General features: G+C 30.1%; 53 protein-coding genes and 1 tRNA gene (2 of these 54 cut by a window edge). 34 read left to right on the top strand and 20 right to left on the bottom strand.

Going from position 1 to position 57,671, the window contains the following annotated elements; genetic code table 11:
* Nucleotides 1-557, top strand: the 3' end of a protein-coding gene (locus tag WG950_RS12030; RefSeq protein WP_340932665.1) for a tetratricopeptide repeat-containing sensor histidine kinase. Its footprint begins 1,213 nt before the window's first position; 557 of the gene's 1,770 nt are visible here — the last part of the coding sequence; its start codon lies beyond the left edge, outside the window; its stop codon occupies nt 555-557.
* Between the two features lies 1 nt (nt 558).
* Here WG950_RS12030 and WG950_RS12035 read toward each other — a convergent pair whose 3' ends face one another.
* Nucleotides 559-1,056 carry a metallophosphoesterase family protein gene (locus tag WG950_RS12035; protein WP_079737232.1) on the bottom strand — a complete coding sequence of 166 codons (498 nt, stop codon included), beginning with the start codon at nt 1,054-1,056 and terminating at the stop codon, nt 559-561.
* A 97-nt stretch (nt 1,057-1,153) separates the two neighbouring features.
* Between WG950_RS12035 and truA the strand changes: the two genes are divergently transcribed.
* From truA to WG950_RS12050, 3 genes are all read left to right on the top strand, one after another.
* Entirely contained in the window at nt 1,154-1,879 is a 726-nt protein-coding gene (gene truA / locus WG950_RS12040; RefSeq protein WP_340932666.1) for a tRNA pseudouridine(38-40) synthase TruA, read from the top strand.
* A 3-nt stretch (nt 1,880-1,882) separates the two neighbouring features.
* Nucleotides 1,883-3,649 (top strand): ABC transporter ATP-binding protein, encoded by a 1,767-nt coding sequence (locus tag WG950_RS12045; protein ID WP_340932667.1) that lies wholly within the window; start codon nt 1,883-1,885, stop codon nt 3,647-3,649.
* A 71-nt stretch (nt 3,650-3,720) separates the two neighbouring features.
* On the top strand, nt 3,721-4,143 hold the full coding sequence (locus WG950_RS12050; RefSeq protein WP_340932669.1) for a hypothetical protein: 423 nt from the start codon (nt 3,721-3,723) through the stop codon (nt 4,141-4,143).
* A gap of 66 nt (nt 4,144-4,209) precedes the next feature.
* Here WG950_RS12050 and cdaA read toward each other — a convergent pair whose 3' ends face one another.
* Complete coding sequence (cdaA, locus tag WG950_RS12055; RefSeq protein ID WP_077810037.1) at nt 4,210-4,986, bottom strand: diadenylate cyclase CdaA; 777 nt, start codon at nt 4,984-4,986, stop codon at nt 4,210-4,212.
* Nucleotides 4,987-5,176: 190 nt separating this feature from the next.
* Nucleotides 5,177-6,001 carry a dihydropteroate synthase gene (gene folP, locus WG950_RS12060; RefSeq protein ID WP_079737227.1) on the bottom strand — a complete coding sequence of 275 codons (825 nt, stop codon included), beginning with the start codon at nt 5,999-6,001 and terminating at the stop codon, nt 5,177-5,179.
* 107 nt (nt 6,002-6,108) lie between these two features.
* Here folP and WG950_RS12065 point away from each other — a divergent pair, with 107 nt between their 5' ends.
* Both WG950_RS12065 and WG950_RS12070 read left to right on the top strand, forming a co-directional pair.
* Nucleotides 6,109-6,645 (top strand): DUF1599 domain-containing protein, encoded by a 537-nt coding sequence (locus tag WG950_RS12065; protein WP_079737226.1) that lies wholly within the window; start codon nt 6,109-6,111, stop codon nt 6,643-6,645.
* Between the two features lie 35 nt (nt 6,646-6,680).
* Entirely contained in the window at nt 6,681-7,643 is a 963-nt protein-coding gene (locus WG950_RS12070) for a BT_3928 family protein (RefSeq protein ID WP_340932674.1), read from the top strand.
* Nucleotides 7,644-7,669: 26 nt separating this feature from the next.
* Here WG950_RS12070 and WG950_RS12075 read toward each other — a convergent pair whose 3' ends face one another.
* Nucleotides 7,670-8,971, bottom strand: coding sequence for a voltage-gated chloride channel family protein (locus WG950_RS12075; RefSeq protein ID WP_340932675.1), 1,302 nt, complete (start codon nt 8,969-8,971; stop codon nt 7,670-7,672).
* Nucleotides 8,972-9,173: 202 nt separating this feature from the next.
* Between WG950_RS12075 and WG950_RS12080 the strand changes: the two genes are divergently transcribed.
* The gene (locus WG950_RS12080) at nt 9,174-9,875 is read left to right on the top strand and encodes a crotonase/enoyl-CoA hydratase family protein (protein WP_340932676.1); all 702 of its coding nucleotides are present in this window, start codon (nt 9,174-9,176) and stop codon (nt 9,873-9,875) included.
* 118 nt (nt 9,876-9,993) lie between these two features.
* On the opposite strand, the gene WG950_RS12085 is transcribed toward WG950_RS12080, so the two are convergent.
* The 3 genes from WG950_RS12085 to WG950_RS12095 form a co-directional block, all read right to left on the bottom strand.
* The gene (locus tag WG950_RS12085) at nt 9,994-10,605 is read right to left on the bottom strand and encodes a DUF1684 domain-containing protein (protein WP_077810031.1); all 612 of its coding nucleotides are present in this window, start codon (nt 10,603-10,605) and stop codon (nt 9,994-9,996) included.
* 3 nt (nt 10,606-10,608) lie between these two features.
* Nucleotides 10,609-11,154 (bottom strand): DUF4252 domain-containing protein, encoded by a 546-nt coding sequence (locus WG950_RS12090; RefSeq protein WP_340932680.1) that lies wholly within the window; start codon nt 11,152-11,154, stop codon nt 10,609-10,611.
* A 148-nt stretch (nt 11,155-11,302) separates the two neighbouring features.
* Entirely contained in the window at nt 11,303-12,358 is a 1,056-nt protein-coding gene (locus tag WG950_RS12095; RefSeq protein WP_340932681.1) for a branched-chain amino acid aminotransferase, read from the bottom strand.
* Between the two features lie 120 nt (nt 12,359-12,478).
* Between WG950_RS12095 and WG950_RS12100 the strand changes: the two genes are divergently transcribed.
* From WG950_RS12100 to WG950_RS12120, 5 genes are all read left to right on the top strand, one after another.
* Nucleotides 12,479-13,003 carry a DUF4920 domain-containing protein gene (locus tag WG950_RS12100; RefSeq protein WP_340932683.1) on the top strand — a complete coding sequence of 175 codons (525 nt, stop codon included), beginning with the start codon at nt 12,479-12,481 and terminating at the stop codon, nt 13,001-13,003.
* A 12-nt stretch (nt 13,004-13,015) separates the two neighbouring features.
* On the top strand, nt 13,016-13,669 hold the full coding sequence (gene mnmD / locus WG950_RS12105) for a tRNA (5-methylaminomethyl-2-thiouridine)(34)-methyltransferase MnmD (RefSeq protein WP_340932685.1): 654 nt from the start codon (nt 13,016-13,018) through the stop codon (nt 13,667-13,669).
* Nucleotides 13,670-13,852: 183 nt separating this feature from the next.
* Nucleotides 13,853-15,394, top strand: a complete 1,542-nt coding sequence (locus WG950_RS12110) for a hypothetical protein (RefSeq protein WP_340932686.1) — start codon at nt 13,853-13,855, stop codon at nt 15,392-15,394.
* A gap of 72 nt (nt 15,395-15,466) precedes the next feature.
* The gene (locus WG950_RS12115) at nt 15,467-17,287 is read left to right on the top strand and encodes a cytochrome-c peroxidase (RefSeq protein ID WP_340932687.1); all 1,821 of its coding nucleotides are present in this window, start codon (nt 15,467-15,469) and stop codon (nt 17,285-17,287) included.
* Between the two features lie 58 nt (nt 17,288-17,345).
* Nucleotides 17,346-17,477, top strand: a complete 132-nt coding sequence (locus WG950_RS12120; protein ID WP_299065674.1) for a hypothetical protein — start codon at nt 17,346-17,348, stop codon at nt 17,475-17,477.
* Between the two features lie 148 nt (nt 17,478-17,625).
* On the opposite strand, the gene WG950_RS12125 is transcribed toward WG950_RS12120, so the two are convergent.
* Nucleotides 17,626-18,738, bottom strand: coding sequence for a glycosyltransferase (locus WG950_RS12125; RefSeq protein ID WP_340932692.1), 1,113 nt, complete (start codon nt 18,736-18,738; stop codon nt 17,626-17,628).
* Nucleotides 18,735-19,685, bottom strand: a complete 951-nt coding sequence (locus WG950_RS12130; RefSeq protein ID WP_340932694.1) for a lysylphosphatidylglycerol synthase domain-containing protein — start codon at nt 19,683-19,685, stop codon at nt 18,735-18,737. Before WG950_RS12130 ends, WG950_RS12125 begins: the two co-directional genes overlap by 4 nt.
* Nucleotides 19,686-19,751: 66 nt before the next feature.
* Here WG950_RS12130 and ruvC point away from each other — a divergent pair, with 66 nt between their 5' ends.
* From ruvC to WG950_RS12145, 3 genes are read left to right on the top strand one after another with little or no spacing between them, the layout of a single operon-like run.
* Complete coding sequence (gene ruvC, locus WG950_RS12135) at nt 19,752-20,306, top strand: crossover junction endodeoxyribonuclease RuvC (RefSeq protein WP_077810022.1); 555 nt, start codon at nt 19,752-19,754, stop codon at nt 20,304-20,306.
* The gene (hemW, locus tag WG950_RS12140) at nt 20,306-21,433 is read left to right on the top strand and encodes a radical SAM family heme chaperone HemW (RefSeq protein WP_340932696.1); all 1,128 of its coding nucleotides are present in this window, start codon (nt 20,306-20,308) and stop codon (nt 21,431-21,433) included. The genes ruvC and hemW overlap by 1 nt, the downstream gene beginning before the upstream one ends.
* A gap of 24 nt (nt 21,434-21,457) precedes the next feature.
* Nucleotides 21,458-22,207: a cyclase family protein gene (locus WG950_RS12145; RefSeq protein WP_340932697.1), complete on the top strand. Its 750-nt coding sequence runs from the start codon at nt 21,458-21,460 to the stop codon at nt 22,205-22,207.
* 62 nt (nt 22,208-22,269) lie between these two features.
* Here WG950_RS12145 and WG950_RS12150 read toward each other — a convergent pair whose 3' ends face one another.
* Nucleotides 22,270-23,250: a CorA family divalent cation transporter gene (locus WG950_RS12150; RefSeq protein WP_340932699.1), complete on the bottom strand. Its 981-nt coding sequence runs from the start codon at nt 23,248-23,250 to the stop codon at nt 22,270-22,272.
* Between the two features lie 76 nt (nt 23,251-23,326).
* On the opposite strand from WG950_RS12150, the gene WG950_RS12155 reads away from it, so the two are divergent.
* From WG950_RS12155 to ade, 3 genes are read left to right on the top strand one after another with little or no spacing between them, the layout of a single operon-like run.
* Nucleotides 23,327-23,695: an MmcQ/YjbR family DNA-binding protein gene (locus tag WG950_RS12155; RefSeq protein WP_340932700.1), complete on the top strand. Its 369-nt coding sequence runs from the start codon at nt 23,327-23,329 to the stop codon at nt 23,693-23,695.
* A gap of 22 nt (nt 23,696-23,717) precedes the next feature.
* Complete coding sequence (locus WG950_RS12160; protein WP_340932702.1) at nt 23,718-24,266, top strand: 5-formyltetrahydrofolate cyclo-ligase; 549 nt, start codon at nt 23,718-23,720, stop codon at nt 24,264-24,266.
* A 51-nt stretch (nt 24,267-24,317) separates the two neighbouring features.
* A complete protein-coding gene (ade, locus tag WG950_RS12165) occupies nt 24,318-25,940 on the top strand; it encodes an adenine deaminase (RefSeq protein ID WP_340932703.1) in 1,623 nt (540 codons plus the stop codon).
* A gap of 5 nt (nt 25,941-25,945) precedes the next feature.
* Here the strand turns inward: ade and WG950_RS12170 are convergent, their stop codons facing one another.
* Genes WG950_RS12170 through WG950_RS12180 form a run of 3 tightly spaced genes read right to left on the bottom strand, consistent with a single transcriptional unit; the run spans nt 25,946 to nt 28,035 of the window.
* Entirely contained in the window at nt 25,946-26,635 is a 690-nt protein-coding gene (locus WG950_RS12170; protein WP_079737207.1) for an RluA family pseudouridine synthase, read from the bottom strand.
* 20 nt (nt 26,636-26,655) lie between these two features.
* Entirely contained in the window at nt 26,656-27,267 is a 612-nt protein-coding gene (gene yihA, locus WG950_RS12175; protein ID WP_340932704.1) for a ribosome biogenesis GTP-binding protein YihA/YsxC, read from the bottom strand.
* Between the two features lie 3 nt (nt 27,268-27,270).
* Entirely contained in the window at nt 27,271-28,035 is a 765-nt protein-coding gene (locus WG950_RS12180) for an alpha/beta fold hydrolase (protein WP_079737206.1), read from the bottom strand.
* Between the two features lie 207 nt (nt 28,036-28,242).
* On the opposite strand from WG950_RS12180, the gene WG950_RS12185 reads away from it, so the two are divergent.
* The 14 genes from WG950_RS12185 to WG950_RS12250 all read left to right on the top strand — a co-directional run bounded on the left by WG950_RS12185 (nt 28,243) and on the right by WG950_RS12250 (nt 46,434).
* Nucleotides 28,243-28,710 carry a division/cell wall cluster transcriptional repressor MraZ gene (locus tag WG950_RS12185; RefSeq protein WP_340932705.1) on the top strand — a complete coding sequence of 156 codons (468 nt, stop codon included), beginning with the start codon at nt 28,243-28,245 and terminating at the stop codon, nt 28,708-28,710.
* Nucleotides 28,697-29,596, top strand: a complete 900-nt coding sequence (gene rsmH / locus WG950_RS12190; protein WP_340932706.1) for a 16S rRNA (cytosine(1402)-N(4))-methyltransferase RsmH — start codon at nt 28,697-28,699, stop codon at nt 29,594-29,596. The genes WG950_RS12185 and rsmH overlap by 14 nt, the downstream gene beginning before the upstream one ends.
* 1 nt (nt 29,597) lies before the next feature.
* The gene (locus WG950_RS12195) at nt 29,598-29,927 is read left to right on the top strand and encodes an FtsL-like putative cell division protein (protein ID WP_077810011.1); all 330 of its coding nucleotides are present in this window, start codon (nt 29,598-29,600) and stop codon (nt 29,925-29,927) included.
* A gap of 56 nt (nt 29,928-29,983) precedes the next feature.
* On the top strand, nt 29,984-31,945 hold the full coding sequence (locus WG950_RS12200; RefSeq protein ID WP_340935257.1) for a penicillin-binding protein: 1,962 nt from the start codon (nt 29,984-29,986) through the stop codon (nt 31,943-31,945).
* 1 nt (nt 31,946) lies between these two features.
* The gene (locus WG950_RS12205) at nt 31,947-33,413 is read left to right on the top strand and encodes a UDP-N-acetylmuramoyl-L-alanyl-D-glutamate--2,6-diaminopimelate ligase (protein WP_340935259.1); all 1,467 of its coding nucleotides are present in this window, start codon (nt 31,947-31,949) and stop codon (nt 33,411-33,413) included.
* Nucleotides 33,414-33,415: 2 nt separating this feature from the next.
* A complete protein-coding gene (gene mraY / locus WG950_RS12210; protein ID WP_340932707.1) occupies nt 33,416-34,642 on the top strand; it encodes a phospho-N-acetylmuramoyl-pentapeptide-transferase in 1,227 nt (408 codons plus the stop codon).
* 2 nt (nt 34,643-34,644) lie between these two features.
* Complete coding sequence (murD, locus tag WG950_RS12215) at nt 34,645-35,979, top strand: UDP-N-acetylmuramoyl-L-alanine--D-glutamate ligase (protein ID WP_340932709.1); 1,335 nt, start codon at nt 34,645-34,647, stop codon at nt 35,977-35,979.
* Nucleotides 35,980-35,994: 15 nt separating this feature from the next.
* Nucleotides 35,995-37,185, top strand: a complete 1,191-nt coding sequence (locus WG950_RS12220; protein WP_077810006.1) for an FtsW/RodA/SpoVE family cell cycle protein — start codon at nt 35,995-35,997, stop codon at nt 37,183-37,185.
* Nucleotides 37,169-38,260: an undecaprenyldiphospho-muramoylpentapeptide beta-N-acetylglucosaminyltransferase gene (gene murG / locus WG950_RS12225; protein ID WP_340932713.1), complete on the top strand. Its 1,092-nt coding sequence runs from the start codon at nt 37,169-37,171 to the stop codon at nt 38,258-38,260. The genes WG950_RS12220 and murG overlap by 17 nt, the downstream gene beginning before the upstream one ends.
* On the top strand, nt 38,260-39,612 hold the full coding sequence (gene murC / locus WG950_RS12230) for a UDP-N-acetylmuramate--L-alanine ligase (protein WP_340932714.1): 1,353 nt from the start codon (nt 38,260-38,262) through the stop codon (nt 39,610-39,612). The genes murG and murC overlap by 1 nt, the downstream gene beginning before the upstream one ends.
* A complete protein-coding gene (locus tag WG950_RS12235) occupies nt 39,602-40,327 on the top strand; it encodes a cell division protein FtsQ (RefSeq protein WP_340932715.1) in 726 nt (241 codons plus the stop codon). Before murC ends, WG950_RS12235 begins: the two co-directional genes overlap by 11 nt.
* A 6-nt stretch (nt 40,328-40,333) precedes the next feature.
* A complete protein-coding gene (gene ftsA, locus WG950_RS12240) occupies nt 40,334-41,668 on the top strand; it encodes a cell division protein FtsA (protein ID WP_340932717.1) in 1,335 nt (444 codons plus the stop codon).
* A 70-nt stretch (nt 41,669-41,738) separates the two neighbouring features.
* Nucleotides 41,739-43,655, top strand: a complete 1,917-nt coding sequence (ftsZ, locus tag WG950_RS12245; RefSeq protein WP_340932718.1) for a cell division protein FtsZ — start codon at nt 41,739-41,741, stop codon at nt 43,653-43,655.
* Nucleotides 43,656-43,827: 172 nt separating this feature from the next.
* Nucleotides 43,828-46,434 (top strand): DUF6923 family protein, encoded by a 2,607-nt coding sequence (locus WG950_RS12250; RefSeq protein ID WP_340932720.1) that lies wholly within the window; start codon nt 43,828-43,830, stop codon nt 46,432-46,434.
* Between the two features lie 68 nt (nt 46,435-46,502).
* Here WG950_RS12250 and WG950_RS12255 read toward each other — a convergent pair whose 3' ends face one another.
* Together WG950_RS12255 and WG950_RS12260 are read right to left on the bottom strand one after the other, a co-directional pair.
* On the bottom strand, nt 46,503-48,638 hold the full coding sequence (locus WG950_RS12255) for a M56 family metallopeptidase (protein WP_340932722.1): 2,136 nt from the start codon (nt 48,636-48,638) through the stop codon (nt 46,503-46,505).
* Nucleotides 48,635-49,006, bottom strand: a complete 372-nt coding sequence (locus WG950_RS12260; RefSeq protein WP_340932724.1) for a BlaI/MecI/CopY family transcriptional regulator — start codon at nt 49,004-49,006, stop codon at nt 48,635-48,637. Before WG950_RS12260 ends, WG950_RS12255 begins: the two co-directional genes overlap by 4 nt.
* A gap of 126 nt (nt 49,007-49,132) precedes the next feature.
* On the opposite strand from WG950_RS12260, the gene WG950_RS12265 reads away from it, so the two are divergent.
* Nucleotides 49,133-49,762, top strand: coding sequence for a peptidylprolyl isomerase (locus tag WG950_RS12265; protein WP_340932725.1), 630 nt, complete (start codon nt 49,133-49,135; stop codon nt 49,760-49,762).
* A 32-nt stretch (nt 49,763-49,794) separates the two neighbouring features.
* Here the strand turns inward: WG950_RS12265 and WG950_RS12270 are convergent, their stop codons facing one another.
* From WG950_RS12270 to WG950_RS12280, 3 genes are read right to left on the bottom strand one after another with little or no spacing between them, the layout of a single operon-like run.
* On the bottom strand, nt 49,795-51,432 hold the full coding sequence (locus WG950_RS12270; RefSeq protein WP_340932726.1) for a M1 family metallopeptidase: 1,638 nt from the start codon (nt 51,430-51,432) through the stop codon (nt 49,795-49,797).
* 3 nt (nt 51,433-51,435) lie between these two features.
* A complete protein-coding gene (locus tag WG950_RS12275; protein ID WP_340932728.1) occupies nt 51,436-53,763 on the bottom strand; it encodes a S9 family peptidase in 2,328 nt (775 codons plus the stop codon).
* 16 nt (nt 53,764-53,779) lie between these two features.
* Nucleotides 53,780-55,168 (bottom strand): dipeptidase, encoded by a 1,389-nt coding sequence (locus WG950_RS12280; protein WP_340932729.1) that lies wholly within the window; start codon nt 55,166-55,168, stop codon nt 53,780-53,782.
* A 105-nt stretch (nt 55,169-55,273) separates the two neighbouring features.
* Here WG950_RS12280 and WG950_RS12285 point away from each other — a divergent pair.
* Nucleotides 55,274-55,355, top strand: a tRNA-Leu gene (locus tag WG950_RS12285).
* 51 nt (nt 55,356-55,406) lie between these two features.
* On the opposite strand, the gene WG950_RS12290 is transcribed toward WG950_RS12285, so the two are convergent.
* Nucleotides 55,407-55,850 (bottom strand): acyl-CoA thioesterase, encoded by a 444-nt coding sequence (locus WG950_RS12290; protein WP_340932730.1) that lies wholly within the window; start codon nt 55,848-55,850, stop codon nt 55,407-55,409.
* 66 nt (nt 55,851-55,916) lie between these two features.
* Nucleotides 55,917-57,671, bottom strand: the 3' portion of a protein-coding gene (locus tag WG950_RS12295; protein ID WP_340932731.1) for a carboxy terminal-processing peptidase. The gene runs 372 nt beyond the window's last position; the window shows 1,755 of its 2,127 coding nt (coding positions 373-2,127); its start codon lies off the right edge, out of view — the gene reads right to left on this strand; the stop codon is at nt 55,917-55,919.

Here is a 57,671-nt window from a genome sequence, read left to right on the forward strand (position 1 = left end):
TAAGTGCTTTACTTTCATCTGCTAACTTGCATTTAATGGCGACCAAACCATTGTTTAAAGGAGATATTCCTTTAGAAATAGACAAAACACAAAATATTATTGCAGAAGCATCTCAAAAAATTAGAGATTTATCGCATACATTGGTTTCATCGGTTTTATTAAAGTTTGGATTAAACTTTGCTATTAAAGATATCGCTACAAAATACTCTAATTCTGTTTTGCAAATTGATACAGATATTTCGGGTTTACGAAGATATCATCAAGATTTTGAAATTAAAATTTATAATATTATTCAAGAATTTGTAAATAATATTTTAAAGCACAGTAAAGCGAGTTATACTTTAATTACCCTTTACGAGAAAGACAAAAATCTATGTTTTCAAATTACAGACGATGGAGTTGGCTTCGATAAAAATAAGGTAACAAATAAAGATGGTTTAGGTTTAAATCAAATAGAAGCTAGAATTCGAATGATGAACGGAAAATTTTTAATCGAATCTACAATAGGCGAAGGAACTACAATTTCTGTTGAATTACCGGTTATAGAAAAAAGTTAAATTATCCTCTAGAACCTAATTCTATTATTTCTAGGTTTTTAATTTCTCCACTGTCTAGGCTAAATCTTAGCATTGTTCTAATTTTATGAAAACCATGTTTGCCAGCAGCACCAGGATTTAAATGAAGCAAATTTAATTTTTTATCAAACTGTACTTTTAAAATATGAGAATGTCCAGAAATAAAAATTTTTGGAGGATTTAGTTGAATTTCGTCTTTTATTCTTTTGTAATATTTATTAGGATAACCACCAATATGTGTCATCCAAACTGTTACATTTTCTAATTCAAATTTATTATCTAAAGGAAATTCTGCTCTTGCATCTTTATCATCAATATTGCCATAAACAGCCCTTAAAGGTTTTAGTTTTTTTATAGTATCGGTAACATTTAAGTCGCCAATATCACCAACATGCCAAACTTCATCTACCTGTTTTACAAACTTTAAAATTTGAGCATCTATAAAGCTATGTGTATCCGATAAAAGTAGAATTTTCTTCATATAAATTAGTAAGAAAAGTTTAACTTCTCTTCGGTTATCAAAAATACTAATAACAAAATAAATTCCGTAATTTTACAGTCTACAAAAAACTATTTTCTTGAGATATTTTATAGAACTTGCTTACAACGGAAAGAATTATCATGGTTGGCAAATACAGCCAGATGTTGTGTCTGTACAAGAAAAAATAAATCATGCCATTAGCACTGTTTTACAATTGCAAATAGAAGTTGTAGGTGCAGGAAGAACAGATACTGGTGTACATGCTTCACAAATGTTTGCACATTTCGATTTAGAAAAAGAAATTAAAGGCGATATTGTACATAAGTTAAATTCTATTTTACCAAACGATATTACAATTTATCGTGTGTTTTTAGTAGAAGAAGAGCATCATGCAAGATTTAATGCAGAAAGTAGAAGTTACGAGTATAAGATTTGGTTGGGTAGAAATCCTTTTTTATTAGATTTTTCGTGGCAAATACATTCGCAACAGTTAAATGTTTCTAAAATGAATAAGGCCGCGAGTTTGTTATTAGAATATGAAGATTTTCAGACTTTTTCTAAGGTAAAAACAGATGTGTATACTTTTAATTGTAATGTTACAGAAGCCGTTTGGAAACAAGAAGGGGATTTATTAGTGTTTCATATTTCTGCCAATAGGTTTCTTAGAAATATGGTTAGAGCAATAGTTGGTACATTAGTAGATGTAGGTTTAGAAAAAATTACAGTAGATAATTTTAGAGAAATTATAGAGAGTAAAAATAGAGGAAACGCAGGGTTATCTGTGCCTGCAAAAGGATTATTTTTAACTAAAATAAAATATTAAATTTTGGCAAATAAAACAGGAAATGCTTTTGATATGGATATCTTTTTAAGGCTAATGAGCTTTGCAAAAAGATACAAACGTAATTTTATTATAGCGTCTACCTCTACAATTCTTTTAGCAGGTGTTGCCTTACTAACGCCTATTATTTTAAAGAAAACTGTAGATGTTTATATTACAAATAAAGATACCGAAGGTTTAATAAACAGTATTTTATTAATGTTGGGTGTTTTAATGATAGAAGTTGTTTTACGATTTACGTTTATCTATTACGCAAATTGGGTTGGTCAGCATATAATTAGAGATATTCGAGCAAAGATTTTTAGACATATTTTACAATTTAGAATGTCTTATTTTGATAAGAATTCTGTTGGTAAGCTTGTAACAAGAGTGGTGTCTGATATAGAAACCATTGCGGCATTTTTTAGTAGCGGAGTTTTTACTATTGTAAGTGATGTTTTACAAATGTTTGCTGTAATTGTTGTAATGTTTATAATAAACTGGAAACTAGCATTTATAGCAATTGCGGTTTTACCGATTTTGGTGTATGCTACAAAAGTTTTTCAGAAAGCTATTAAGGCAACTTTTCAAGAAGTTAGAAATCAGGTTTCAAATTTAAACGGATTTGTGCAAGAGAGAGTAACAGGTATGAAAATTGTACAGTTATTTAATAGAGAAAATATAGAATACAACAACTTTAAAGAGATAAACAACAAACACAAAGATGCTTATATAAAGACAATTTGGTATTTTTCTATCTTTTTTCCGATAGCAGAAATTTTATCATCAATAGGTATTGGTTTAATTGTTTGGTTTGGAAGTAAGCAAGTAATAGATGGTGTAGTTCCTGGTCCTGGTACAGTGATGGCTTTTGTACAGATGGCACAAATGTTATTTAGACCATTAAGACAAATTGCAGATAAATTTAATCAATTGCAAATGGGAATTGTATCTGGTGAGAGGGTTTTTAAAATTATAGATACAGAAAGTACAATTTCTAAAAACGGAACAATTGAAGCGAAAAACTTAAAAGGTACTATTAATTTTGAAAATGTGAAATTTAGTTATGTTACTGGTGAGGAAGTCTTAAAAGGTATCGATTTAAAAGTTAAAAACGGACAAACAATTGCAATTGTTGGTGCAACTGGTGCAGGAAAATCGACCATTATTAATTTGTTAAATCGTTTTTATGAGATTGATAGCGGTGTAATTAAAATTGATGATATTTCTATTGATGAATATAAATTGCAAAGTTTAAGAGATCAGGTCGCAGTAGTTTTACAAGATGTTTTTTTATTTTCAGATTCTATTTTAAATAATATTACCTTAAAAGATGACACTATTTCTAAAGAAGAAGTAGAAAAAGCAGCAAAACAAATTGGTATTCATGATTTTATTATGACATTACCTGGTGGTTATAATTACAATGTAAAAGAAAGAGGAGCAATGCTTTCTTCTGGTCAAAGACAATTAATAGCTTTTTTAAGAGCTTACGTAAGCAAACCTAGTATTTTAATTTTAGATGAAGCTACATCTTCTGTAGATGCACATGCAGAACAAATGATTCAGTTTGCAACAGAAACAATTACAAAAGATAGAACTTCTATAGTAATTGCTCATAGATTAGCAACAATTAAACAAGCTGATAAAATAATTGTTATGGATAAAGGTTTAATTGTAGAAGAAGGAACCCATAACGAATTGTTAGAAAAAGAAGAGGGTTACTATAAAAATTTATACGATAAGCAATTTAGTTTAGATGTTGCTTCTTAAATACTTAAGATAAATTGATATTTTTCTTTTTTAATTGTTAAATTTGGTATTCAATCTTAAACAATATAAAAATGAAAAAAGTATTATCAATTGTATTTATTGGTGCTTTAATGTTTACTTCTTGTAAATCTAACACTAAAGATGTTAAAGAAATTAAAGAAACTGAAGTAATAGAAAACACAACTGAAGTTGTTAAAAAAGAAGTAGAAACAGACATTGTTGTAGAAAAACCTACGGAATCTGGTTTAGTTGGTATTACAATTCCTTCATTTTCTAATGATAAAATTGTAGAAAACTTAAAGGCATATACTGTTTATGCAAGAGATTATATAGCAGCAAATGGTAATGTTGCAAAGATTACTGCAATTGCTGCAAAAGGTAAAAAATTATTAGATGAAGGAAGAGAAATGGCTTCGAAATTACCAAAAGAAGAGCAGGAAATGTATGCTAAGGTAATGGCTCAAATTCAGTCTAAAATGGCACCAGCTAAATAATTATAGTTACAGTTATAAAATAAAAGGCTCTCTTATTTAGAGAGCCTTTTTTATTTGGATGAAGTATTACATTAGGTCTTTTCTAACCTTTTCGTTTAAGTCTGTATAATTAGCGTATAATTCAAAACCACCGTCTTTTATATAAGAGATTTCTCCTGTTTCTTCTGAAACTAAAAGACAAACAGCATCTGTTTTCTCAGATACACCAATTGCTGCTCTATGTCTTAAGCCAAACCTTGCAGGAATCTTAGTGCTATCAGAAATTGGTAAAACAACTCTTGTAGCTACAATATAATTATCTCTAATAATTAAGGCACCATCATGTAAAGGACTATTCTTATAAAAAATACTCTGTAATAAAGCGTCGTTTAAAAGCGCATTCATTGTATCGCCAGTATTAATTAAAAAATCTAAACTATTTGTTCTTTCAATAACAATTAAAGCACCCGTTTTAGATTTAGACATTTTTTGGCATGCTTCTATAATTGTTTCGGTATCAATATCCGAACCAATTTCTGTTTGTAAAAATTTTAATTGTTTTAAAAAGTTTCTTTTGTTGGTAAAATTAGTTGTACCAATCATTAATAAGAATTTTCTTATTTCTTGCTGAAAAACAATAATTAAGGCAATTACACCACCAGAAAGTAAATAGCCTAAAATTCCGCTAAGCATTTCCATTTTTAAGGCTTGTGTAATTTTCCAGATTAAGAAAATTAAGGCAATACCAATTACAATATTTATGGCGACAGTTCCTTTTAAAAGTTTATAGATGTAATAAAGTAATATTGCTACTAGCAAAATATCTAAAACATCTAACAAAGAAAATTCTATAAAATCGAGCATAAAAATTAGTGATTTTAGGCTAATGTACTAATAAATAATTTGGAGAACAATATCAAAATCTATAATAGATAATAATTATATTAATTTAATATAAAATAAAGTAAATTAACAAGCTTAGCCCTGATTGAACGGTTTGTTTGAGCTCTTTTGAGGAACGAAAAAAGCGAGTAGTGAAAGCAGGAAATAGCTTCTAAAAAGAAATTTTATTTACAATTTTAACTGCTTCGATTGCTTCTTTTACATCGTGTACTCTTAAAATATTTGCACCATTTAAAAGCGCAATTGTATTTGCAGAAGTTGTTGCGTTTAAAGCTTCTTGTGCAGTAATGTCTAGTGTTTTGTATAACATAGATTTTCTTGAAATTCCGGCTAAAATGGGCGCGTCTAAAGATTTAAAGAGACTTAAATCTTTAAGAATTTCAAAATTATGATCGATAGTTTTACCAAACCCAAAACCAACATCAATAATTACATCATTAAGTTTTAGCTGATGTAATTTGTGTATTTGGGCAGCAAAAAAACTAATAATTTCTTGAATAACATTGTTATAAACAGGGTTTTTCTGCATGTTTTGTGGTGTACCTAACATGTGCATTAAAATATAAGGTACTTGAAGATTGGCAACGGTTTCGAACATGTTGGTGTCCATATTTCCGCCAGAAATATCGTTTACAATAGCTGCACCGGCATTTATGGTTTCTTTGGCAACTTTACTTCTAAAAGTATCTACAGAAATGATAATTTCAGGAAAATTTTTAAGCAATAAATTAATTACAGGAACAATTCTTTGTAACTCTTCTTTTTCTGAAATATGCTTTGCACCTGGTCTAGAAGAGTAAGCGCCAACATCGATAAAGGTTGCGCCATCTTTTAACATTTTTTCTGTTTGAGAAAGTATATCAGACTCGTTTTTGTATTTACCGCCGTCAAAAAAAGAATCGGGTGTAATGTTTAAAATTCCCATAACTTTAGGCGATGAAAGATCGATTAAGGTTCCTTTACAATTTATGGTCATTTTACTTATTTTTAAATTATGAATGCAGTTTTAAAAAACTTCTGTAAAAATAAAAGAAAAGCTTATAGTATTTAGTATTTTTGAACAAATACTTTTAATAAAATAGAATGCAAGATACATCTAAACAATATGATGCTGTAATTAAAGAGTGTAGAAGTTTATTTATAAAAAAAATGAGCGATTATGGTTCTGCATGGAGAATTTTACGATTACCATCTTTAACAGATCAAATATTTATAAAAGCAACTAGAATTCGTCAATTACAAGAAAATGAAGTAAGAAAAGTAGACGAAGGTGAGAAATCTGAATTTATTGGAATTATAAATTACTCTATTATGGCTTTAATTCAGTTAGAAAAAGGTGTTGTAGAAAATCCGGATTTAAATACTGATGAAGCAACTGTTTTATATGATGCACATGCGAAAATTACCAAAGAATTAATGATGAATAAAAATCATGATTATGGTGAGGCTTGGAGAGATATGCGCGTTTCTAGTTTAACTGATTTAATTTTACAAAAATTATTACGTGTAAAACAAATTGAGGATAATAAAGGTAAAACGATTGTATCGGAAGGTATAGACGCTAATTACCAAGACATGATTAATTATGCAGTTTTTGCCATGATTCACTTAGGGAATTAGAGGTTCTTATTAAAAATGTGATTAAAACCAACAAAATGAAAATAATAATACAATTATTTAGAATTATAGTAGGAGCCTTGTTTATTTTTTCTGGCTTTGTAAAATTGGTAGATCCTATTGGTTCTCAATATAAATTTCAAGAATATTTCTCTGAAAGTGTTCTAAATATGGAGTTTTTAATTCCGTATGCATTGCCTTTTGCAATAATTTTAATTGTAGCAGAAATACTTTTAGGAGTGATGATTTTAATTGGTTACAAACCCAAAACTACAGTTTGGAGTTTGTTAATTATAACTGTAATTTTCTTGTTTTTAACTTGGTATTCTGCTTATTACAATAAGGTTACAGATTGTGGTTGTTTTGGTGATGCAATAAAATTAACGCCTTGGGAAACTTTCTATAAAAACGTAATTCTAATTGCACTAATTGTAGTTTTATTAATTAAAGTTGAATTGATAAACCCAATTTTTAAAGGTAAAATTCCGAAAATAATTACCTTTTTATCTTTAGGTATTTTCTTATTTATTGTACAACATGTTTTAACACATTTGCCAATAATAGATTTTAGAGCTTATGCAGTTGGTAAGAATTTACAAGAAGGAATGCAATATCCTGCGGATGGTTCTATACCACCAGTTCACGATTTTATGTTAGAAGATACACGGCAAGATTTAGCGCCAGTTTTATTAGAAAAAGAAAAAGTAATGCTGGTAATTGTCTATAATTTAGACAAGTCTGATGTTAAAGGTTTTCCGGCAATTAAAGATATTGCTAACAAAGCAATACAAAAAGGGTACACGGTTTATGGAGTATCTGCTTCTTTTTCTGATGATTTAAATCTTGCTAAAGAAAAATATAATTTGCCTTTTGAATTTTTATTTTGTGATGAAACAACTTTAAAAACAATGATTAGAGCAAATCCAGGAGTTATAATATTAAACAAAGGAACTGTAACTCAGAAAAAAAATTGGGTAGATGTTTATGATTTAGAATTGTAAATAATCAAAAATATATAAAAAAAGGATTAATTCTTCTTGCGCAGATTGTCTGCATCAGTAAGTGTTAATCCTTCTTCTTTTTTATGAAACAGATGTTTAGAACTACCTATAATTTGAGCAGAATAAATACCAGAATGTCCAGAAAATAAGTATGCACTAGTACATGCTAAAGCGATAAAAACGCCAGATTCAATTCCGAATAATTCAATTCCCATAATTGTACATGCAATAGGGGTGTTGGTTGCGCCAGCAAATACAGCAACAAAACCCATACCAGCTAATAAAGGCATTGGTAACGGTATAAACCATATTAAAACATTACCTAAAGTTGCACCGATAAAAAATAACGGAGTAACTTCTCCGCCTTTAAATCCAGCACCAAGTGTAAATGAAGTGAATAAAAGCTTTAGGATAAAATCGTAAGAATTTAGGTTGATGTCAAATGCATCAACAATAGTAGGTACACCAAGTCCCATATATTTTGTAGTGCCAATAAAATACCAAGTAATTGCTAAAATTACACCACCAATTACTGGTCTTAGTGGCGGATATTTAATTAATTTTTTAAATGTTTTTCCCCAGAAATGTGTAGATTTTGAAAACAACATACTAGTTAATCCAAAAATAATTCCTGCTAATAATGCCCACAATACAGTAACTGGCGTTAACTCTGCTACGGTAGAAATTGTGTAATGTGTATGATGAGAAATTTGCCAAAAATCGCAAAAATAGTTGGCAAAAACCGCTGCTAAAAAACTAGGAAGAATTGCATCAAATTTTACTCTACCAATAACCATTACTTCTAAAGCAAATATTGCACCAGCTAAAGGTGTGCCAAACACAGAAGAAAAACCTGCACTTATACCTGCTATTAATAATATTTTTCTGTCTAAATTAGAAAGTTTAAATAGTTTGGTAAATTGATCTGCAATTGCACCACCAATTTGAACTGCTGTACCTTCTCGACCCGCAGAACCACCAAATAAATGCGTTAAAATTGTTCCTAAAAAAACCAAAGGTGCCATTTTTAAAGGAATTACTTTTTTAGGGGAATGATATTCTTCTAATAACATATTGTTTCCTTTTACAACACTTTTACCAAAATAATGATATGACAAACCAATAATTAAACCGGCAATTGGTAGTAACCAAACAATCCAGATATTTGTTTCTCTATAAGTTGTTGCCCATTCTAACGTCCATAGAAAAATGGCAGATGCACTTCCTGTTAATGCGCCAACAAGTAAACAGATAAAAATCCATTTAAATAGAAAAAGCAAAGAGAAACTTTGTTGAAAAGAGAAAAAGAATTGTTTAATTTTTGTCATGAAATTTTGCAAAATCTTAAGTTTAAGTATTATTAGAGTTCATTTAATAATTAACTATTTCTTAAGTTTTTAAATGTGAAAGGGCAAAAATAAACAAATTTATATTAAGAAGATTTAAACTTTTACCAATCAAATACTAATAGAAATTCTTTTCTTTTTAAGATTTTATTGTACCTTGTTTTAACTAATTAAAAATAATAGAATGAACGAATTTGTTACCTATAAATCTAAAGAAAATTATGCATTAATAACAATTAATAATGGTAAAGCCAATGCTATTTCTCCTGCTGTTATTGAAGGTTTAAATTTAAGTTTAGATAAAGCAGCACAAGAAAATAAAGTGGTGGTTTTAACAGGACAAAAAGGAATCTTTTCTGGAGGTTTTGATTTAAAAGTTATGACAAAATCACCTGAATCTGCTAAAGAATTAGTTACTAGTGGTTCTAAATTGTCTTTAAGAATGTTATCTTATGCTAAACCTATAATTATAGCTTGTTCTGGCCATGCAATTGCTAAAGGTGCTTTTTTATTATTATCTGCCGATTACAGAATTGGTGTAAAAGGAGATTTTAAAATTGGTTTAAATGAAGTTTTAATTGGTATGACAATGCACAATGCAGGTATTGCAATTGCAAAAGCGCGTTTGTCTAAAGTATACTTAAATAGAAGTGTAAATAATGCCGAAATTTATAATACTAAACAAGCTGTAGATGCTGGGTTTTTGGATGTTATTGTAGAAGAAGATCATTTATTACCAACTGCTATTAAAGTTGCAGAAATGTCTTCTAAATTAAATGCAAAAGCACATGCAGAAACCAAACTAAAGGTTAGAAAACAAGATTTAATTGATTTAGAGAAAGCTATTGCAGCAGATTTAGAAGCAGATATTTCTATTAATAAGTAATATGTTATTTAAATTTCTAATTGCTAGCAAATAGGTTTAGCCCTGATTGAACGGTTTGTTTGAGCTCTTTTGAGGAACGAAAAAAGCGAGTAGTGAAAGCAGGAAATAGCTTCTAAAATTATTTTTTAAAGTCTTTAATTCCTGCTGTGACTTCTAAGTCGATGTGATTTTTTCTTGGCGTTAACGGGCAAGAATACTTGTCGTTATAGGCACAATAAGGGTTGTATGTGTTGTTAAAATTTAACTCTATTGTATCATCTTTTTTTATGTCTGTAAGCATTACATCCATATAACGTCCGCCACCATAAGATTGGTCTGCAGAGGTATTGTCTGTAAATGGAAGAAATAAATAATCTTTATATTTTTCGTCTCTTAAATCGTCTTGACTTTGGTAAATAGTTAGTTGAATATCTTTGCCTTTTAATTTGAAATTTAATTTGCCAAATTCTTTATACAATGGTTTTCTGTCTGTAGTTGTTGCCATTTCAAAAGTTGGCGCATTTGCTGTTCTAATTAATTTTGCAGTTACAATAAAAGTAGAATCTACGGGAAAAAAATCTAAACCTTTAAATTTTTTTAAGTCTCTTTTTTTTAAAGGAGATATAGAAGCGTCTTTATAATTTGCATTTAATTTTTGTTGATATTCTGTAACGCCAACCAATGGTCTTTTACCTTGAGAGTTACAAGATATCATTAGTAATAAAGTAAAAACAACTATTATTTTTTTCATTTTTTAATTTGGATTAAAACCAGGAGTGCTTTTTGTGCTTGGTGATATTTTATAATTCTGAATTAATTTATTTGAAAGGTTTTCAAATTGATTTTCATCTGATAATTTTTTAATTTGATTAGGATCAAAACGACCTTTTAAGTAAAATACAGATGTTTTTGCTAATGTAGAATTAAAAATGATTGCTTGAGTAACAACATCGCCATCTTCTTTTACAGAAACTATTTTTGTTTTTTCTGGCTGATTGCTTCGAAGCATATCGGTAAAGTTGTTGTCTGTTACTAAGTTCATTTCATTAATTAACAAGTTTTGCTTTTGCTTCGAGATATTGTTAAAAGTGATAAATTTAAAGTCTTTTACGTTGCCAAATAAGTTGTTAATTTCAGGAGAAATATTAGTTAACAATGCACGCATAAAATTAGGAACCTGAAATGCAGTTACGCCAATATCTTTTTTGTGATTATTAAAAAAACTTTGGAAAGTTTTACCGCTACCACAAGAAATAAGTAATAAAAAAGCAGCTAAAAAAGTAATAAATTTAGTTTTCATGTTTTTTTTATAAAAGTACAAAATTAATCAAATTAAACTTTCTTGATTATGTATTAGATCCTATAGATATATACTTTAAAAATATTGTAAAAAAAAGCACTAAGTTTTTACTTAGTGCTTTTATGTTTTATGCAAATTTAAAATTTATTTATAGTTGAACTCTCCAACCATAAGGATCTTCTGCTTTATTTGTTTGTATATCTGTAATTGTTTTCTTTAAAAGAGCAGCATACGGCTTTTCTAATTCTGGTAAATCATAGTCGTTTTCTTGAAAACCAAAACCTGCAATAGGAGAAATTACGGCAGCAGTACCTGCACCAAACATTTCTTTTAATTCGCCAGATTTTGCAGCAGCAATTACTTCTGTAACAGAAATTTTTCTTACTTCTACATTAATACCTAAATCTTTAGCTATTTGAATAATACTTTTACGTGTAATTCCGTCTAAGATTCTATCATTTGTTGGGCTAGTAATTAACGTGTCGTTAATTCTAATGAAAATATTCATTGCACCAGCCTCTTCAATATACTCGTGTGTATTGTCATCTGTCCAGATTACTTGGTTGTATCCTTTTTCTATGGCTAATTGAGTTGGGTAAAATTGAGCAGCATAATTACCACCAGCTTTTGCAAACCCAACACCACCATTTGCAGCACGCGCGTATTTTTCTTCAATTAAAACTTTTACTTTACCAGCAAAGTAAGCACCAGAAGGCGCAGTACAAATCATAAATTTATATTCGTCTGCTGGAGATGCATGAAAACCGTTACCCGAAGCAAACATAAATGGTCTAATATATAAAGAACTACCTTCTTTTGTAGGTATCCAAGCGTCATCTACCTTTAGTAAAGCTTTTAAACCGTTCATAAAAGTTTCTTCTGGTATTTGCGGAATTACCAAACGTTCTGCAGATTTATTTAAACGTTTACAATTATCTAAAGGTCTAAATAATAATGTATTTCCGTCGGCATCTTTGTAGGCTTTCATACCTTCAAAAATAGATTGTCCGTAATGAAAAATCTTAGCAGAAGGATCTAAAGAGATTGGTGCAAAAGGTTCTACAACAGCATCTTGCCATTTTCCGTCTTTAAAAGTACAAGTTAGCATATGATCAGAATAAACACTACCAAAAGGTAAGTTATTAAAATCTACTGTGTCTATCTTCGACTTTTCTATATGTTTGATTTCTATGTTAGAATTCATAATTTGTTTGATTAAATTTCTCTACAAATGTACATAATTTATTCATCTGTAGTAACATAAAAAAGGTCGTTTTACTGTTAAATTGATTACATTTGTAAACAAGTTATTAAAATAAATCATATGAAATTAGTTGTAAAATTATGTGCTCTAGCACTTTTAGTATTAACTGGATGTAAAGAGGTTAAAAAAGGAAGTAACCAAGAAGCAACAACACCAGCACCACAAACATTTGCTTTTCAATCTTACGGAGATGAAATTTCTAAAGACAATGCTTTAACTTCTAAAGAAATGTTGGCAAAGTTTGAAACAATGAATGTTGGCGATACTATAGATGTAAAATTTGCTTCTAATATTAAAGAAGTTTGTGTTAAAAAAGGATGTTGGATGAAGTTACCTTTAGAAAACGAAACAGAAACAATGGTGCGTTTTAAAGATTATGGCTTTTTTATGCCTTTAGATTCTCAAGGTAAAGAAGTAATTGTTGCAGGTAAAGCTTTTGTAAAAATTACGCCAGTAGATGAGTTAAAGCACTACGCAGAAGATGCAGGTAAAAGTGCAGAAGAAATAGCAAAAATAACAGCTCCGAAAAAAGAATATGCTTTTGAAGCAAACGGAGTGTTATTAAAATCTGAAATTACTTTATAATAAAGTTCCATTTTGAAAAGAGAAATACTAATTACTTCGGATGGTTCTTCTACCATACATTTACCAGATTGGGATGAGCAATATCATTCTAAAAATGGTTCTATCAATGAAACCTACCATGTTTTTATAAAATGTGGTTTAAAAGAAGTTGTTACAGACAAAGTATCTATACTAGAAATTGGTTTTGGTACAGGTCTTAACTGTTTTATAACTTATTTAGAAGGTAAAAAAGAAATTGATTATGTTGGTGTAGAAGCTTACCCTGTTACTGCAGATGAAATTGATAAAATGAATTTTGTTGCTGTTTTAGAAGCAAAAGAACAAGAAGAAGTTTTTAAAAAAATGCATGATGTTTCTTGGGAAGAAAAGCATCAGATTTCTGACAATTTTTCTTTAACAAAAAGAAAACAATTTTTTGAAGATATAAATGATGAAAATGCTTTTAATTTAATTTATTATGATGCATTTGGGGCGCGTGTTCAACCACAACTCTGGACCGAAGAAATTTTCTTAAAAATGTACAAAGCATTAAAGCCAAACGGAATCTTAGTAACTTATTCTGCAAAAGGTAGTGTTAGAAGAGCTATGCAAGCAGTAGGTTTTTTTGTAGAACGTTTACCTGGGCCTGCAGGTAAAAGAGAGATGTTAAGAGCTACAAAAAAGTAGTGTTCTTTAAAATATACTATCGAGCGGTAAGGGTTGTTTTTACAATTTTTACCGCTCGTAATATTTAGATAAAGTTCTTAACTTTTATCTAACCCTAGTTTAACAATATGGTTTTTCTTAGTTAACAATCCCTTTTTTTTATAATTATAGTTTTGGCATCATAACTAACTTTTAATTATAATCATGAAAAAACCAATTACAAAATTATTTTTAGCGCTTGCATTTATGAGTGCTAGTTTTACTTTAATAACAAGTTGTGCAGAAGACGGCTTAAACGGAATTGACGGTGTAAACGGTCAAGACGGACAAAATGGGCAAGACGGAAAAGATGGTGAAGATGGTAAAGACTTTACACCAACTCCAGATTTATTTTCAAACAAATCTACATTATCTCCTTTAGTAAAAATTAACGCAAATTACACAGATTTAAAAGCGTATTCTTTAATAAGTTCTACAGATGTATTATCTAACGGTTTTCGTTTATTAGGTTCTCAAGATGGAGCAGGATTTTTAAAGGACGGAGACGAGTATATTTTAGTAGTAAACGCAGAAGATGATTATGCTGTTTCTAGAATTCGTTTTGATGAGTTTATGAATCCTTTAGAAGGAGATTGGTTATTAAACGCAGGTGTTGCAGATTTTGCAAGACAATGTTCTGCTACAATGTGGGAAAAAGATATTCATGGTGGCGATAAAGATATCTTCTTATCCGCATCAGAAAGTATTTCTTACGATGTAAAAGCTATCGACCCTTGGGTAGAATCACCAACACCAACTGCAGATTTCGGTTTAGATGCTTTAGGTGAGTTTTCTTGGGAAAACGCAGTGCCATTGCCAAAAAACACATATGCTGGTAAAACAGTAATTATTGGTGGAGATGATGACTCTAGCGGATCTGAAGGGCAAGTAACAATGTATGTTTCTGAAAACGGAGATGCAGATTTAGAAAATGGTAAAATTTATGTATTAAGATTTAAGCAGGTTTCTGATGGTGCAAAAGGAGTTAAAAGCGTTGATGCGTCTACTGTTTATAATGAAGGTAGTTTAGATTTTGGTGCTACATATGATGTAGAGTTTGTAGAAATAGAAAATGGAGCAAGCATGACAAAGAATGAAATGGAAACTGCTTGTACAAATGTTTTTGCATCTCAGTTTATGAGAGTAGAAGATGTAGATTACCAAAAAGGTTCTGATGCAAGTGCAAGAAATGTATTCATCGCAGTAACAGGTAGAGGTCCAGGAAGAGGAACTTATAATGACTGGGGTACTGTTTATAAATTAGAGTTAGATGATACAAATCCTTTAGAAGGAAAATTAACTCAAATTATTAGTGGAAATACAGATACAAACAACAAAGACGGTAACCTAGCAGAATTGCAAAGTCCAGATAATATTTGTGTTACAGAAAACTATGTGTATGTACAAGAAGATCCTAATTCTTTTAGCAGAAATCATGCAGCGCAAATTTACCAAACAGATTTAAGTGGTAACAATGCAAATGTTGTTTTAGAGTTAAAAATAGAAAGTAACTTGTCTCCAACAGGAAGTAGTAATTTTTCTGGAGAATTTGGAGCATTAATAGATGTTTCTGATAAAATAGGACAAGCAGATACTTTTATTCTTGCATTACAACCACATTATTGGCAAAGTGAAGATTTTAGATCTACAAATTTACCTCATAATCAAGGTGGTCAAATAGTCTTATTACAAGGTTTACCTAGATAATTAATACCAAATTAATTTTATAAAATGAGTCTCCATGTAATATGGAGATTCATTTGTTTTTATACTTTTTTTATGAAAATTAAAACGACTTTATTTATTTCAATCTTAACATTATTACTAGCTATTTCTTGTAAAGACAAGCAAGAAAAAGAGTACATTACTAAGGTAGATTGGTCTACTGCTCAAAATTATTATGTAGAAAATATTTCTAAAGCAATTAGTTATTTAGATAGCTTAAAACAAGAAGGGTTTAAAGGTGATAAAACCAAGTTTTACTTTAAAAAAGTAAGAGAAAATTTTAAAAGAGCAGAACCTTATGTTTCTTATTTAAATCCAGAAGTTGGGCATCGTGCCAATGGGCCAGCATTACCTATTTATAAAGAAGATAATGGCAAAATATTAGAGCCAGTTGGTTTGCAAAAAATAGAAGAAAGTATCTACGATTTAGAAATATCAGAACTAGATTTTAAAAAAGAAATCTATGTTACAAAGGGGTTATTATCGGTTTTAAAAAAAGGTGCTTTAAAAAGAAAATTAAATACGCAGCGATTTTTTATTGCTACACATCAGCAATTATTTAGAATTGCTAGTTTATCAATTTCTGGTTTCGATACGCCAGTAAGTCATTTAGGAATCTCAGAAACCATAACTTCATTAGAAAGTTTATTATTCGTGTATTCTAAAACACTACAACCAATAATTAAGAATACTAATAAAAATTTAGATTTTGAGTTTCAAGAAAACATAAAAAAAGCAATAGCTTTTATAGAGAAAAATACAGATTTTAATACTTTTGATAGATACACTTTTACAAGAGATTATTTTAATGCTATTACAAGAAATTGGGTAGCAATTAGAAAAGAATCAAAATTATGGCAACCCGTAAAATCTGAACCTTTTAATTTTGATGCACCTACTTTTTTCGAAAATAATTCTTTCAATTTAAATTACTTTACTCCGCCATCAAATAGAAATCCTACAGAAAAACAAATAAGTTTAGGAGAAAAATTATTCTCAGATCCTAAGTTGTCTAAAGACAAAAAAATGGCATGTATTAGTTGTCATTTGCCAGCAAAAGGTTATGCAGATGGTGTTGCTTTAAATAAAGATAATAAAGGTAATTTGTTATTAAGAAATACACCAACGTTAATCAATTCTGCGTTTCAAAAAAGCTTCTTTTGGGATGGTCGATCTCGTAATTTATTAGATCAAATTTCGATGGTGTTTAACAATTCTAAAGAGTTTAATACAGAGGTTCATACGTTTTCAGAAGATATTTTAAAAGATACAACTTATGTAAAATTGTTTACAGAAGCTTATAATACAGTGCCAAAAAGTAATAGAGAAGTAATTAAAGCAATTTCTTCTTATGTATCTACATTAAATAGTTTCAATTCTAAATTCGATAGAAATATTCGAGGACAAGAAAATACATTTAAAACAAACGAAAAGAAAGGTTACAATTTATTTATGGGAAAAGCACTTTGCGCAACGTGTCATTTTATGCCATTAACAAACGGAACCGTTCCGCCATTTTTTACAGAAACCGAAAAAGAAGTTATTGGTGTGCCAGAAACAAATCAGAATAAAAAATTAGATGACGATTTAGGTTTTTATTGGCGTTACAAAGAAGAATTACACAAAGGTATGTTTAAAACACCAAGCATTAGAAATGCAGCAATTACTGCACCTTACATGCACAACGGAGTTTACAATACGTTAGAAGAAGTGCTTAATTTTTACAATCTTGGTGGCGGTGGTGGTCTTGGTTTTAACTTAGAACATCAAACTTTACCTTTCGATAATTTAGAATTAACAACCCAAGAACAGCAAGATATTATTGCGTTTATAGAAACGTTAACAGACAATCCTGCAGAATCCGAGAACTATTAAAGTTAAAAACTTTTGGTGTCGGTACATTTTTTTATCTTCGTTATTAAAATATTTTTGAATGGAGTTTAAAAGAAAATTTGGAAGAAAGAAAGAAGCAAAACCTAAAAGAGGACTTTTTCTAGTCTTATTGTTAGCAGTTGCACTAATACTTTGGTTTAAAGCTGAAGCATTAATGAACGCTTTATTTTAATTTTTTAGAAGCTATTTCCAGCTTTCCGTTATATCTTTTTTCAGCTGTTCTTGTAAATTTGTTCATTCTTCGCAAATTTAAAAGAACAGTTCTAAAAAGGATGCCACTTCAATCTGGGCTAAACTTGTTTGCAAACTTTATTGCATTGTTATTTTTTAAATGTTCTTCCTTTCCAATTATATTTATAAAAAAGTGATTTAAAAACGATAAACACACTAAAAAAAGGATATAAAATACTGCTAAAAAGGTACCATTTGTAAAAAGAATTTTTATGATTGTAAAATCTTATAGTTGGGAGAAATAAGAATATATCGATACTTATTTTCACAAAAATTGGCGTTAAAATAATTAGTAAGCTATTCGATAAGAAGATGCTAAGTACAACGCTAAGATTTACAAGAAAAATTAGTAAACCAATTAATTTTACAGAAGTAGATTTTAGCTTACTTGTTTTAGAAGCCCAACGCACTCGCTGGTTTATTAAACCTGAATTTGTTGTAACCGGAAAAGTAGCCACCATAGCGTTTTTAGATTTTAAAAACTGAACATCTTTTTTGTAGACTTCTTTAAATTTTTCGAATAAGAAAATATCATCACCGCTTGCAATAGAGGTATTGCCTTTAAAACCATTTAATTCTAAAAAAATATCTTTTCTGTACGCTAGGTTTGCACCATTGCATAAAAAAGGAAAACCGATTCCGAAACCACCAATTGTAGTTGCTTGCAAACTCATAAAATCTAGTAACTGAAACTGTTCTAAAGAGTTGTTTTTAACAATGTAGTTTACAGGAGCAACTACCATCTTAGGTTGTTTTTGTTCTATGAAACTGCTAAAAGTTTTTAACCATTTGTTGGGTAAAACACAATCTGCATCCGTAGTAATAATCCAGTTATTTTTAGCAATTCCTATTGCCGAGGTAATAGCATCTTTTTTTGGTGAATTAGAAACGCGCTTGTTTTTAAGAATCGTATAATCAATTTCTATTTCTTTTAAAGTGTTAGAAATGATGTTGGTAGAATTATCAGAAGAATCATCATCAATAAATAAAAACTCTACAAAGTCTAAATTGTAATTTAGTTCTAATATCGAATTTAATAATAAAGGCAATTTTTCAGCTTCATTTCGAAACGGAATAACAACTGTAAATTTGGTGAAAATCGTACTTTTATTAGTAAACTCTTTAACGCTAACAAATCCTATTGTTAAAACGATAATTAATATCGCATAAAGTAAATACAGAAAAAACAGTATATAAATCATGCTTGTTGTTTAGGGCTAAATGTAATTATAAAATAACTACCAACAATAGAAGGTATAACAAAATTAAGAAGCCACATTAATGTTGTAATACTTAAGATTGTTATTGAGTTTACACCTAAAATTCCAAAAATAAATAAGGCGACCGAACCTTTTAAAACCGCATCAAAAATTGATAACATTGGTATAAAAGAACTTAATAAATACATAGAACTAATGGCGGTAATAGCTTCAATATAGGTAATGTTCGTTTTAAAAATCATCAATAAAAAATAAAATTGATGAGAAAAAATAAGATATCTAAAAAATGAATATAAAGCTATTTTTAGATGTGTTTTTGTTTTGATTTTTACAATACCATTTCTAAAAATTTCTAATTTAGAAAGTAACAGTTTCCATAGAACTATTATTAAAATACAAGAAGCACAGGTTAAAATTAAAACGTTATAAAAATTAGAAAGATCGAAGTTTATTGGATAGTTTTTGTAAAAATATATGAAACCTAAAAAACCAAAAAACACTGTTGCTACTAATTGATGTAAATTACCAATTAGGTTTAAATGCATTATTTGTATGCTGTTTTTCTTTTTAAAATACAATGCTTTTGCACCATATTCTCCAATTCTATTAGGTGTTATTAAAGAAGCTGTAAGAGATGCTAAAGATTGTTTTGCGGCAGTAAATATGCTAATTTTTTTCAATTCTTTAACAAGTGTTTTCCATTTTAAAATTTCTAAAAACCAGTTGCCAAAAGTAAATATTAGTAAAAAGCTGCAATTTTTTAACGAAAATACTTTAGATTGACTCAAAACGTTTTTAAATTCATTAAAAGATAATAACGTGTTGTTGTTTAATTTTTGCCAAATAAAATAAGCACAAACAAATACAATCGTTAGTTTTATGAGCAACCAAAAGATTTGTTTAGATTTGTGTGTTTGCGAATATTTCATTGTTTTGCAAAGTAATAAATAATCATCATTAAGTTTAATGATAAATTCAAAAAACAATTTTTGCCTTTGGCTACAGAAAAAATAATTTTAGGAATCGATCCCGGAACAACAATTATGGGTTTTGGCGTTATAAAAGTGGTTGGTAAAAAAATGGAATTTGTTCAAATGAACGAGTTACTTTTAAAAAAATACGATGATCATTATTTAAAATTAAAGCTAATATTTGAGAGAACAATAGAACTTATTGATACATATAATCCTGATGAGATTGCTATTGAAGCTCCTTTTTTTGGTAAAAATGTACAATCGATGTTAAAGTTAGGTAGAGCGCAAGGCGTTGCAATGGCTGCGGGTTTATCTAGAGAAATTCCGATTACAGAATACTTACCAAAGAAAATAAAAATGGCTGTTACAGGTAGCGGAAGTGCAAGTAAAGAGCAAGTAGCTCTAATGCTAAAATCGCTTTTAAATTTAAAAACCTTGCCAAAAAACTTAGATGCAACAGATGGTTTGGCTGCAGCAGTTTGTCATTTTTATAATTCTGGCAGAGTAGTAGGCGGGAAAAATTATACTGGTTGGGCAAGTTTTGTAAAGCAAAACGAAAAGAGAGTTAAAAAGTAATGGCAGGAATATACATTCACATACCATTTTGTAAACAAGCATGTTTTTATTGCGATTTTCATTTTTCTACTTCTTTAAAGAAAAAGGAAGAAATGTTGCATTGTTTAAAAAAAGAAATTGCATTAAGAAAAGAAGAATTAAAAGGCGAAAAAGTTGAAACTATTTATTTCGGTGGCGGTACTCCGTCTGTTTTAAATACATCAGAAATAAATAATTTGATAGCTACTGTATATCATCATTTTGATGTTATAGAAAATCCCGAAGTTACTTTAGAGGCAAATCCTGATGATTTATCCGAAGAAAAAATAATAGAACTTTCTAAAACAGTAATCAATAGATTAAGTATTGGTGTACAATCTTTTTTTGAGAAAGATTTAAAATTGATGAATCGCGCACACAATGCATCCGAAGCAAAAAAATGTTTAAAAATTGCTACACAGTATTTTAATAATATTTCGGTTGATTTAATCTACGGAATTCCTGATTGTTCAAATAAAGAATGGGAAGAAAATATAAAAACAGCTTTAGATTTTGGTATTTCGCACATATCTAGTTACGCGCTTACAGTAGAGCCTAAAACGGCTTTAGAATCATTAATTGCAAAGGGGGAAATTAAAAATGTTGATGATGTTAAGGCAGAAGAGCAGTTTCAAATATTAACCAAAACATTAAAAAAAGAAGGGTTTATACATTATGAATTGTCTAATTTTGGAAAAGAAAACTATTTTAGTAAAAATAATTCTTCTTATTGGTTAGGTAAATCTTATTTGGGTATTGGGCCATCTGCACATTCTTTTAATGGTATACAAAGAAGTTGGAATGTTAGAAATAATACGCATTACATAAAAGCAATTTTAGAGGATAAATTGCCAATCGAAAGGGAAACACTTTCTAAAACAGATAGATACAATGAGTATGTGATGACGGGTTTACGAACCGTTTGGGGGGTGTCTTTAGAAAAAATTAAAAATGATTTTGGAGATGATTTTTTAAATTATTTAGAAAAATTATCTAATAGATTTATAATAGAAGATTTATTGTATATTGAAAATAAAACCTTAAAAACTACGCAAAAAGGAAAGTTTTTAGCCGATGGAATTGCATCTGATTTGTTCAAATTAAATTGAGGATTAAAAATAGTAAAGTAAAAAATGAAAGCAACTATAGAATATAATTCAAGAAAAATAGAAGTAAATATATCTAATCCTATAGATATTTCAATTCCTATAGATCCATCAAAAAAAAATGTAAATGCTTGGTATTTAGAGGAGCCTAAAATTACTGCAGAAAAAATAGGCGAAGAAACAATAAAGGTATCAGAAGGTGCTGTTGTAAATTTTAATAGTATTCATTTCAATCCGCACTCTCATATTACACACACAGAATGTGTAGGTCATATTACAGAAGAAGTACACTCTGTAAACAAAAACTTAAAGTATTTTATATTTTTAGCAGAGGTTGTTACAATTGCACCGTTGTTTCATAATGGAGATTTTATGATAGGAGTAAAGCAATTAAAAACAGCTTTAAAAAATAAGAAACGAGACGCTATTGTAATTAGAACTTTGCCTAATTTAGATGATAAAAAGAGTATGCAGTATTCAAATACAAATCCTACATATTTGTCTGAAAAAGCCGCAATTTATTTAAGAGAAAAAGGGATAAAACATTTATTGATAGATTTACCATCTGTTGATAAAGAAAATGATAATGGTAAATTGTTATCTCATAATGCTTTTTGGAATACTGCTGGCGAAATTAGAATGGATGCTACAATTACAGAATTTATTTATGTACCAAACGATGTAGAAGATGGCGAGTATTTATTAAACCTAATGATTGCTCCGTTTGAAAACGATGCAACACCAAGTAAACCTGTTTTGTATAAAATTATTAAATAGAAATTTTAAAAAAACCTTTTTAATTCGAACTTAAAAAGGTTTTTTTATTGATTATAAAAACGTTAAAACCACTTTTTTCGTTTAAAATACCAAACAGAAGCAATGGTAACCAGCACCATTATTCCTAATAAAATAAAATAACCATATTTAAATTTTAATTCTGGTATGTATTCGAAATTCATACCGTAAATTCCGGCTAAAAAAGTAAGCGGAATAAATATTACAGATAAAATTGTAAGCGTTTTCATTACTTCATTTAATCTGTGTCCTTGAATACTAAATATTAAGTTGATCTTACTTTCTAACTCTTGCAATTCGAAATCGATATTCGAAATTAAGTTATTTGTTTGTTCTTTTAATTCACTAAAATATTTTACTTCAAAACCATCAATTTCAATTTTTTCTAACTTTACAATTGTGTCTTTTAAACTCATTGTAGCTTTCTTAAAATTAAAAAGTTCTTGTTTTCTTTTTTCTACTAAAGAAGTAAATTCTGGTGTAGGTTTTATGTTGGTAGAATTTAGTTTATCTGCGCTAAGAACAGCATTTTCCTCATAAGTATCTTGGTAATTGTCTATAATCGATTCTAAAAGTAAGAATAACAAATAATCGGCTCTTTTCTTTCTAACAATTCCTTTGTTACCTTCTAATCGCTCACGAATCCAATTAAAATAATCGCCATGTTTTTCTTGAATAGACCATAAAAAATCTGCAGAAACAATAAAAATCATTTGCTCAGACTCTAATTTTCTGCTTTCTGTAATTAAAACACGTGTTGTTATAAATAGTAAATTATCTAATAAAATTACTTTGTTTGGATGATTTTCATCACTTAATAATTTTATCAAAAAATCATCTAAATTATTCTGGTAAATTACTTTTTTATATTCCTCTTGAAATTTAATTCCGTAAGTATTTAGCCATTCTATAGTTTCTGTTCCTTGCGAAAGTTTTATTTGAGAAATTGCAGAAAAATTATTTTTCTCGTAATTTTTATGAGAATAACTAATGATAGAGGTGTTGTCTAAAAAAACATTTTCCATTTAAATATTAATTGTAAATTTGGTAGATAAAGATACTTTTTAAATTGATAAAAATAACTTTAAAACCTAATAGTTTATGCATATAGAGCAACTACGAGATTTTTGTATGTCAAAAAAAGGAGTAACAGAACACTTTCCTTTTGATGATGTTACTTTGGTGTTTAAAGTAATGAATAAAATGTTTTTACTAACAAGTTTAAATAATTGGGAAAAAGGTGAAGAGAAAATGAACGTAAAGTGCAATCCGGAAAAAGCATTGGAGTTAAGAGGTAATTACGAAGGAATTAATCCTGGTTTTCACATGAATAAAAAACATTGGAATACGGTACTTATAAATAATAGCGATGTTTCTGATGATTTAGCGAAAGATTTAATCAATCATTCTTACGATTTAGTAGTTGGTGGTTTGACAAAAAAACTTCAAAAAGAATTGAAATTGTTGTAATATTATAAATTTATAATCATTGATGAAAAAGCAAGAATTAAGAGCAATTTATAAGCAAAAAAGAAAAGATTTATCTGTTAGTCAAATTGAAGAATTTCAAGATAATATTTATCAGCAAATTTATAATTTAGATTATAGTGGTGTTAAAGTTGCGCACTTATTTTTATCACTTACAAAGTTTAAAGAAATCGATACGCAACCAATTATTAATTTTTTAAGAAAACGTAATATTAAAATTGTTGTTAGCAAATCAAATCTTAAAAACAATACGCTTTCTCATTATTATTTAGAAGAAAAAACGGTTTTAGAATTGAATAAATTTGGAGTTCCAGAACCTGTGAATGCTGTTAAAGTAGATGAGCAGAAGCTCGACTTAATTTTTGTGCCAATGCTTATTTCAGACGAGTTAAATTACAGAGTTGGTTACGGTAAAGGTTTTTACGACCGCTTTTTATTAAAGTGTAAAGAAGATGCTAAATTTATAGGATTAAACTTTTTTAAACCAATTTATCAAATAGAAGATTCTAACGATTTTGATGTTCCTTTACATCAAGTAATCTATCCTAAATAAAGTTTAAATCGGCTTTAATTCTTTGTAAATTTGCAGCAAATAATTTTGAAGATGATTGTACAAGGAAATATAGTTGATATACAAAACAGGACCATTTACAAAGGAGAAGTAGAGGTTAAAGATAGTAAAATTATAGCTGTAAGAGCAGTAGATCATTCTGTAGAAAATTATATTTTACCAGGTTTTGTAGATGCACATATTCACATAGAAAGTTCTATGTTGGTTCCATCAGAATTTGCAAAAATCGCAGTAAAACATGGTACAGTTGCAACGGTTTCAGATCCGCATGAAATTGCAAATGTTTTAGGTGTAAAAGGTGTCGATTTTATGATCGAAAACGGTAAAAAAGTACCTTTAAAATTTAATTTTGGCGCACCAAGTTGTGTGCCTGCAACATCCTTCGAAAGTGCTGGCGCAATTATAGATTCTGATGATATTAAACAGATGATGCAAAATCCAGACATTAAATACCTTGCGGAAATGATGAATTATCCCGGAGTTTTATTTGATGATGAAGAGGTTTTAAAGAAAATACAACATGCAAAAGATAACAATAAGCCAATCGATGGTCATGCGCCGGGTTTAAGAGGGCAAGATGTAAGTAAATATATTGCAGCGGGTATTTCTACAGATCACGAATGTTTTACTTTTGAAGAAGCTCAAGAAAAACTTCAAAAAGGAATGAAAGTGATTATTAGAGAAGGTTCGGCAGCTAAAAATTTTGAAGCTTTAATTGATTTGTTGCCCGAACATTTTGAAAATATGATGTTTTGTTCTGATGACAAACATCCAGATGATTTGTTATTGGGCCATATCAATCAACTTTGTGAAAGAGCAGTAGCAAAAGGTGTCGATGTGTTTAAAGTCTTACAAGCTGCTTGTGTAAACCCTGTAGAGCATTATAAATTAGATGTTGGTCTTTTGCAAAAAGATGATTTTGCAGATTTTATTGTTGTTGATAGTTTAGAAAAATTCAATGTTTTAGAAACTTATATCAACGGAGTATTGGTTGCTAAAAACGGTAAAAGTTTTATTGATGCTGTTCCTTTTGAAGTTTTAAACAACTTTAATACAGAAAAGAAAAAAGTTTCGGATTTTAGATTTGAATCATCTGCAAAGAAAATAAATGTTATAGAGGCTTTAGATGGTGAATTGGTTACAAATAAAATTGAATCTGAATCTTTAATAGAAAACGGAAATTTAATTTCTAATACAAATACAGATGTTTTAAAAATGACTGTTGTAAATAGGTATAAAAATGATGTGCCTGCAATTGCATTTATTAAAAATTTCGGAATCAAAGAAGGTGCGATAGCTAGTTCTGTTGGGCACGATTCTCATAATATTATTGCTGTTGGTGCAACAGATGAAGCTATTGCAAAGGCTGTAAACTTAATTATAGAGAATAAAGGTGGTATTTGTGCAGTAACTGCAACAAAAGAAGAAATAGTTTCTTTACCTGTAGCAGGTATTATGTCTGATAAATCTGCAGAAGAAATAGGTAAATCTTACGCAGCTTTAGATGCGATGGCAAAAGATATGGGCAGTAAATTAAGAGCGCCTTATATGAGTTTGTCTTTTATGGCGTTGTTGGTAATTCCTGCTTTAAAATTGTCTGATAAAGGTTTGTTTGATGGTACTAGTTTTAAGTTTACTTCTGTAGAGGTAGCGTAATGTTTTTATTCGTTACAAGCATTCCAAATTACATCTTTGGGTGTTGGCGCAGTTATTTTAATTTCTTCTTTAGAAACTGGGTGAATAAAGTTTATTTTTCTAGCGTGCAGGCTTATGCTTCCATCTTTATTAGATCTAGGAAAACCGTATTTTAAATCGCCTTTTATTGGCGATCCGATATTAGAAAGTTGTGTTCTAATTTGGTGATGCCTACCTGTTTCTAAATCAATTTCTAAAAGTGTGTAGTTTTCTAGCTTCTGAATAACTTTATAGTGTAATGTTGCTTTTTTACTTCCGTCAATTTCCTTTTTGTAAACAAAAGATTTATTTTTTTTAGGATCTTTTTTTAGAAAATTTGTAAGCGTATCTCTTTCTTTTTTGGGTTTGTTTTTAACTAAAGCCCAATAAGTTTTGTTAATAGTTTTGTCTCTTAACATCTTGTTTAAGCGTTCTAAAGCTTTAGATGTTCTTGCAAAAATAACAATACCAGATGTTGGTCTATCTAATCGGTGTACAGTACCAATAAATACATTGCCAGGTTTGTTGTATTTAACTTTTACATATTCTTTTACAACTTCGTTTAAAGGTTTGTCTCCGGTTTTATCACCTTGTGTAATATCGCCAGCTCTTTTATTTACAATTATTAAATGATTGTCTTCAAATAATACTTGTAAATTCTCTTTAGTAGATTGCATTGTAAATTTGTAGAAGTAATTTATTTAAAATCTTTTGCAACATCTTGGTTTACGCCATCAATAAAATCTAAAAATTCTTTTCTACCAAGATTAGTAGAAGAAGAAGTTAGAAAAGATGTTGGTAAAGTTTCCCAATGTTGTAATAATTTTTTCTTGTAAGATGTTATTTGCTTATTAAGTTTAGAACTACTTAATTTATCTGCTTTTGTAAAAACAATGCAAAACGGAATTTGATTTTCACCTAAAAACTGCATAAAGTCTAAATCGATTTTTTGCGGATCGTGTCTAGAATCTATCAAAACAAAAGTACAAACTAGTTGTTCTCTTTCTTTAAAGTAATTCTCTATAAAATATTGAAATATTACTCTTTTTTTCTTAGAAATTTGGGCATATCCATAACCAGGTAAATCAACTAAAAACCACTCATTATTAATCTTAAAGTGATTAATAAGTTGTGTTTTTCCTGGTTTTCCAGAAGTTTTAGCTAAATCTTTACGCTGCATTAACATGTTAATTAATGAGGATTTACCCACATTAGATCGACCTATAAAAGCATATTCTGGTATTCTGTCTTTTGGCGCATTGGTAACATTACTGTTACTCATTACAAAATCTGCAGACTTAATTTTCATGATTTATATGTTTCTGTCGGTTAACCATTTAGATAATACAGAATTAAATTCTTCTGGTCTTTCCATCATTGCTGCATGCCCGCATTTATCAATCCAAAATAAATCAGAGTCTGGTAAAAGTTTATGAAAATCTTCAGCAACTTTTGGCGGAGTTACAGAGTCTTGTTTTCCCCAGATTAAACAAGTAGGTTGTTTCATGTCTGGTAAATCATTAGCCATATTATGTCTTATAGCACTTTTAGCAATAGCCAAAGTTCTTATTACAGAGTTTCTATCGTTTACAATTTTAAAAACATCGTCTACTAGTTCTTTTGTTGCAATTGCAGGATCGTAAAAAACATCTTTTGTTTTTTCTTCTATAAACTCATAGTTTCCTCGCTTCGGAAAACTGTCTCCCATTGCTTTTTCATACAATCCAGAGCTTCCTGTTAAAACTAAAGCACTAACTTTATCTTGGTAATGTTTTGTAAAATACAAACCTATGTGTCCGCCTAAAGAATTTCCTAATAGAATAGCGTTGTCTATTCCTTTAAAATCCATAAAATCTTTTAAAAAACTAGATAAGTTTTTAACATTCGTTTTTATTAGAGGTAAAGAGTATAGGGGTAATTCCGGAATCAAAACTTTATAGCCGTTGCTAGAAAAATGATTAAAGGTAGCGCCAAAATTACTCAAGGCTCCCATAAGTCCGTGTAAAACAATAATTGCAGGTCCTTCTCCTGCTTCTGCATATGTAAATTTCCCTTCGGTTTTTAACTGTTCAGTCATCATTCAATTCGTTTTACTTAATCGCAAATGTAATTCTTTTTTATAACATAAAAATTCTTTTTCTAATTGTCTCAATTTCAATTTTTAAGATGTGATAGATCATTTTTTAATAGTGAAAACCAATTATTTATTAACAATGTGGTAAAAAGTGGTAAAAAGTGGTAAAATTTATATATTTTTGATATCTGTAAAACGATATTCTTATTTGTGATAAATCTAATTGGTACATACGAATGTAAGGCAGATGCTAAAGGTAGAGTGATGTTCTCATCAGCTCTAAAGAAGCAGTTGCAACCAATTTTAAATGAGGGGTTTGTCATAAAAAGAGCTGTTTTTCAGCCGTGTTTAGAATTGTATTCTATGGAAGAGTGGGATAAAATGATGAGCAAACTTAATAAACTTAACAAGTTTGTTAAGAAGAATAATGATTTTATTAGAAGGTTTACAGCGGGTGTTAAAATTGTAGAATTTGATGCTGCTGGTAGGGTTTTAATTCCTAAAGATTTATGTGAATTTGCAAGTATTAAGAAACAAGTTGTGTTGTCTTCTGCTGTAAATATAATAGAAATTTGGGATAAGGATAATTATGAGAAAGCTATTGATGATGCTGCTTTAGATTTTGCAGATTTAGCTGAAGAGGTAATGGGAAATACAGAATTTGATGAATTATCATAGTCCGGTTTTATTAAAAGAAAGTGTAGATGCTCTTGCGATTAAGCAAGACGGAGTGTATGTGGATGTAACTTTTGGAGGTGGCGGACACTCAAGAGAAATTTTAAATCGATTAGGTGAGAATGGTAGATTGTTTGGTTTTGATCAAGATCCAGACGCTTTAAAAAATGTTATTGATGATCCTCGGTTTACATTGATACCAGAAAATTTTAGATACATTTCTAGATTTTTAAGGTTTCATGGAGTTAGAAAGGTTGATGGTGTTTTAGCTGATTTAGGTGTTTCTTCTCATCAATTTGATGAAGCAGAAAGAGGGTTTTCGATTCGTTTCGATGGAGATTTGGATATGAGAATGAATCAGAAATCTAAAATTTCAGCAAAAGAAATTATTGCAAATTATTCTGAAGAAAAACTTGCGGAAATATTGTTTTTGTATGGCGAGCTAAGAAACTCTAGAAATATAGCAAAAACGATTGTAGAGAAAAGAGAACAAGAGAAGATAGAAACTAGTTTTCAGTTAAAAGAAGCTTTGCAAAGATTTTTGCCTAAAGCGAAAGAACATAAAATTTTAGCTCAAATATTTCAGGCAATTAGAATTGAGGTAAATGAGGAATTGGATGTTTTAAAAGAATTTTTACAACAAATGCCAAGTCTATTAAAAGAAGAAGGACGATTGAGTGTGATCTCATATCATTCTTTAGAAGATAGATTGGTAAAAAGATTTATAAGAACAGGATTATTTAGTGGCGAGCCCGAAAAAGATTTTTTTGGAAACACAAGTGAACCTTTGCAGAAAGTCGGGAAGTTGATAGTACCTACCCCACAGGAAATTAACACAAATAATAGGGCTCGCAGCGCTAAATTAAGAATTGCAACAATAAAAAAGTAGAATGTCTAAGGTTAAAAAAAATGTATACGGTTTTTTACGAGGAAGTTTTCTTACCGATGAATCTGCATTTAAAAATTGGCGCATTATCATTTTTGTAGTTGTATTGTTATTGGTAATGATATCTAGCTCACATAAGGCAGATAAAAAAGTAATAGAGATTTCTAATCTTAATAAGCTAAAAAGAGAGTTAAGGGCAGAATATGTAGATACAGGTACGATTTTGATGAGAATGAAAATGGAATCTAGTATCAGAGAAAAAGCAAAAAGTAGAGGTTTAGAGCCTTCTAAAACTCCTCCGAAGAAAATAAAAGTAACTTATAAAAACGATTAAAATTGGCAACACATAAAAAAAGCATTCTTACTAGGTTTTACATGGTGGCTGCTTTTATGACCGTGTTTTTACTTGCTATAATTGTTCGGGTTATTAATCTTCAATATGTTCAAGGAGATAAGTACAGAGAGTTAGCAACAGAATTAACAGTAAGGCAAGATACTATATACGCAAATAAAGGTAACGTGTATGCGGCAGATGGTAATTTGTTGGCAACGTCTATGTCTAAGTTTAATATTTATATGGACTTGGTTACTGTAAATAGCGATGTTTTTGAAGATAATATTGTAGCGCTTTCTAAAGAACTTTCTAAAATGTTAGGGAAGTCAGTTGCGTATCATCAAAAAAGATTAAGAGCTGCAAAAAACAAGAAAAGAAGATATTATCTAATTGCTAGAAATATTGGGTATACCGATTATTTGAAGATGAAAAAATTTCCAATTTTTAACTTGGGAGTATATAGAGGTGGTTTTATTGCAAAACATAGAACTGAGAGGGAGCATCCAATTGGTAAAATTGCAGAAAGAACAATTGGTTATGATGATTTTAGAGGAGAGGCTGGTATAGAAGGTGCTTTTGCGGATTATATGCAAGGTGAAAACGGTTTAAGATGGGAGCAAAAAATAGCAAAGAATCAATGGAAACCAATTACAGATTATAATGAAAAAGAACCAATAGATGGTCATGATATAATTACTACAATAGATGTTAATATTCAAGATATTACTCATCATGCGTTGTTAAGAAGGTTAGAGTATTTTGAAGCAGATCATGGTTGTGCTGTAGTTATGGAAACAGCGACAGGTGAAATCAAAGCTATTTCTAATTTAGGTAGAACCAAAAAAGGGAAATATTACGAGAAAAGAAATTATGCTGTTTGGGAAAGTCACGAACCAGGTTCTACTTTTAAATTGGCAAGTTTAATGGCTGCTTTAGATGATAAGGTGATAGATACATCTACAGTTGTTGATACAGAAAGAGGAAGGATATTTATACACGGTTCTAAGGTAGAAGATTCTCATAGAGGTGGTTATGGTAAAATTTCTGCCGGAAGAGTTTTTGAGGTTTCTTCGAATGTTGGTATTGTTAAGTTAATAAGAAAGCATTACGATAAAAAACCAGAGAAGTTTATAGAAAAGCTAGATACATATGGTTTTACAAAACCAATTGGTTTTCAAATTAAAGGAGAAGGTGTTCCTGTGGTGCCAAAACCATCAGACAAAAGATGGAATAAAATTTCTTTAGAATGGATGTCTTGGGGTTATGGTATTTCTGTAACGCCAATGCAAACGCTTATGTTTTACAATGCGGTGGCGAATAACGGCGTAATGGTAAAGCCAAGGTTTATTAAAGAGTTAAGAAGGCAAGATAAGACAGAAAAGGTTTTTGAAACGGAAGTTTTAAATTCTAAAATTGCTTCTGATGAAACGCTAAGTAAAATTAGAAAAGTAATGGAAAATGTTGTAGAAAAAGGAACGGCAAAAAACATTTATTCGTCTAATTTTTCTATGGCAGGAAAAACAGGAACAGCAAAAAAATATTTACCAAGACATAAAGATGAGAATGGTAAAACAGTAGCTGCCGGATATTCTAATAAGCATTACGTGGCATCGTTTGCTGGTTTTTTTCCGGCAGATAACCCAAAGTATTCTTGTATTGTAGTGGTGCATGATCCGAAGAAAGAAAAAGGATATTACGGAGCTACGGTTGCAGGACCAGTTTTTAAAGAAATTGCTCAGAAAATTTATACAACAACGCCAATAGATAATCAGTCTGTAGATGATGATGTTAAATTTGATGAAATAGAAAAATCGTATGCTAAATATGATAATTCTTTAGCTAAAAACTATGCTAAAATTCCGAATGTGAAAGGAATGTCTGGTATGGATGCGCTTTCATTATTAGAAAATATTGGATTGACAGTAAAAATTTCTGGAGTTGGTAGAGTAACATATCAATCTTTAAAAAAAGGACAAAAGTTAGTAAAGGGACAAACAATCATTTTAAAACTCTCATAAGCTGAAAAATTTAAAAGACATATTATATAAGGTTTCCATAGAAGAGGTTTCAGGGTCAACAAATGTTGATGTAAATGCTGTTGTTTTCGATTCTAGAAATATTGTAAAAAACGATGTTTTTGTTGCTTTAAAAGGTGTTTCTGTAGATGGTCATTTATTTATAGAGAAGGCAATTGCCTTAGGTGCAACTGTAATTGTTTGTCAAGAATTTCCATCAGAAATAATTGAAGGAATTACATACGTAAAAGTTGTTGATACAAATGTTGCTTTAGCGATAATAGCTTCGAATTATTATGACAATCCGTCTTCTAAATTACCATTAATCGGTGTAACGGGTACAAATGGTAAAACAACCATTGCAACATTGTTGTATCAATTATTTAAAAAAGCAGGTTACAAAGTTGGTTTATTGTCTACTGTAAAAGTTTTAGTTGATAATGAAGAGTTTAAAGCAACGCATACAACACCAGATTCGGTTGCAATAAATAGTTATTTAGATAAAATGGTAGAAGCTGGTGTTGATTTCTGTTTTATGGAAGTGAGTTCTCATGGAATTCATCAAAAAAGAACGGAAGGTTTAGTTTTTGCTGGCGGAATTTTTACAAATCTTTCTCATGATCATTTAGATTACCATGAAACATTTGCAGAATATAGAAATGTGAAAAAAGAATTTTTTGATGCTTTGCCTAAAAATGCATTTGCATTAACAAATTTAGATGATAAAAATGGTAGTTACATGTTGCAAAATACACGAGCTGCTAAAAAAACCTATGCTTTAAAAACAATTGCAGATTTTAAAGCTAAAATTTTAGAAAAGCAATTGTCTGGTACTTTAATTACTGTTGATGGTGTTGAAGTTTGGACGAAGCTAATTGGTGTTTTTAATATTTACAACCTTACTGCAATAATTGCAACTGCAGAATTATTAGGCTTAGAAAAGTTAGAAGTTTTAACCATCGTGAGTCAGTTAGAAAGTGTAAGTGGTCGTTTTGAATATGTAGTTTCTAAAGATGGCGTTACGGCAATTGTAGATTATGCACACACGCCAGATGCTTTAAAGAATGTTTTAGAAACTATTAATGATATTAGAACTGGCAACGAGCAAGTAATTACGGTTGTTGGTTGTGGCGGAGATAGAGATAAAACGAAGAGACCTAAAATGGCTAACATAGCTGCTCAATTAAGTAATCAAGTAGTTTTTACATCAGATAATCCCAGAACAGAAAATCCGCAAACTATTTTAGAAGAAATGGAAGTCGGAGTTTCATCAGAAAATTACAGAAAAACATTAACAGTTTTAGATAGAAAGCAAGCAATTAAAACTGCATGTAAGTTTTCTAATGCTGGTGACATCATATTAATCGCAGGAAAAGGACATGAAAATTATCAAGAAATAAATGGTATTCGTACTCATTTTGATGATTTAGAAGAGGTTAAAAACTGTTTCAATCAACTTAACAATTTATAAGAATGCTGTATTATTTATTTCAATATTTAGAAAATCATTTTAGTTTTCCTGGAGCTAGTGTGTTTCAGTTTATAACATTTAGAGCTGCAGCAGCTTTTATTTTATCATTAGTAATATCTACGGTTTACGGTAAAAGAATAATAAAGTTTTTACAAAAGCAACAGGTAGGAGAGTCTATTAGAGATTTAGGTTTAGAAGGGCAAGTGCAAAAGGCAGGAACACCAACTATGGGAGGTGTTATTATAATTTTTGCCACTCTAATTCCGGCAATTTTATTAGCCAAGTTAGATAATGTTTACATCATTATTTTATTAATCACTACGGTTTGGATGGGGTTAATAGGATTTGTAGACGATTATATAAAAGTATTTAAAAAAGATAAAGCAGGTTTAAAAGGGAAGTTTAAAGTTTTAGGTCAAGTTGGTTTAGGTGTAATTGTAGGTTCTATGTTATACTTTCATGATGATGTAACTATAAAAGAACAATTGCCTGTAGAGCAACAAGTACTGCAAACAAACGGAAAAATTAAAGTTTTTGGTGAAGCGCATAAATCAACAAAAACTACGGTTCCGTTTATGAAAAATAATGAATTAGAGTATTCAAAGGCTTTATCTTTTTTGGGTGAAGGTTTTGAAAAATACGGTTGGATAGTTTTCATTTTTATTACGGTTTTTATTGTAACAGGAATTTCTAACGGAGCAAATTTAACAGACGGAATTGATGGTTTAGCTGCGGGTTCGTCTGCGATAATGGTAGTAACACTTGCTGTTTTTGCATGGGTTTCTGGTAACATAATTTTTGCCGATTATTTAGATGTAATGTATATACCCAATTCTGGAGAAATGACCGTTTTTATACTTGCTTTTGCAGGAGCTTTAATTGGTTTTTTATGGTACAATACGTATCCGGCACAAGTTTTTATGGGTGATACAGGTAGTTTAACAATCGGAGGGATTATAGCAGTTATAGCAATTGCAATTCGAAAAGAATTATTGTTGCCAATACTAGCCGGAATTTTTGTAATCGAAAATTTGTCTGTGATTATGCAGGTTTCTTGGTTTAAATACACAAGAAAAAAATACGGAGAAGGAAGAAGGATTTTTAAAATGTCGCCATTGCATCATCATTATCAAAAATTAAACTATCACGAGAGTAAAATTGTTGTGCGTTTTTGGGTAATAGGTATTCTATTGGCTGTTTTTACAATTGTAACCTTAAAGTTAAGATAGTTGTGAAAAAGTTAGTAATTCTTGGTGCAGGAGAAAGTGGAGTAGGAACAGCTCTTTTAGGAAAACAAAAAGGTTTTGAAGTTTTTGTTTCTGATAAAGGTATGATTGCTAAAAAATATAAAGAAGTTCTTTTAAGTAATAACATAGTTTTTGAGGAAGGGAAACACACTGAAAGTGAATTGCTAAATGCAGATTTAGTAATGAAGAGTCCTGGAATTCCTGATACTGTTCCTTTGATTTTAAAGTTAAAAGAATTGGGTGTTAAAGTGATTTCAGAAATTGAGTTTGCAGCAAAATATACCAATGCAAATATTATCGGTATTACGGGTTCTAATGGAAAAACTACCACAACATTATTAACGCATCATATTTTAAAAAGTGCGAATTTAAATGTTGGTGTAGCAGGTAATATTGGCGATAGTTTTGCACAGCAAGTAGCAGAAGAAAATTTTGATAATTACGTGTTAGAATTAAGTAGCTTTCAGTTAGATGGTATAGAAGATTTTAATAGTCATATTGCTATTCTAACGAATATTACACCAGATCATTTAGATCGATATAATAATAATTTTAGTGAATATGTAGCATCTAAATTTAGAATCACTAAAAATCAAAAAAGTACCGATTATTTAATTTATGATGCAGATGATGCAACTATAAATAATTGGTTAGAAAATAATAAAACATTAGCAAAATTAGTACCATTTTCTCTAGAAAAAGAATTAGAGTTTGGTGCGTTTGTAAAAAATAATAACATAACGATTAATATAAATAAAGACACATTTAATATGCCTATATCATCTTTATCAGTAAAAGGAAAACATAACGTTAAAAATGCAATGGCAGCAACAATGGCTGCGCAATTATTAAATGCAAGAAAGCAGGCGATAAAAGAAAGTTTAGAAGATTTTGAAGGTGTAGAGCATCGTTTAGAAAATGTAGCTAAAATAGAAGGCGTAGAATATATAAACGATTCTAAAGCTACAAATGTAAATGCAACATTTTATGCTTTAGAATGCATGAATAAACAAACCGTTTGGATAGTTGGAGGTGTAGATAAAGGAAACGATTATAACGATCTTTTGCCATTGGTAAGAGAAAAAGTAAAGGCTATTGTTTGTTTGGGTATTGATAACGAAAAAATAAAAAATACATTCGAAAATGTTGTAGATATTGTGGTTGAAACTGCAGGTGCAGAAGAAGCTGTAAAAGTAGCACATAAATTATCTGAAAAAGGCGACACCGTTTTATTATCGCCTGCGTGTGCAAGTTTCGATTTATTTGAAAATTACGAAGACAGAGGGAGAAAATTTAAAAAAGCAGTAAGAAGTTTATAAGATTTAGGATTAAAAATGAAAGCAGTTTTTCAACATATAAAAGGAGATAAAACCATTTGGGCTATTGTAGCTGTTTTGGCAATATTCTCTTTTATGCCAGTTTATAGTGCCAGTACAAACTTGGTTTATGTTGTTGGTTCTGGTTCTACTCTTGGGTATTTAGTAAAACACATGGTTTTATTAATTATGGGATTTGCTATCATTTACGGAGTACATAAAATACCATACAGATATTTTTCTGGTGGATCTGTTTTAATGCTGCCAATTGTTATAATTCTTTTAATTTTTACACTAGCACAAGGTACTACAATTGGTGGTGCAAATGCTAGTAGATGGATTCGTATACCATTTGTAGGTATTGGTTTTCAAACCTCTACTTTAGCAGGTTTGGTCTTAATGGTTTACGTTGCTAGATATTTAGCTAGAAACAAAGAAAAAGCTATTGTTTTTAAAGAAAGTATATTACAACTTTGGTTGCCTGTAAGTTTAGTGTTGCTGCTTATTTTACCAGCAAACTTTTCTACAACGGCAATTATTTTTACAATGATTCTTATTATCGCTTTTGTTGGCGGATATCCTTTAAAGTATATCGGTTTTATTTTAGGTGCAGGAATTATAGCGTTGTCATTTTTTATTTTAATAGCAAAAGCTTTTCCAGATGCGATGCCAAACAGAGTGCAAACTTGGCAAAGTAGAATAGATAGTTTTTCGAGTTCAGAAGGTAAAGAAGCTTATCAAGTAGAAAAAGCTAAAATTGCAATAGCCACAGGTGGTCCTATTGGCGTTGGACCTGGTAAAAGTGTTCAGAAAAACTTTTTACCACAATCATCATCAGATTTTATATATGCAATAATTGTAGAAGAATATGGTTTAATTGGTGCAATTCTTATCGTTTTTATATATTTTTTACTTCTTTTTAGAGTATTTGTTGTATTAAAAAAAACTACAACAATATTTGGTACATTATTGGTAATTGGAGTAGGTTTGCCAATTATTTTTCAGGCAACCATAAACATGGCGGTCGCAACCAATTTATTTCCGGTTACAGGACAAACTTTACCTTTAATTAGTAGTGGTGGTACATCTATTTGGATGACATGTTTTGCGCTCGGAATGATTTTAAGTGTTAGTGCTTCAAAAGAAGAAACAGAAGAAGATATTTTAGATGATAACCCTTTAGATATTTTGCATGAAACAATCGATTAACATACTTATTTCTGGCGGAGGAACTGGCGGACATATTTATCCGGCAATTGCTATTGCAAACGAATTAAAATTGCGTTATCCAGGTGCTAATTTCTTGTTTGTTGGTGCAAAGGATAAAATGGAAATGGAAAAAGTGCCACAAGCGGGTTATGACATTAAAGGTCTGTGGATTTCTGGCGTACAAAGAAAGTTAACTTCAGGTAATTTGTCGTTTCCGTTTAAGTTGATGAGTAGTTTATGGAATGCATCTAAAATAATAAAGAAATTTAAACCAGATGTAGCTATTGGAACTGGTGGTTTTGCAAGCGGACCAACATTAATTATGGCGGGTAAAAAGGGAATTCCGACATTGATACAAGAACAGAATTCTTATCCGGGAATTACCAATAAATTATTAAGTAAAAAAGCAAAAAAAATATGTGTTGCTTATGATAATTTAGAACGTTTTTTTCCGTTGAATAAAATTGTGAAAACAGGCAACCCTGTAAGGCAAGATTTATTGTCTATTCATACAAAAAGAGAAGAAGGGCAAACGTTTTTTAAGTTAGATAAAAGTAAGAAAACGGTTTTTGTTTTAGGCGGAAGTTTAGGTGCAAGAAAAATTAACGAATTAATTGCAAGTAATTTAGATTTTTTTGAAAAACAAGACGTTCAATTGATTTGGCAATGTGGTAAATTATATTTTGAAGAGTATAAGAAATACAATGCTAAAGAGAATGTTCAAGTGCATCAATTTATAAATAAGATGGATTTTGGTTACGCTGCTGCAGATGTAATTATTTCTAGAGCAGGTGCAAGTTCTGTATCAGAATTATGTATTGTTGGGAAACCGGTAATATTTATTCCGTCTCCAAACGTAGCAGAAGATCATCAGACAAAAAATGCAAAGTCGATTGTAGACAAACAAGCGGCTTTAATGATAAAAGAAAGTAATTTAGATACATTTTCTGTTGTTTTTGAATCTTTAATGAAAGATACTGGTAAACAGGAAACTTTATCTAAAAACATAAAAGGATTGGCATTGCCAAGTGCAACAAAAAATATAGTTGACGAAATAGAAAAATTAATAGGATAGTGGATTTAGGTACAATACATAACGTTTATTTTATTGGCATTGGCGGCATTGGTATGAGCGCTATTGCTCGATATTTTGCGGCGAATAATAAAGTAGTTGCAGGTTATGATAAAACACCATCTTTAATAACTAAATCTTTAGAAGAATTAGGTGTTACAATTCATTTTGAAGATGCTGTAAAAAATATTCCTATTTCATTTTTAGAAAAAGAAAAAACGTTGGTTGTTTATACACCTGCAATTCCTGCAGACCATAAAGAATTCAATTATTTTGTTAATAATAAATTTACAGTTCTTAAGAGAGCAGAAATTTTAGGTAAAATTACAGCAGCAACGTTTTGTTTGGCAGTTGCTGGTACACATGGTAAAACAACTACATCGTCTATTTTAGGGCATATTATGACTTCGGTTAATGCAACTTCGTTTTTAGGCGGAATTGCAGAAAATTATGATTCTAATTTAATTTTAGGTGGTGATACAATAAGCGTTGTAGAAGCAGATGAGTTTGATCGATCATTTTTAAAATTGAGTCCTAATATTGCATGTGTAACCTCTATGGATGCAGATCATTTGGATATTTATGAAAACCCGGAAGCATTAACAGAATCTTTTGTAGCTTTTTCTAATAAAGTTTCTGATAGCTTAATTGTTGCAAAAGGTTTGCCTTTAAAAGGTTTAACATATGCTATTGATGAAAAAGCAGATTATAAAGCTTACAATTTAAGAATCGATAACGGAAAATATGTTTTTGATGTACAAACACCGTCATCAGAAATAAAAGATATTCAATTTTATTTACCTGGAAGACATAATGTAATGAATGCTTTGGCAGCTTTGGCAATGGCAGAAGTTTATGGCGTTTCTTTAGAAGAAATTAAAAAAGGATTATCAACATTTAAAGGTGTACAAAGAAGATTTTCTTATAAAATTAATTCGGATAATTTAGTTTTAATAGACGATTATGCGCATCATCCAACAGAAATTAATGCAGTACATAATTCTGTTAGAGAAATGTATCCAGAAGAAAAAGTACTAGTTGTTTTTCAACCACATTTATTTTCTAGAACAAAAGATTTTGCAGACGATTTTGCAAATGCATTAAATAAGTTTGATGATATTTTATTGTTAGATATTTATCCAGCAAGAGAAACTCCTATTGCGGGCATCACATCCGATTGGTTATTGTCTAAAATCGAAAATAAGCAGAAAAAAAAGACCCAAAAAAATAATTTGGTAAAAGATATTAAAAATTCTGATGCTAAAATTATAGTAATGTTAGGTGCTGGTGATATAGGTATTGTGATTAAAGAAGTAACAAGTGAACTTTTAAAATGGAATGAAAATGAAATTTAAAAGAGTTTTAAAATATCTATTTTTTCTTACTATACTTGCTTTTTTAAGCTTTTTGTATAGTTTTACTTCGGTAAGAAATAGTAATAAAAAAATTAACAAAATTGAAGTGAAATTCGAAGAAGGAACTAATAATTTTTTAACACATTCGATGGTTAATAAATTGTTAATACAAAATGATGCAACAGTTAAAAACCAAGCAAAATCTGTAATAGATTTATACAGATTAGAAAAGAACGTATCTAAAAATCCATATATTGAAAAAGCAGCAGTTTTTTTAACAATAGGAGGTGTGTTAAAATCTACCATAAAACAACGTACACCAGTAGCAAGAATTGTTTCTAAAAATGGTTCTTATTATATTGACAAACAAGGGGTGAAAGTACCACTCTCTAAGAATTATTCTGCAAGAGTTATGTTGGTTTCTGGCGTAGAAAATAAAGAAGATATTAACGTGGTTTTACCATTAATATCTTATATTTTAGAAGACAATTTTTTGCAAAAAGAAATTGTAGGAATAGAGAAATCTGACGATGGTTTGTATCAATTTGCCGTAAGAAGCGGCAATTATAAAATTGATTTTGGCAAATTAATCGATGTAAAGTTAAAATTTAACAAGTTAAAAGCGTTTTATAACACAACATATAAAGATAAAACGATTCAAGAATATAAAACAATTACTTTAAAATATCACAACCAAGTTGTGTGCACAAAATAAATCAAAATGGAAAATAATAAAATAGCTGTTGGTTTAGATATTGGTACCACCAAAATTGTTGCCATGATTGGTCGTAAAAACGAATACGATAAAATTGAAGTTGTTGGTATTGGAAAAGCAAAAAGTTTAGGTGTAAAACGTGGTGTTGTAAGTAATATTACACAAACAATACAGTCTATACAACAAGCCGTAGATGAGGCAGAAAGTGTTTCTGGTGTTAAGATAGATGAGGTTGTAGTTGGTATTGCAGGGCAACATATTAGAAGTTTACATCATTCAGATTATATTACAAGAAATCATTCAGATGAAGTTATAGACGATTCTGATATTGAAGATTTAGTAAACCAAGTACATAAATTGGTTATGTTGCCAGGAGAAGAGATAATTCATGTTTTACCACAAGAATTTAAAGTTGATTCTCAGGCAGATATAAAAGAGCCAATAGGAATGTATGGCGGACGATTAGAAGCCAATTTCCATGTAGTTGTAGGCCAAGTTTCTTCCATAAGAAATATTGGTAGATGTGTTAAAAGTTCTGGTTTAGATTTAAGCGATATTACATTAGAACCATTAGCTTCTGCATCTGCAGTTTTAAGTTTAGAAGAAAAAGAAGCTGGTGTTGCTTTAATTGACATAGGTGGTGGTACAACTGATTTAGCCATTTTTAAAGACGGAATTATTAGACATACTGCTGTAATTCCTTTTGGTGGAAATGTAATTACAGATGATATAAAAGAAGGTTGTTCTATAATCGAAAAGCAGGCAGAATTACTTAAAATTAAGTTTGGTTCTGCGTGGCCAGGGGAAAATAAAGAAACAGAAATTGTTTCGATACCAGGTTTAAGAGGTAGAGAACCAAAAGAAATTACTTTAAAGAATTTATCTAAAATTATACATGCTAGAGTTCAAGAAATTATAGAGCATGTGTATTTAGAAATTAAAAACTACGGTCACGAAACTGCTAAAGGTAAATTAATTGCAGGTATTGTGTTAACAGGAGGAGGAGCTCAATTAAAACATTTACGTCAGTTAGTAGAATATATAACTGGTATGGATGCTAGAATAGGTTTTCCTAACGAGCATTTAGCTGGTGATTCAGATGATGCTTTGTCAAGTCCATCTTACGCAACAGCAGTTGGTTTATTAATGGAAGGATTAGATAAAGATTCTAAAGAAGAAGAAATAATAGAAGAGGCAATTGAAGAAATTCTGAATCCGGTAGAAGAAAAAGTTGAAGAAACACAGCCAGTGCAAGAAGAGAAACCAAAGCCGAAAAAGAAAAGATCATTTTTTGAAAAGTTCACAGAAAGTCTAAAAGATTTTTTAGACAATGCAGAATAGAACTAAAAAGAAAGTGAACTAGAAGAAAATAAAAAATAAATAAGAAAAATTAAACAATAGATACGTTATTATGAGCGCAGAATTTGATAACATTTTATTCGACATGCCAAAAACACAATCTAACACCATTAAAGTAATTGGTGTTGGTGGTGGAGGAAGCAATGCAGTAAACCACATGTACACGCAGCAAATTAGAGGTGTAGACTTTGTAATTTGTAATACAGATGCACAAGCATTAGAAAACAGTCCTGTTCCTAATAAAATTCAATTAGGAGCTAATTTAACATCTGGTTTAGGTGCCGGTGCAAATCCAGAAATAGGAGCACAAGCAGCTAAAGAAAGTATGCAAGAAATACAGCAAATGTTAAATACCCAAACAAAAATGGTATTTATTACTGCTGGTATGGGTGGTGGTACAGGTACAGGAGCAGCACCTATTATTGCGAAAATTGCAAAAGATATGGATGTACTTACTGTAGGTATTGTGACTATGCCATTTGCTTTTGAAGGTAGAAGACGTGCAAAACAAGCACAATTAGGAATCGATCAGTTGCGCCAAAATGTAGATTCTTTAATTGTTATCAATAATAATAAATTACGTGAGGTTTACGGTAATTTAGGTTTTAAAGCAGGTTTTTCTAAGGCAGACGAAGTATTATCGACTGCATCTAGAGGTATTGCAGAAGTAATTACACATCACTATAAGCAAAACATCGATTTACATGATGCTAAAACTGTGTTATCTAACAGTGGTACAGCTATTATGGGTTCAGCAAAAGAAGAAGGGCAAGATCGTGCTAAAACCGCTATTGTAAAAGCTTTAGATTCGCCTTTGTTAAACGACAATAAGATTACAGGAGCTAAAAACGTATTGTTATTAATTGTTTCTGGTACAAACGAAGTTACTTTAGATGAAATAGGAGAAATAAACGACTATATTCAAGATGAAGCAGGTTACGATGCCAATATTATTATGGGTATTGGTGAAGATGAAGAATTGGGTGATGCTATCGCTGTAACTATTGTTGCTACAGGTTTTGCTGCAGATCAACAAAGTACAATTACAAATACAGAAGTTAAGAAAATTGTACATACTCTAGAAGATGAGCAAAAAGCTACTTATAATTTTGGTGAAAATACAATTTCTAAAACACCAACTTTAAATCAGCCAAAAGCAAGTGTTACAGAACAGAAAATTGTACATACTTTAGAGGAAGATGTAGTTGAAGAGCCAGTTAAGGTTGCACCAAAAATGGATTTAGTTCAAACTACAGAAAGTATTGCAAATATTGCTGTTTCTTATGAAGAAGTTGCTTTAGAAACGGTTTCTGAAGATGATTTTATAATAACAGATGCTACGCCAGTTGTAGAAGAAGAAATAAATGAGCAGCCAGAGCAAATACAAGCAGATTTATTATTCGATTTACCATTAAACTCTTACACAGAAGTTAAAGCAGACGAAGAAATAAAGTTTAACTTAAATGAAGAGAAATCTGTAAATGTAAACGAAATTGAAGTTTACGGTGCAGAAGAAATTGTTTTTGAAAAGAAAGTTGAAGAAACAAGATATGTTTTAGAAGATTTTGATGCGCAACCAACAATTGGTAAAAGCTCTCATATTATAGCAAAAGAAAAATCGGTTCAAGAAGAAGAGGTTCATTTTGAGTTAAAAACGGCAACGCCTCAATCAGATGTTAATGCAATTGAAACTACGAGTGAAGAAGTTACACCTTTAGATTTAACGATTGCAGAGTTACAAAAAAGAGCAGAAGAAAGACGTCAAAAAATGAAAGGTTTCAACTATAAATTTAACGATCAGTTAAGTAAAAATATAGATGAAATAGAACGTCAGCCAGCATACAAAAGACAAGGTTTAGATTTAAATGTAAATGCACCAATTAGTCAATCTAAAACCGCGATAAAAAAAGACGACAATAATCTAGATTTTAAGTCTAACAATTCATTTTTACATGACAATGTAGATTAATTAGTACAATTTAATTTATCAATATTTAGAACCACACCTTTAAAAGTGTGGTTTTTTTATTTTACAATTAAACTGCTTTATTTTTACAATTCATCTATAGATTTTTGTTTTTTATCTATTAATTTTGCTTTAAGTGCTTAATTACCTGATATTTGTATAAAAATATAGCAAAATGAGAACAAAACTACTCCCAACTTACGCAATTTTAATACTTTTATTGATCAATATTTTACCAAAAGAGGTATTGGCACAAAATGAGCCATTTAATTGCGATTATAATGCATACTTATTTCAGCGAAATGATATTTACGCCTTAGATTTAGCATCTGGTAGCTCTTATCTAGTAAAAGAAGATGTTACTCCAGGAAATATAAACGCTGTGGGTTACAATCCTGCCGACGGATATATTTGGGGTTATTTAAGTTCTCCTTCAAAATCAATTGTTAAAATTGGTAAAAATTTTAATGTAGAAACTTTTACTATTGATGAATTAACAACAGCGGGTAAATATATAGGTGATGTTAGTGCTTCTGGAATTTATTACCTTAAAGGAGGCGGAACAGAATATTATACAATAGATTTAAACCCAGAATCTGAAAATTATACAAAATACATCAGTAAAGGAACACTTAGTAAGAATATATCTGTGCACGATTGGGCATTTAATGCAGTTGACGGGCAATTATATACAGTAGAAAAAAATACGAATCATTTATATAGAATTAATCCAGAAACTAATGTTGTTACAGATTTAGGTTTGGTGCCAATTCTTGCGGGTTTAAAATATACTTACGGAGCAGTTTATTTTGATTTGTCTGGTCGTTTTTATGTGTCAGCAAATCAAACAGGAACAGTTTATGTTATTCAAAATGTGCAAGATTTACAAATAGGAAGCGTATTAGATTCTAATTTATTTGCTTACGGACCTTCTAGTAGTTCTAATGACGGAGCAAGATGTCCTACAGCTCCAGTTCCACAAGAAGATTGTTCTAATGGTTTAGATGATGATGGAGATGGTTTGGTAGATTGTGATGATCCGGCATGTTCTGGTGTTGCAGCTTGTCCTGTATTAGTTCCAAAATTATCAAGTGGTAATGAGGGTGGTTTAGAGAGTAACGATCGTCTTTCTCAAAAAGTTAATCAAAGAAATTATTTAAGAAGTAAAAACAATTATAAGTTCGATAAACTAAAAGCCAAAAAGGTACAAAAGTCTAAAAACTATAAAAAAACAGCTTCAAAAAGTGAATCTTTTCAATTGTCAGATTTAGTGCCAATGGATGTTATTGAAGGTGCACAAGCAATTGAATCTTCACCATCAGACTTAATCGACATAACAAATGCTACAGAATTAATCTCTGTAGACTATGTTAAAAACAATGAAACAGTAGCTGTAGTTTTAGCAACAAAAACAGAAAATGGTGTTTATGAGCATACAAAATTTATTTGCGATAGATTATTAGGCGCAGAAATTTTATCTGTATCAACTATAGAAATTAAAGAGCAACCTTTTATAAAGTCTATCATTAAAAATAGAGACGGAACAAAAGAATTTGTTTTAAGTTTCTCTGGAAAATTGAAAAACAATGATGCTAATTTTGGTATAGAAAGTCATTGGAATATAGATAAATATGAAGCGGGGGCAACGTTTTATAACTTTCAAATCTGGACTAATACAATTGATGATTTATTTACTTTAGGTGAAGAAACTTTAGAGCTTTTCGATATTCAGAAACCAATATCAGACTTCAACAACTCGACACCTCCACCAGTTTTTGTGAAAAAAGGTGTGTATAAAAACGGAGCTTTAGAATTAGAATTAATTAATGTAAGCAGAAGTAAAACGATTGTAATAGATGCAGGGTTTAAAAGAACAGAAACTTCTGAAACAGAATATTTTAACGAAACTATAGAATTAGAGGCGGGTTACATAACAAACCTAAAAATAGAAACGGGTAATATTTTTGATATAGGTTTTAGAATTGAAAACGATAGTAATAGAACTCCAGATGATGTATTCATGTCAGACGGTGTTTGGGGTAAAGATGATTCTCCTGAAGGAACCACAGTAACAAATTTTGAAATTACTCAGAACGAAAGCTTGTATGCAGGAACTGGCTATAAAGTTGAAAGAGATATTGCTTTAAAAGCGACTACAAATTCATATGTTTCTGCGTACAGAAGTTTTACGCCAACATTTAAAACAGTAGATTTATCAGAATATAACGCATTAGAGTTTTCTGCAACAGGAAATAGCGATGTAGAAATTACCATCGTTAAAGAAGGAATAGATCAATGGGAAAATCAGTTTAAGAAAACCGTAAAATTAACTGAAGAAAAGAACGATTTTGTAATTTCTTTAGATCACTTTAAGTCTTTAACGGTTAATAATTTCGATTTGTCTGATGTTGTTTCTATTGTATTTACAATGTCTTCTGATGGCGTTACAACTGTTGAAAAAGAATTGGCAATAAAAGATTTAGTTTTTACACAGAAAACTTTAAGTGTAGATAATAACGTAGTTGAAGAAGGAGAAACAGTATTATATCCTAATCCTATGAAGTTAAGTACAGAGTTAAGTTTTTACTCTGAAGTTGAAGCAAGATCTAAACTAGAAGTTTATAATATAACTGGTGCCTTGTTAAAAAGAACCTATTTTGATACAAAGTTTGGTAACAATAAAATCTCGTTAGAAAAAGAGAAGCTAAGTGCAGGTTTATATTTTGTTAAGCTTTCTAATAACAACAAAACTTATAAGACAAAGAAACTTATAATTGAATAATATTGATTTTTAATTTTTGAATTTAAAAACCGCATGTAAGTTATCTTAAATGCGGTTTTTTTTATTGATTAATTATTTTTTTTTCTTGGAGGCGGCGGTGGCGGAATGTCATTTCCTGTTCTCTTTTTCCAATCTTGATATGCTTTTTTAGCTTTTAAGATTTCTTCTTTACTTGCATTAGGTTTTGGTGGCGCAGGTGGAAGTAATAATTTATCTTCTTCAGTTAATTCGCTTTTTTTCTTATACCAAACTTTATTTCCTTTTCTTAATCTTACATAAGGTTTAATAGGGTTTTCTGGATATGGAACCTTATTTTTATCAGCTCTAGACATTCTAAAATACATTCCACCTAAATCAGACCATTCTCTTTTAATTACTTTCTGCTCAGTTTCAGTTTTAAAAACATAATGTTTTCCCTCTTTTTTAAGCTTTTCAAATATTTTATGTTTTTTATTATATTCTTTTACAATATCTAAATTCACTAATTTTCCGTCTTTATAATATCTAGCTACTCTTTCTTTTTTATCAAAAGTGTAATAGTATTTTTGTCCATCGATAGTTATAAACCAATTTTTATTGAATTTTGGATCTGTAGCTTTTTTAATTAATGAAGGAACATTTTCTTCTTTGTTATAAGTGATTTTTAAAGTATTTACATCTTTTAATTTTAGATGGATATCTTTAATTGTGCCAATATTAGTTTCTTTTTCTGCTTTAATAGTTGTGGTTAAAAAAGGTATTTCTTTTGAAATACTTTGTTTAGAATTAGGATTGTTTTTAATAATCGGAGAATCTATAAAAACGTTTTTATTTTTTTTATCCTCTACTATTTCAATAATTTCTTTTTTGTAATTTTTTTTATAACCCTCAAATTCTTTAACTCTTTTTGCATTTTTAGCTTCAAAATATTTCGTAGTTTCTAAATGCGCTTGATTTTCTTGAGGAAAACGTTTGCTACGAGCATTTTTATATACAAAACTGTTTGAGTATCTAGCAAAGTCTGTGTGCTTATAATTATTAAGTGTTTCATTTTTAACCACTTTTCCATCTAGCCAAACAGCAAATTTGCTATTGTCTTTTAAAGCTTCAAATTGTGCTTTAGTAGGTGTAACTTTTTCTAATTTTAATGGTGGAGGTGGTGGAAGTACAAACCTTTTCTTTTCTTCATTTGTCAATTCAGTATATAACTTAGAAACTTTTTTTCCTTCCTTATTTGTATAAGTTATATATACATTTTTGTTTATAAAGTTTTTATAGACTTCATTTTCTGTTATAATACTTTTTTTAGGTTGTTCTTCAAATACTTCAATAACCTCGATAATTTCTTGTTTTTCTTGTGCTTCAACTCTTTCTGCAAATAGAAAAACAAAACCTGCTACTAGCGGAATTACCACCAGCTTTTTAATCCATATTTTGGATTGTGAACTTTGTGTTGTCATCATTTTTAATCTTTTTTTAGTAAGTGAATAATTCAAATTACTGGCCAAGTAATATTCGTTGTTCCAAGCAGCTTTATTCAATAATAAATGCTGATATTGAAATGTATTTTTATGTTGATGTATAACTTTTTCGTCTGCTAAAAATTCATGATTTAATTGTACCGCTTTTTTAAGAAATATAAATAGCGGATTTATCCAAAATAGAATTTGTAAAAACTCAATTAAAAGTACATCAATGGTATGTTTTTGTGTAACGTGTGTTAATTCGTGTGTAAAAAGTTCTTCTTCGATATTGCCATTTTCATATTCTTTTTTATTGATAAAGATGGCTTTCCAGAAAGTGTGTGGTAAAATTTGATCATCAACCAAAACTAAGGTTGCTTTTTTATACTTTATTTGTTCATTTAGTCTAATTTTCTGAATTATTTTGAATAAATTTCTTCCAAAACGAATTAATAATAAAGAGGATATTAATAAGTAAAAGCTAACAAAGTATTTGGTATAATCTATTACTTCTTCAACCTCTTTTGTTTCTAAAGTATCAGCACTAAATTCTGGTTGTTTTATTTTTATTAGTGTATTTGCTATGGCATCTGTAGGTACATAAGTGGTAATTGTTGCAAACGGAATTACTAAAGAAATTATAACGCCAATTAATAAATAGTACCTATTAAAATTGTGCATTTTTTCTTTTTCTAAAATAAAATGATAGAAACATAGCAGTAATGCTAAACAACTTGCAGACTTTATAAGATAGCTTATCATTTTTGTTGTTTTTTAATTTGACTATCAATTACTTTTTTCAAATCTTCTAATTCTTCTGTAGATAAATTGGTTTCTTTGGTAAAAAAGGAAGCAAATTGGCTCGCAGAATCGTTAAAGAAATTTTTTATCAAGCCGTTTACATGGTTAGAAAAATAATCTGTTTTTTTAATTATCGGGTAATATTCTCTTGATTTACCAAACAGTTTATAATCTATAAAACCCTTATCTGATATTCTTTTTAATAAAGTAGCAACGGTTGTAGTAGCTGGTTTTGGATCAGGGAAATCTTCTAATAAATCTTTTAAAAATGCCTTTTTACGTTTCCATAAATATTGCATTAATTGTTCTTCGGTTTTAGATAACTGCATACTCTTATTATTTTTTACTCTACAAACATAGAATAAAAAAATGAATTCTACAAATGTAGAGTTAAAATGGAGTGGTGCTTTTTGTTATATTTGTTGAATTACTTAGAGATATTCAAAGAAAAATAAATGAAAAATAAAATTATAGTATTACTTGGTATTGTGCTTTTTACATCTTGTGCTACAAAAAAGTTTAAAGAAAGATGGTTAAAAAAAGAAGCTCCAGAAATGTTTAAAGCAAGGTTTGAAACAACCCAAGGTAATTTTGATATAGAGGCAAAAAGAGCTTGGTCTCCGGCAGGTGTAGACAGGTTATATCAACTAATTAAATACGAATATTATAAAGATGTTGCTATTTTTAGAGTTGTACCAAATTTTGTTGCTCAGTTTGGTATTCACAACGATTCTATAATCAATAAAAGTTGGTCAAATAAAGGTTTTGTTGATGAACCTGTGATTATGAAAAATGATTCTATGACAATTGCTTTTGCAAGAAGCGGAGTTGAAACAAGAACGAATCAAATTTTTATTAATTTAAAGAAGAATGCTAGATTGGATACAATAGAATATTCTGGCGTTAAAGGTTTTCCGGTAATTGCTAAAGTAATAGCGGGTAAAGAAAACGTTTTAAAGTTTTATGATGGTTACGGTGATAAATTAGGAAGACAACAAGGAAAGATAAATAAACTTGGTAATGCCTTTCTAAAGGAGAAATATCCGAAGGTAGATTATATTTTAAAAGCCTATTTTATAAAATAAAAAAAGCCGCATATTGCGGCTTTTTCTCAATCTTAATTTTTAACAGAAATATAAAAATTTGAATCAATTTTAAAATCAGTTTCTTTATCTTTTAAAATGATTTCTTGTTTTTCTGTAGAAGGATAAATCCACTTTTCTTTATCATTTAAATAAATTTTTAAGGGCATATTAAAATTATCTACAACATTAATCCAACTATAAGTTAGGGTGTTATTTTTAATTTTATAAGTCAGCGTCGGTATTTTTTTATTTCTTAAATATTGATCAAAAAAAGCTTCTAAATTGATTCCTACTTCTTTACTTAAAAAATTTTCAATCTGCTTTGTAGTTACAGTTTGATGATAAAATACTTTATTCATTTTTCGTAAAATACTGCGCCATTTTTCATCATTATTAACTAATTGCCTTAAAGTATGTAACATATTGCCACCTTTATTATACATGTCTCCAGAACCTTCTTTATTAACATTGTATTTACCAATTATTGGTGCTTTATTACTGATAGAATTTCTTAAACCAATTACATATTCTGATGCTGCTTTTTTACCGTAATAATAATCTATAAATAAACTTTCAGAGTAATTTGTAAAGCTTTCGTGTATCCACATATCTGCAATGTCTTTATTGGTAATGTTGTTTGCAAACCATTCGTGACCAGCTTCATGAATTATAATAAAATCAAACTTTAAACCCCAACCTGTACCAGATAAATCTCTACCAAGGTAACCTTGTTTGTATTGATTGCCATATGTAACAGAACTTTGATGTTCCATACCCAAATAGGGTACTTCTACCAATTTAAAACCATCTTCGTAAAAAGGATACGGACCAAACCAATGTTCAAAGGCTTTCATCATTTTTGGGGCATCTTTAAAATGCTTTTTAGCTTTTTCTAAATTGTATTTTAAAACATAATAGTCCATGTCAAGATCTCCTTTTTCACCATCAAAGACTTCAGAAAAATGTGTGTAATCTCCAATATTTACATTAACACCATAATTATTTATAGGATTGTCTACGTACCAATTATAAGTAGTGTATTCGCCATGTTTTTTTACGCTCTCTAACCTTCCGTTAGAAACATCCATTAAATTACTTGGTACTGTAACGCTAATTCGCATGTTTTCTACTTCATCATACATATGGTCTTTACAAGGCCACCATACACTTGCGCCTAAACCTTGGCAAGAAGTTGCTACAAAATGATTTCCATTTTTATCTTTTCTCCACGAAAATCCACCATCCCAAGGTGCTCTAATTGCTTCTTTAGGATTTCCTGTATAATGTACAATAATACTATCCGTTTTGCCAATAATTTGCTTTTTTAAAAGCTTTACAAAGTGGGCATTTCCATCATGTATAACTTCTAATTCTTTTTCATCTTGGGTAACCTTTGTAATCTTTAAAGGAGCCTGTAAATCTATTTGCATTGTATTATGAACACTTAAAACTTTATATTTTATGGTGTTTTTACCAGAAATAAATTTTTTGTCTGGATTTACTTTTACATCTAAATGGTAATACGTTAAATCCCACCAAATTCTCTCTGGTGTAATACTTCCTCTTAAAGTATCTTGCCTTGTAAAATTGTTTTTTTCGGTCATTAAACCTTGAGCTTTACAAGATAAAAAGCTCAAAGAAAGAAAAAGAATTAAAAGTAATTTTTTCATAAATTATTTAATTTTAAAACCTTTTGCTGGTTTGGCATCTAATAAATGAGTTACAAAATAATCCCATCGTTTTCTTGTCATGTAGTTTGTCATGTTGCCATAACCATGTCTTTTATTCGGGTATAAAATCATATCGAAATCTTTGTTTGCATTTATTAAAGCTTCTACAACTAACATTGTGTTAGATGGTGGTACATTATTATCCATAGAACCATGGGTAATTAGTAATTTACCTTTTAAGTCTTTTGCAATTAATTGATTTGCCTGATTATCGTAATTTGTTGTTCCGTCTGCTTTACCTTCAATATTCCCTTTTTGTAAAAGACCTTGCCATTTTTCGCCCCAATCTGCCTCGTAATTTCTGTTATCATGATTTCCAGCTCCAGAAACTGCAACGTCATAAAATTCTGGGTAAGCAAAAACTGCTCTTGTAGAGGCAAAACCACCACCAGAATGTCCCCAAATTCCAACTCTTTCAGTATCCATTCCTTTATATTTTTTTGCCAATTGTTTTATTGCAGTAATATTATCTGGTAAACCATTGTCGCCCATGTTACCATAATATGCATCATGAAAAGATTTAGAACGCATTGGTGTACCCATTGCATCTACAGCTACAACAACAAAACCTAGTTCTGCAACTGCCTGAAAATCTCTCCAGACAGGTCTAAAACCGTAATTACCAACAGAACCAGATTGCGGGCCAGGATAAATGTAGTTTAATACCGGATATTTCTTAGATTCGTCGTAATGGCTAGGTAAACACATTATACCGTAAATATCTGTGTTCTCGTCTCTAGCTTTTACAGAAAATTCTACAGGTGCCTGCCAGTTTCTTTCTTTTAATTTAGAAATATCAGCAGTTTCTAAATCCATTATTTTTTCTCCGGAATTATCTCTCAAAACAGAAATAGGAGCAGAGGTTGTTGTAGAATAAGTGTCTACAAATAAACTATAATTGTTATTAAAGCTTACATTATGAGTTCCTTTAGAAGGAGTAAGGTTCACCATATTAGATCCGTCAAAATTAATCTTGTAGTAGTAGTTATGATAAGGATTGCCTTCTTCTTTACCTCCTGCAGAAAAGTAAATAACTCTATTTTTTTCGTCGATATTTTTAACTTGTTTCACCAACCAGTTTCCTGTTGTAATTTGATTTTTTAGCTTTTTAGTTTTTAAATCATATAAGTAAATATGGCCCCAATTTGTTTTTTCTGAATACCAAATAAACTCATTTGAATCAAATAAAACTTTCCAGTTTTCTGCGTTTACACCAGATTCGTAATAAGTATCTACTTCTTCTTTATGTATAGAAGTTACTTTACCTGTATTTGCATCTGCAATTTGTAAATGTGCAATTTTGTGATCTCTAGAACTAGAAACAAAAGCAAATTTTGTACCTTCTTTGTTCCATTGGGCATCTAACAATTCGTTATTTCTACCGGCAATATGGTCTGTAGTTGTTCCTCTTTGAAAATCTTTACCCATTTTTAGGCGAACCGTTTTGGGTTTGTTATTTAAATGGATGATTACACGTTCTATCGTAAAGATTTTTTCGTCGCCAGGTAACGGATGTTTCCATGCTTCTAATCTTGGGTGCCCAACATTTGTAGACGTTAAATACATCATACCAACGCCTCTTGCGTCTTGCTGAAAAGTTGCAATTTTATCTGAGTTAGGAGACCATTTTAAAACAGCGCCATCACTTTTAATCCAACCTGCGTTGTTTGTGGCGTAACCATAATCTTTTTCACCATCAAAAGTAACTTGCGTTTTTTTATTGGTTTCTAAATCTCTAATCCAAAGGTTATAATTGTCTATGTAAGCAACTAATTTCCCGTTTGGAGATACATGCTCATTTCTGCTATATTTTTTGGTGTTTCCTGGTTTTTCAGTCAAAGATTTTTCATTTATATTATAGCTAAATTTTTTATTAGAAGTCGAGAAATTTATATTTTCTAAATCTTCTGAAATAGTTACATTATAAATTGGTAAAGCAGTTGCTTTAACTTCTTTATCTAATTCTTCTGATAATAAAGAAGCTAGGTTTTCATGATCGAAAGCAGTTGCTTTCGTTTTAGAAGTTGCATCTGTTAAAACATATCGTTTACCATCTTCAGTATTTGTTGAGTAAATTAACTTATTACCATTTGCAAAAGAAACGTTAGAAACTTGGTTGTACACAAGACGGTACAAACTTCTGTCCATATGTTTTGCTGCAGCTTCGTACTCTGCAATAGTAAATTGTTTTTGTTCTTCAGTTTTAGAACAATTAAATAGTAATGCAGTAAAAATACTACAAACTAAAAATTTGGTTAAGGTAGATTTCATATTGAGTTTAATTATGTTAGTTAGATAATTCTGTAAAATATTTATAGAAATAAGGTATTGTTTCGATTCCTTTTAAATAATTCCAAACACCAAAATGTTCATCTGGAGAATGTATTGCATCTGAGTTTAAACCGAAGCCCATTAAAATAGTTTTGCTTTTTAGTTCTTGCTCAAATAAAGCTACAATTGGTATACTACCACCACTTCTTTGCGGTATTGGAGTTTTATTAAATGTAGCTTCGTAAGCTTTACTTGCTGCTTTATAAGCAATATTATCAATTGGTGTAACATAACCTTGCCCACCATGATGAGGTTTTACAACTACTTTTACAGATTTAGGAGCAATACTTTCGAAATGAGTTTTAAATAACTCGGTAATTTCTCTCCAATCTTGATTTGGGACCAAACGCATCGAGATCTTTGCATATGCTTTACTAGCAATTACCGTTTTTGCACCTTCACCGGTGTAACCACCCCAAATTCCGTTTACATCTAAAGTTGGTCTAATAGAATTTCTTTCGTTTGTAGAATATCCGTTTTCTCCATACACATCATTTATATCTAAAGCTTTTTTATAATTCTCTAAAGAAAACGGAGCTTTAGCCATTTCTGCTCTTTCTGCTTCTGATAAATCTTCTACTTTATCATAAAATCCAGGAACTGTAATATGATTGTTTTCATCATGTAAAGAAGCAATCATTTTGGTTAAAATATTAATAGGATTTGCTACTGCGCCACCATATAAACCAGAATGTAAATCTCTATTTGGACCTGTAACTTCTACTTCTACATAACTTAAACCACGTAAACCTGTTGTGATTGAAGGAATATCGTTTGCAATCATTCCGGTATCAGAAATTAAAATAACATCGTTTGCTAATTTTTCTTTGTTTCTAGGTACAAACCAAGCTAAACTTTCCGAACCAACTTCTTCTTCTCCTTCAATCATAAACTTAACGTTACAAGGCAAGTTTCCTGTTGATGTCATATACTCTAATGCTTTAACATGCATATACATTTGGCCTTTATCATCACAAGCACCTCTTGCAAAAATGGCTCCTTCTGGATGAATTTCTGTGTTTTTTATCACGGGTTCAAAAGGAGGTGAGGTCCATAATTCGATAGGATCTGCTGGCTGAACATCATAATGTCCATAAACTAAAACAGTTGGTAAATTTTTGTCTATAATTTTTTCACCATAAATAATAGGATATCCTGGTGTTTCACAAAGTTCTACTTTGTCGCATCCTGCTTTTTTTAAGCTTTCTAAAACAAAATCGGCAGTGTTTAAAACGTCTTTTTTATAGGCGGTGTCTGCACTTATCGAAGGAATTTTTAGTAAACTAATTAATTCGTCTAAAAATCTTTTTTTGTTGTCTTGTATGTATGTTTGAATTGTATTCATGAAGTTTTTTTTAATTTCTTACTCAAAAATAGAAAAATTATTATGAACAAGTTTGTAGTTTGGAACTATTGTTTATATTTGCATCCCGAAATAAGGGGAAAAGTTGCAGGCGTGGTGGAATTGGTAGACACGCTAGACTTAGGATCTAGTGCCGCGAGGTGTGAGAGTTCGAGTCTCTCCGCCTGTACAAACAAAAAAAGCTGAAGTAATTTACTTCAGCTTTTTTTTGTTTTAAGAATTATCTAGTTAAAGAAATTACTTCAAAATCTTCTGCTCTTTCTGCGTGCTCGAACATTTCTTTTGTTTCTTCTGGCGGAGTTCTAAGTTTTCTCTTTGTTAAATCTATCCAAGCGCCGTATACTTTTATAATCGCAGATAATTTACCTTGCTCATTAAAAACTTCGTGTACTATTTTCCAACGTTCGTTGTTTTCAGACAAACCTTGTAATTTAAGGTTTACTGTAATGTTTTCTCCTAAATGAATTTCTTTTCTAAAAGAGGTTTCTTCTGTAAATAATATCGGACCTAAATTATGCTTTGTAAACTCTTCAATAGAAAAATTGTATTTCGCAAAATAGCGTACTCTAACTTCTGCAGCATAATCGTTATATGCTGTATGTCTCATGTGTCTATTTGGGTCAAAGTCAGACCACTTTGTGTTAAAAGTTACTTTAAAGCTCATATGTTTATAATATAAAAATACCTGATAAACTTAATTTATCAGGTATTTAAGGTTAATTATTGATGTTTAGTTTTTTACAATTTCTGAAGAAGTTTTAACTTTTAAATCTTTTAAAACATTTAAAGCCTCAGAAACATATATATCTTTTGATAAGTTTTTATGCCATGCTTTTCTTTTATTAGCTAAAACACTATCTTTTTTAATTAAAGGTAATTCGTATTTAGGTGATGTAAAGCTAAGATTAGATTCGTATTTAAAAACGTTTGCATATTTTTTAGAAGCATTTTCTACTACTTTACTTTCTCTAGAAAATTGCTTTAAATTTAAAGAATAGGTTGTGTCGTCTTGCTTTTCTTTTAGCCACTTTGCATAATCGTTTATCAATTTAAAATTAGCATCAGAAGCAATTCTATTTTTACTATTATTTACAACGTCTGCAAAGTTTTCGTAAGTATTTGTTTTTGTATACTTTGCTTGTGGTACTTTATCCCAAACAAGTGCGCCGTCTAAATCTCTTTCACCAAATTTCATGTAACTATATCTATCTGGCATTGCAATATCAGAATAAACACCTTCTATTTGAGTAGAACCACCGTTAACTCTATAAAATTTCTGAATTGTCATTTTAATAGCTCCTAAGTCTTTTTCGTACTTCGGATAAAAATTATTGATAGGAATTACACTTTGTACGGTTCCTTTACCATAGGTTTGGTTTCCGCCAATAATTACAGCTCTACCATAATCTTGCATTGCTGCTGCAAAAATTTCTGATGCAGAAGCAGAAAGTTCGTTTACCAAAACAACCACAGAACCATCCCACTGCATTTTAGGATCAACATCATTTTTAACGATTGGGTCTTGTCCTCTATATTTTACTTGTACAACAGGTCCTTGTTCTATAAACAAACCAGCAATTTCTATCGCTGTTTTTAAAGATCCACCACCATTATTTCTTAAATCAATTAACAAACCAGAAACATTTTCGCCTTTTAAACGCTCAATTTCTTTTTCCATGTCTTTTGCAGAGTTTCTTGCATTTGCATCAGAAAAATCAATATAAAATCTAGGTAAATCTATTAAACCATATTTTTTTCCATCTTTTTCTACAATTGTAGATTTTACAAATGTTTCCTCTAATTCTACAACATCTCTAATAATCGAAATTACTTTCGTAGAACCATCGAGTTTCTTTTTTACCGTTAACCTTACTTCTGTTCCTTTTGGACCTTTTATAAATTTGATCGCATCGTCTAATCGCATACCAACAATATCTACCGGTTCTTTATCACCTTGTGCAACTTCTAAAATGATGTCGCCCGCTTCTAAGTCTCCTTGTTTCCAAGCAGGTCCACCTGATACTAATTCAAAAATTTCAGTATAAATTCCTTTTTTTAGTAATCTAGCACCAATTCCTTCTAATTTACCAGACATATCTTGGTCAAAACGCTCTTTAATTCTTGGCGCCATGTATGTTGTATGCGGATCGAATGCACCCACAACACTATTTAAAAAAGTAGAAAACCAGTCTTCGTGTTCTAATTCTTCAATTCTTAAATAAAGTTCATCCATGTTTTTAGAAACTTCTGCTCTTGCTTCTTTTTCTAAAGTTTTAAAAGATTTTTTCTTAAAATTCTTATCTTTCTTTATTTGAGATTCTTGCTTATCTAATTTGTCTTGTATTCTACTTAAAACGTTTAGTTTTAATTGTTTTCTCCAATAATCAATTAATTCGTTTTCATTTTTAGCAAAAGGCACGTTATCATAATCGATATCTATAATTTCGTCTTTTTTAAAGTTGAAAGGACTTTCTAGTAATTCTGC

It is taken from the genome of Polaribacter marinaquae (assembly GCF_038019025.1).
Taxonomy (GTDB): domain Bacteria; phylum Bacteroidota; class Bacteroidia; order Flavobacteriales; family Flavobacteriaceae; genus Polaribacter; species Polaribacter marinaquae.

Coding starts and splice junctions, on each gene's coding strand:
- WG950_RS12065 (WP_079737226.1), top strand. CDS start 6,109: ATGCAAGATACATCTAAACAATATGATGCTGTAATTAAAGAGTGTAGA.
- WG950_RS12170 (WP_079737207.1), bottom strand. CDS start 26,635: ATGCAATCTACTAAAGAGAATTTACAAGTATTATTTGAAGACAATCAT.
- WG950_RS12220 (WP_077810006.1), top strand. CDS start 35,995: ATGAAAGCAGTTTTTCAACATATAAAAGGAGATAAAACCATTTGGGCT.
- WG950_RS12070 (WP_340932674.1), top strand. CDS start 6,681: ATGAAAATAATAATACAATTATTTAGAATTATAGTAGGAGCCTTGTTT.
- WG950_RS12080 (WP_340932676.1), top strand. CDS start 9,174: ATGAACGAATTTGTTACCTATAAATCTAAAGAAAATTATGCATTAATA.
- WG950_RS12290 (WP_340932730.1), bottom strand. CDS start 55,850: ATGAGCTTTAAAGTAACTTTTAACACAAAGTGGTCTGACTTTGACCCA.
- WG950_RS12275 (WP_340932728.1), bottom strand. CDS start 53,763: ATGAAATCTACCTTAACCAAATTTTTAGTTTGTAGTATTTTTACTGCA.
- hemW (WP_340932696.1), top strand. CDS start 20,306: ATGGCAGGAATATACATTCACATACCATTTTGTAAACAAGCATGTTTT.
- WG950_RS12260 (WP_340932724.1), bottom strand. CDS start 49,006: ATGCAGTTATCTAAAACCGAAGAACAATTAATGCAATATTTATGGAAA.
- WG950_RS12130 (WP_340932694.1), bottom strand. CDS start 19,685: ATGAAATATTCGCAAACACACAAATCTAAACAAATCTTTTGGTTGCTC.
- murG (WP_340932713.1), top strand. CDS start 37,169: ATGAAACAATCGATTAACATACTTATTTCTGGCGGAGGAACTGGCGGA.
- WG950_RS12235 (WP_340932715.1), top strand. CDS start 39,602: ATGAAATTTAAAAGAGTTTTAAAATATCTATTTTTTCTTACTATACTT.
- WG950_RS12125 (WP_340932692.1), bottom strand. CDS start 18,738: ATGATTTATATACTGTTTTTTCTGTATTTACTTTATGCGATATTAATT.
- WG950_RS12075 (WP_340932675.1), bottom strand. CDS start 8,971: ATGACAAAAATTAAACAATTCTTTTTCTCTTTTCAACAAAGTTTCTCT.
- ade (WP_340932703.1), top strand. CDS start 24,318: ATGATTGTACAAGGAAATATAGTTGATATACAAAACAGGACCATTTAC.
- WG950_RS12200 (WP_340935257.1), top strand. CDS start 29,984: ATGACCGTGTTTTTACTTGCTATAATTGTTCGGGTTATTAATCTTCAA.
- WG950_RS12090 (WP_340932680.1), bottom strand. CDS start 11,154: ATGAAAACTAAATTTATTACTTTTTTAGCTGCTTTTTTATTACTTATT.
- WG950_RS12120 (WP_299065674.1), top strand. CDS start 17,346: ATGGAGTTTAAAAGAAAATTTGGAAGAAAGAAAGAAGCAAAACCTAAA.
- WG950_RS12085 (WP_077810031.1), bottom strand. CDS start 10,605: ATGAAAAAAATAATAGTTGTTTTTACTTTATTACTAATGATATCTTGT.
- WG950_RS12100 (WP_340932683.1), top strand. CDS start 12,479: ATGAAATTAGTTGTAAAATTATGTGCTCTAGCACTTTTAGTATTAACT.
- mraY (WP_340932707.1), top strand. CDS start 33,416: ATGCTGTATTATTTATTTCAATATTTAGAAAATCATTTTAGTTTTCCT.
- WG950_RS12095 (WP_340932681.1), bottom strand. CDS start 12,358: ATGAATTCTAACATAGAAATCAAACATATAGAAAAGTCGAAGATAGAC.
- WG950_RS12150 (WP_340932699.1), bottom strand. CDS start 23,250: ATGGAAAATGTTTTTTTAGACAACACCTCTATCATTAGTTATTCTCAT.
- WG950_RS12155 (WP_340932700.1), top strand. CDS start 23,327: ATGCATATAGAGCAACTACGAGATTTTTGTATGTCAAAAAAAGGAGTA.
- WG950_RS12195 (WP_077810011.1), top strand. CDS start 29,598: ATGTCTAAGGTTAAAAAAAATGTATACGGTTTTTTACGAGGAAGTTTT.
- WG950_RS12250 (WP_340932720.1), top strand. CDS start 43,828: ATGAGAACAAAACTACTCCCAACTTACGCAATTTTAATACTTTTATTG.
- WG950_RS12280 (WP_340932729.1), bottom strand. CDS start 55,168: ATGAATACAATTCAAACATACATACAAGACAACAAAAAAAGATTTTTA.
- WG950_RS12255 (WP_340932722.1), bottom strand. CDS start 48,638: ATGATAAGCTATCTTATAAAGTCTGCAAGTTGTTTAGCATTACTGCTA.
- WG950_RS12115 (WP_340932687.1), top strand. CDS start 15,467: ATGAAAATTAAAACGACTTTATTTATTTCAATCTTAACATTATTACTA.
- WG950_RS12035 (WP_079737232.1), bottom strand. CDS start 1,056: ATGAAGAAAATTCTACTTTTATCGGATACACATAGCTTTATAGATGCT.
- WG950_RS12145 (WP_340932697.1), top strand. CDS start 21,458: ATGAAAGCAACTATAGAATATAATTCAAGAAAAATAGAAGTAAATATA.
- WG950_RS12180 (WP_079737206.1), bottom strand. CDS start 28,035: ATGACTGAACAGTTAAAAACCGAAGGGAAATTTACATATGCAGAAGCA.
- ftsZ (WP_340932718.1), top strand. CDS start 41,739: ATGAGCGCAGAATTTGATAACATTTTATTCGACATGCCAAAAACACAA.
- WG950_RS12270 (WP_340932726.1), bottom strand. CDS start 51,432: ATGAAAAAATTACTTTTAATTCTTTTTCTTTCTTTGAGCTTTTTATCT.
- cdaA (WP_077810037.1), bottom strand. CDS start 4,986: ATGCTCGATTTTATAGAATTTTCTTTGTTAGATGTTTTAGATATTTTG.
- rsmH (WP_340932706.1), top strand. CDS start 28,697: ATGAATTATCATAGTCCGGTTTTATTAAAAGAAAGTGTAGATGCTCTT.
- WG950_RS12110 (WP_340932686.1), top strand. CDS start 13,853: ATGAAAAAACCAATTACAAAATTATTTTTAGCGCTTGCATTTATGAGT.
- folP (WP_079737227.1), bottom strand. CDS start 6,001: ATGACCATAAATTGTAAAGGAACCTTAATCGATCTTTCATCGCCTAAA.
- WG950_RS12160 (WP_340932702.1), top strand. CDS start 23,718: ATGAAAAAGCAAGAATTAAGAGCAATTTATAAGCAAAAAAGAAAAGAT.
- WG950_RS12265 (WP_340932725.1), top strand. CDS start 49,133: ATGAAAAATAAAATTATAGTATTACTTGGTATTGTGCTTTTTACATCT.
- yihA (WP_340932704.1), bottom strand. CDS start 27,267: ATGAAAATTAAGTCTGCAGATTTTGTAATGAGTAACAGTAATGTTACC.
- WG950_RS12050 (WP_340932669.1), top strand. CDS start 3,721: ATGAAAAAAGTATTATCAATTGTATTTATTGGTGCTTTAATGTTTACT.
- ftsA (WP_340932717.1), top strand. CDS start 40,334: ATGGAAAATAATAAAATAGCTGTTGGTTTAGATATTGGTACCACCAAA.